The sequence below is a fragment of the Streptomyces sp. NPDC001902 genome, from assembly GCF_042891295.1.
Classification (GTDB): Bacteria; Actinomycetota; Actinomycetes; order Streptomycetales; family Streptomycetaceae; genus Actinacidiphila.
In genome coordinates, this window is sequence record NZ_JBIATA010000002.1 from 585889 (window position 1) to 641947 (window position 56059).

At 73.6% G+C, this 56059-nt stretch carries 50 protein-coding genes and 2 riboswitches (2 of these 52 running past the window's edge); of the genes, 18 read left to right on the forward strand and 32 right to left on the reverse strand.

All coding sequences use genetic code 11. From position 1 onward, the window contains the following. From ACFYYN_RS06040 to trpS, 3 genes are all read right to left on the reverse strand, one after another. A protein-coding gene (locus ACFYYN_RS06040) for a pyridoxal phosphate-dependent decarboxylase family protein (protein ID WP_500544809.1) crosses the window boundary here: on the reverse strand, window positions 1–959 show its 5' portion. The gene continues 442 nt to the left of window position 1, outside the view; the window shows 959 of its 1401 coding nt (coding positions 1–959); it begins with the start codon at window positions 957–959; its stop codon lies beyond the left edge, outside the window. Window positions 960–1005: 46 nt separating this feature from the next. Beyond that, window positions 1006–1605, reverse strand: a complete 600-nt coding sequence (locus ACFYYN_RS06045) for a 2'-5' RNA ligase family protein (RefSeq protein WP_500326540.1) — start codon at window positions 1603–1605, stop codon at window positions 1006–1008. A 172-nt stretch (window positions 1606–1777) separates the two neighbouring features. Then, window positions 1778–2791: a tryptophan--tRNA ligase gene (trpS, locus tag ACFYYN_RS06050; protein ID WP_500326538.1), complete on the reverse strand. Its 1014-nt coding sequence runs from the start codon at window positions 2789–2791 to the stop codon at window positions 1778–1780. 143 nt (window positions 2792–2934) lie between these two features. On the opposite strand from trpS, the gene ACFYYN_RS06055 reads away from it, so the two are divergent. The 3 genes from ACFYYN_RS06055 (at window position 2935) to ACFYYN_RS06065 (ending at window position 5042) form a co-directional block, all read left to right on the forward strand. After that, a complete protein-coding gene (locus ACFYYN_RS06055; RefSeq protein ID WP_500544810.1) occupies window positions 2935–3495 on the forward strand; it encodes an RNA polymerase sigma factor in 561 nt (186 codons plus the stop codon). Further along, a complete protein-coding gene (locus ACFYYN_RS06060) occupies window positions 3492–4217 on the forward strand; it encodes a hypothetical protein (protein WP_500544811.1) in 726 nt (241 codons plus the stop codon). The genes ACFYYN_RS06055 and ACFYYN_RS06060 overlap by 4 nt, the downstream gene beginning before the upstream one ends. Before the next feature lie 78 nt (window positions 4218–4295). Further along, window positions 4296–5042, forward strand: coding sequence for a hypothetical protein (locus ACFYYN_RS06065; RefSeq protein ID WP_500544812.1), 747 nt, complete (start codon window positions 4296–4298; stop codon window positions 5040–5042). A 50-nt stretch (window positions 5043–5092) separates the two neighbouring features. Here ACFYYN_RS06065 and ACFYYN_RS06070 read toward each other — a convergent pair whose 3' ends face one another. Continuing rightward, window positions 5093–6535: a glycine hydroxymethyltransferase gene (locus ACFYYN_RS06070; protein WP_500544813.1), complete on the reverse strand. Its 1443-nt coding sequence runs from the start codon at window positions 6533–6535 to the stop codon at window positions 5093–5095. Between the two features lie 30 nt (window positions 6536–6565). Beyond that, window positions 6566–6652, reverse strand: a riboswitch (ZMP/ZTP riboswitch). 131 nt (window positions 6653–6783) lie between these two features. Here ACFYYN_RS06070 and rocD point away from each other — a divergent pair. After that, on the forward strand, window positions 6784–7989 hold the full coding sequence (gene rocD / locus ACFYYN_RS06075; protein ID WP_500544814.1) for an ornithine--oxo-acid transaminase: 1206 nt from the start codon (window positions 6784–6786) through the stop codon (window positions 7987–7989). Window positions 7990–8059: 70 nt separating this feature from the next. On the opposite strand, the gene ACFYYN_RS06080 is transcribed toward rocD, so the two are convergent. Then, on the reverse strand, window positions 8060–8578 hold the full coding sequence (locus ACFYYN_RS06080) for a carboxymuconolactone decarboxylase family protein (protein WP_500544816.1): 519 nt from the start codon (window positions 8576–8578) through the stop codon (window positions 8060–8062). Between the two features lie 50 nt (window positions 8579–8628). Between ACFYYN_RS06080 and pdxR the strand changes: the two genes are divergently transcribed. Further along, window positions 8629–10089: a MocR-like pyridoxine biosynthesis transcription factor PdxR gene (pdxR, locus tag ACFYYN_RS06085; RefSeq protein ID WP_500544817.1), complete on the forward strand. Its 1461-nt coding sequence runs from the start codon at window positions 8629–8631 to the stop codon at window positions 10087–10089. A 74-nt stretch (window positions 10090–10163) separates the two neighbouring features. On the opposite strand, the gene ACFYYN_RS06090 is transcribed toward pdxR, so the two are convergent. From ACFYYN_RS06090 to ACFYYN_RS06125, 8 genes are all read right to left on the reverse strand, one after another. Further along, entirely contained in the window at window positions 10164–11153 is a 990-nt protein-coding gene (locus ACFYYN_RS06090; RefSeq protein ID WP_499513530.1) for a malate dehydrogenase, read from the reverse strand. 210 nt (window positions 11154–11363) lie between these two features. After that, on the reverse strand, window positions 11364–12305 hold the full coding sequence (locus ACFYYN_RS06095) for a helix-turn-helix domain-containing protein (RefSeq protein WP_500544818.1): 942 nt from the start codon (window positions 12303–12305) through the stop codon (window positions 11364–11366). An 85-nt stretch (window positions 12306–12390) separates the two neighbouring features. Continuing rightward, window positions 12391–13233, reverse strand: coding sequence for a helix-turn-helix domain-containing protein (locus ACFYYN_RS06100; protein ID WP_500544819.1), 843 nt, complete (start codon window positions 13231–13233; stop codon window positions 12391–12393). A gap of 94 nt (window positions 13234–13327) precedes the next feature. Then, window positions 13328–14011, reverse strand: a complete 684-nt coding sequence (locus ACFYYN_RS06105; RefSeq protein ID WP_500544820.1) for a response regulator — start codon at window positions 14009–14011, stop codon at window positions 13328–13330. After that, complete coding sequence (locus ACFYYN_RS06110; RefSeq protein ID WP_500544821.1) at window positions 14008–15261, reverse strand: sensor histidine kinase; 1254 nt, start codon at window positions 15259–15261, stop codon at window positions 14008–14010. The genes ACFYYN_RS06105 and ACFYYN_RS06110 overlap by 4 nt, the downstream gene beginning before the upstream one ends. 238 nt (window positions 15262–15499) lie before the next feature. Beyond that, the gene (locus ACFYYN_RS06115) at window positions 15500–16717 is read right to left on the reverse strand and encodes an NADP-dependent isocitrate dehydrogenase (RefSeq protein WP_500436516.1); all 1218 of its coding nucleotides are present in this window, start codon (window positions 16715–16717) and stop codon (window positions 15500–15502) included. Window positions 16718–16802: 85 nt separating this feature from the next. Then, window positions 16803–17249, reverse strand: coding sequence for a DUF3017 domain-containing protein (locus ACFYYN_RS06120; protein ID WP_500332135.1), 447 nt, complete (start codon window positions 17247–17249; stop codon window positions 16803–16805). Then, window positions 17246–18100 (reverse strand): bifunctional methylenetetrahydrofolate dehydrogenase/methenyltetrahydrofolate cyclohydrolase, encoded by an 855-nt coding sequence (locus tag ACFYYN_RS06125; protein WP_499513523.1) that lies wholly within the window; start codon window positions 18098–18100, stop codon window positions 17246–17248. The genes ACFYYN_RS06120 and ACFYYN_RS06125 overlap by 4 nt, the downstream gene beginning before the upstream one ends. Window positions 18101–18202: 102 nt before the next feature. On the opposite strand from ACFYYN_RS06125, the gene ACFYYN_RS06130 reads away from it, so the two are divergent. Continuing rightward, complete coding sequence (locus tag ACFYYN_RS06130) at window positions 18203–18886, forward strand: RDD family protein (protein ID WP_500332134.1); 684 nt, start codon at window positions 18203–18205, stop codon at window positions 18884–18886. A 53-nt stretch (window positions 18887–18939) separates the two neighbouring features. Then, a complete protein-coding gene (locus tag ACFYYN_RS06135) occupies window positions 18940–19536 on the forward strand; it encodes a hypothetical protein (protein ID WP_500544822.1) in 597 nt (198 codons plus the stop codon). Window positions 19537–19605: 69 nt separating this feature from the next. On the opposite strand, the gene purH is transcribed toward ACFYYN_RS06135, so the two are convergent. Both purH and purN read right to left on the reverse strand, forming a co-directional pair. After that, a complete protein-coding gene (purH, locus tag ACFYYN_RS06140) occupies window positions 19606–21159 on the reverse strand; it encodes a bifunctional phosphoribosylaminoimidazolecarboxamide formyltransferase/IMP cyclohydrolase (protein ID WP_500332132.1) in 1554 nt (517 codons plus the stop codon). After that, window positions 21156–21770 carry a phosphoribosylglycinamide formyltransferase gene (gene purN, locus ACFYYN_RS06145; protein WP_499513519.1) on the reverse strand — a complete coding sequence of 205 codons (615 nt, stop codon included), beginning with the start codon at window positions 21768–21770 and terminating at the stop codon, window positions 21156–21158. The genes purH and purN overlap by 4 nt, the downstream gene beginning before the upstream one ends. 229 nt (window positions 21771–21999) lie before the next feature. On the opposite strand from purN, the gene ACFYYN_RS06150 reads away from it, so the two are divergent. Continuing rightward, window positions 22000–22707, forward strand: a complete 708-nt coding sequence (locus ACFYYN_RS06150) for a hypothetical protein (RefSeq protein WP_500544823.1) — start codon at window positions 22000–22002, stop codon at window positions 22705–22707. Window positions 22708–22738: 31 nt separating this feature from the next. Here ACFYYN_RS06150 and ACFYYN_RS06155 read toward each other — a convergent pair whose 3' ends face one another. Next, complete coding sequence (locus ACFYYN_RS06155) at window positions 22739–24127, reverse strand: cell division protein PerM (RefSeq protein WP_500544824.1); 1389 nt, start codon at window positions 24125–24127, stop codon at window positions 22739–22741. 112 nt (window positions 24128–24239) lie between these two features. Here ACFYYN_RS06155 and ACFYYN_RS06160 point away from each other — a divergent pair, with 112 nt between their 5' ends. Then, entirely contained in the window at window positions 24240–25190 is a 951-nt protein-coding gene (locus ACFYYN_RS06160; protein WP_500544825.1) for an RNA polymerase sigma factor, read from the forward strand. 79 nt (window positions 25191–25269) lie between these two features. Here the strand turns inward: ACFYYN_RS06160 and sucD are convergent, their stop codons facing one another. The 5 genes from sucD to ACFYYN_RS06185 form a co-directional block, all read right to left on the reverse strand. Further along, window positions 25270–26154, reverse strand: a complete 885-nt coding sequence (gene sucD / locus ACFYYN_RS06165) for a succinate--CoA ligase subunit alpha (protein ID WP_499513515.1) — start codon at window positions 26152–26154, stop codon at window positions 25270–25272. 18 nt (window positions 26155–26172) lie between these two features. Then, a complete protein-coding gene (sucC, locus tag ACFYYN_RS06170; protein WP_500332128.1) occupies window positions 26173–27348 on the reverse strand; it encodes an ADP-forming succinate--CoA ligase subunit beta in 1176 nt (391 codons plus the stop codon). Window positions 27349–27689: 341 nt separating this feature from the next. Further along, on the reverse strand, window positions 27690–28883 hold the full coding sequence (locus ACFYYN_RS06175) for a VWA domain-containing protein (protein WP_500544826.1): 1194 nt from the start codon (window positions 28881–28883) through the stop codon (window positions 27690–27692). Continuing rightward, window positions 28880–31195 (reverse strand): DUF5682 family protein, encoded by a 2316-nt coding sequence (locus ACFYYN_RS06180; protein ID WP_500544868.1) that lies wholly within the window; start codon window positions 31193–31195, stop codon window positions 28880–28882. The genes ACFYYN_RS06175 and ACFYYN_RS06180 overlap by 4 nt, the downstream gene beginning before the upstream one ends. 5 nt (window positions 31196–31200) lie before the next feature. Further along, window positions 31201–32289 (reverse strand): ATP-binding protein, encoded by a 1089-nt coding sequence (locus ACFYYN_RS06185; RefSeq protein ID WP_500544827.1) that lies wholly within the window; start codon window positions 32287–32289, stop codon window positions 31201–31203. Window positions 32290–32454: 165 nt separating this feature from the next. Between ACFYYN_RS06185 and ACFYYN_RS06190 the strand changes: the two genes are divergently transcribed. Next, a complete protein-coding gene (locus tag ACFYYN_RS06190) occupies window positions 32455–33825 on the forward strand; it encodes an SWIM zinc finger family protein (RefSeq protein WP_500544828.1) in 1371 nt (456 codons plus the stop codon). A gap of 54 nt (window positions 33826–33879) precedes the next feature. Then, window positions 33880–35421 carry a DUF5691 domain-containing protein gene (locus tag ACFYYN_RS06195; protein WP_500544829.1) on the forward strand — a complete coding sequence of 514 codons (1542 nt, stop codon included), beginning with the start codon at window positions 33880–33882 and terminating at the stop codon, window positions 35419–35421. A 74-nt stretch (window positions 35422–35495) separates the two neighbouring features. Here the strand turns inward: ACFYYN_RS06195 and icmB are convergent, their stop codons facing one another. After that, a complete protein-coding gene (gene icmB / locus ACFYYN_RS06200) occupies window positions 35496–35909 on the reverse strand; it encodes a coenzyme B12-dependent isobutyryl CoA mutase small subunit (RefSeq protein WP_500367054.1) in 414 nt (137 codons plus the stop codon). A gap of 241 nt (window positions 35910–36150) precedes the next feature. On the opposite strand from icmB, the gene ACFYYN_RS06205 reads away from it, so the two are divergent. Both ACFYYN_RS06205 and ACFYYN_RS06210 read left to right on the forward strand, forming a co-directional pair. Then, window positions 36151–36969: an esterase/lipase family protein gene (locus tag ACFYYN_RS06205; RefSeq protein ID WP_500328054.1), complete on the forward strand. Its 819-nt coding sequence runs from the start codon at window positions 36151–36153 to the stop codon at window positions 36967–36969. Window positions 36970–37110: 141 nt separating this feature from the next. Continuing rightward, entirely contained in the window at window positions 37111–38439 is a 1329-nt protein-coding gene (locus ACFYYN_RS06210) for a M23 family metallopeptidase (RefSeq protein ID WP_500544830.1), read from the forward strand. 100 nt (window positions 38440–38539) lie between these two features. On the opposite strand, the gene pcrA is transcribed toward ACFYYN_RS06210, so the two are convergent. Then, window positions 38540–40975 (reverse strand): DNA helicase PcrA, encoded by a 2436-nt coding sequence (gene pcrA / locus ACFYYN_RS06215; RefSeq protein WP_500544831.1) that lies wholly within the window; start codon window positions 40973–40975, stop codon window positions 38540–38542. Between the two features lie 253 nt (window positions 40976–41228). Further along, window positions 41229–41386: riboswitch (cyclic di-AMP (ydaO/yuaA leader) on the forward strand. A gap of 8 nt (window positions 41387–41394) precedes the next feature. On the opposite strand from pcrA, the gene ACFYYN_RS06220 reads away from it, so the two are divergent. After that, complete coding sequence (locus ACFYYN_RS06220; protein ID WP_500544832.1) at window positions 41395–42507, forward strand: C40 family peptidase; 1113 nt, start codon at window positions 41395–41397, stop codon at window positions 42505–42507. 31 nt (window positions 42508–42538) lie between these two features. Here ACFYYN_RS06220 and ACFYYN_RS06225 read toward each other — a convergent pair whose 3' ends face one another. Then, a complete protein-coding gene (locus tag ACFYYN_RS06225) occupies window positions 42539–42892 on the reverse strand; it encodes a hypothetical protein (protein ID WP_500328059.1) in 354 nt (117 codons plus the stop codon). Window positions 42893–43231: 339 nt separating this feature from the next. Between ACFYYN_RS06225 and ACFYYN_RS06230 the strand changes: the two genes are divergently transcribed. Next, window positions 43232–44299 carry a C40 family peptidase gene (locus ACFYYN_RS06230; protein ID WP_500544833.1) on the forward strand — a complete coding sequence of 356 codons (1068 nt, stop codon included), beginning with the start codon at window positions 43232–43234 and terminating at the stop codon, window positions 44297–44299. 18 nt (window positions 44300–44317) lie between these two features. On the opposite strand, the gene ACFYYN_RS06235 is transcribed toward ACFYYN_RS06230, so the two are convergent. Then, a complete protein-coding gene (locus tag ACFYYN_RS06235; RefSeq protein WP_499513502.1) occupies window positions 44318–44989 on the reverse strand; it encodes a LuxR C-terminal-related transcriptional regulator in 672 nt (223 codons plus the stop codon). After that, a complete protein-coding gene (locus ACFYYN_RS06240) occupies window positions 44986–46287 on the reverse strand; it encodes a PspC domain-containing protein (protein ID WP_499513501.1) in 1302 nt (433 codons plus the stop codon). The genes ACFYYN_RS06235 and ACFYYN_RS06240 overlap by 4 nt, the downstream gene beginning before the upstream one ends. A gap of 109 nt (window positions 46288–46396) precedes the next feature. Between ACFYYN_RS06240 and ACFYYN_RS06245 the strand changes: the two genes are divergently transcribed. Then, window positions 46397–47650 (forward strand): PspC domain-containing protein, encoded by a 1254-nt coding sequence (locus ACFYYN_RS06245; protein ID WP_500544834.1) that lies wholly within the window; start codon window positions 46397–46399, stop codon window positions 47648–47650. Then, a complete protein-coding gene (locus tag ACFYYN_RS06250) occupies window positions 47647–47910 on the forward strand; it encodes a hypothetical protein (RefSeq protein ID WP_499513499.1) in 264 nt (87 codons plus the stop codon). The genes ACFYYN_RS06245 and ACFYYN_RS06250 overlap by 4 nt, the downstream gene beginning before the upstream one ends. Here ACFYYN_RS06250 and ACFYYN_RS06255 read toward each other — a convergent pair. From ACFYYN_RS06255 to guaA, 3 genes are all read right to left on the reverse strand, one after another. Then, window positions 47848–48366 (reverse strand): DoxX family protein, encoded by a 519-nt coding sequence (locus ACFYYN_RS06255; protein WP_500328064.1) that lies wholly within the window; start codon window positions 48364–48366, stop codon window positions 47848–47850. The two genes, ACFYYN_RS06250 and ACFYYN_RS06255, sit on opposite strands and share 63 nt — an antisense overlap. 119 nt (window positions 48367–48485) lie before the next feature. Then, window positions 48486–49277, reverse strand: a complete 792-nt coding sequence (locus ACFYYN_RS06260; RefSeq protein ID WP_500544835.1) for a class II aldolase/adducin family protein — start codon at window positions 49275–49277, stop codon at window positions 48486–48488. Window positions 49278–49367: 90 nt separating this feature from the next. Further along, a complete protein-coding gene (gene guaA / locus ACFYYN_RS06265; RefSeq protein WP_499513496.1) occupies window positions 49368–50951 on the reverse strand; it encodes a glutamine-hydrolyzing GMP synthase in 1584 nt (527 codons plus the stop codon). 279 nt (window positions 50952–51230) lie between these two features. Between guaA and ACFYYN_RS06270 the strand changes: the two genes are divergently transcribed. Continuing rightward, window positions 51231–51533 (forward strand): chorismate mutase, encoded by a 303-nt coding sequence (locus ACFYYN_RS06270; RefSeq protein WP_500328066.1) that lies wholly within the window; start codon window positions 51231–51233, stop codon window positions 51531–51533. Between the two features lie 507 nt (window positions 51534–52040). On the opposite strand, the gene ACFYYN_RS06275 is transcribed toward ACFYYN_RS06270, so the two are convergent. From ACFYYN_RS06275 to ACFYYN_RS06285, 3 genes are all read right to left on the reverse strand, one after another. Further along, the gene (locus ACFYYN_RS06275) at window positions 52041–53825 is read right to left on the reverse strand and encodes a GMC oxidoreductase (protein ID WP_500544836.1); all 1785 of its coding nucleotides are present in this window, start codon (window positions 53823–53825) and stop codon (window positions 52041–52043) included. Further along, entirely contained in the window at window positions 53825–55426 is a 1602-nt protein-coding gene (locus ACFYYN_RS06280) for a succinic semialdehyde dehydrogenase (RefSeq protein ID WP_500544837.1), read from the reverse strand. Before ACFYYN_RS06280 ends, ACFYYN_RS06275 begins: the two co-directional genes overlap by 1 nt. Before the next feature lie 122 nt (window positions 55427–55548). Continuing rightward, on the reverse strand, window positions 55549–56059 hold the 3' end of the coding sequence (locus tag ACFYYN_RS06285) for a serine/threonine-protein kinase (protein WP_500544838.1). The gene runs 992 nt beyond the window's last position; only the last 511 of its 1503 coding nucleotides appear in the window; its start codon lies off the right edge, out of view — the gene reads right to left on this strand; it ends in the stop codon at window positions 55549–55551.

Below are 56059 nucleotides of genomic sequence, written 5' to 3' on the forward strand. Positions count from 1 at the left end.
TTGTGGAAGACCCGGACCTGGAGATCCTGGCGGCGGGTGAACTGGACGGCGGCGTCGTAGGGCACGTTCAGCCATTTGTGGAGGTCGACGCAGACGGAGTCCGCGGCGTCGATCCCCTCGGCGAGGTGCGCGTACGCGGGTGACAGCGCGGCGAAGCCGCCGAACGCGGCGTCGACGTGGAGCCAGAAGTCGTGGCGCTCCTTCAGGGCGGCGATCGCGCGCAGGTCGTCGAAGTCGACGGTGTTGACGGTGCCCGCGTCGGCGACCACGACGGCGGGGCGGCCCTCCAGCGACTCCAGCGCCGCGGCGAGGCGGCCGACGTCCACCGCCTCGCGGCCACCGGGCAGCACCGGTACGCGGGTCAGGGACGACCGGCCGAGGCCGAGCACGGACAAGGCCTTGCCGATGCTGGAGTGCGGGGTTCCGGACAGCACCGTCACCGGGCCGAGCGCGGTCAGCCCGTCGCGGGACACGGACAGCCCCCGCCGTTCGCCGAGCCACTCGCGCGCCACGGCGAGGCCCACGGTGTTGGAGACGGTCGCACCGGTGACGAAGGCACCGCTGTGCTCCGCGCCGAGGCCGAGCATCGCGCGGAGCCAGCCGACGGTCTCGCGTTCCAGGGCGGCGGCGGAGGAGTCGCCGCCCGCCGAGACGTTCTGGTCGTAGGTACTGGTGAGCCAGTCCCCCGCGACGGCGGCGGGGGTCGCTCCCCCGGTCACGAAGCCCAGGTAGCGCGGTCCGGCGCTGCCCGAGAAACCGGGTGCCCAGCGCTGCTCGAAGAGCGCGAGCGCGCCGTCGGCGCCGGTCCCGGTGACGGGGAGGGGCTGCGGCTCGGGTGCGGGCCCGGGGCGGGCGGCCGGCCGGTCGTCGACGGCCGCCAGCTCACGGGCGGCCAGGTCCCTTACCGCCTGGAGGAGTTCGGGGAGGTGTGCGCGGTCCGCGGCGAGTGTGGGGTGCATGGCGGCAGCGTAGGCGGGCGGTCGTGCGCGGCTCCGCCCGGCGGGCTCACGCGTGCGGTGGTCCTCCCGCGGGAGCCGGGCTGAGCGGCTCGCACGCACCGGGCTGGTGCGGCACGAGGGGATGCCCGGCGCCGCCGAAGGGGTAGTCCCGCACACTGCGCCAGACGCCCTCGTCGTCCTGCTCGTACAGCGAGAAGCAGCTGACGGTCCAGGTGGCGACGAAGTCGGACAGCTCCGTCTCGGCGCGGTCCAGCGCCTCGTCGGGGATGCCGTGGCCGATGGTGACGTGCGGGTGGTACGGGAACTGGAGCTCGCGCCGGACCGGGCCGGAGCGGACCCGCTCCTGCAGGTCGGCGCAGTCGAGGCCGCCCTGGACGAGCTCGACGTAGACGACCGGGGTGACCGGCCGGAAGCTGGCCGTGCCCTCCAGCCGCATGGGGAAGGCGCGGCCGGTGGCGGCGACCTCGGCGAGGTGCTCCCGGAAGGCCGGGAGCAGCGCCGTGTCCACCTCGGTGGGCGGGAGCAGCGTGACGTGGGTCGGAATGCAGTACGCCAGCGGGTCTCCGTAGCCGGCGCGGCGCTGCTGCAGCAGGCTGCCGTAAGGCTCGGGGACCGCGATCGACACGCCGATCATGCGGTTTCCCACGTGTTCACCCCTTCCCCGGGTCGGTTCGCGGCATCGTACGCACGCCGTACGACACCACTGCGTCAGCTGCCAGTGTGACGCGCGCGCGGCCTCCCGCGCGAGCGTCGTCCGTCACACCTGCGCGGGACCTAAGGCCCCTCTTTCCGGGCGTCCACGGGCGCGGAAGGAGCCGTCAGTGCTTCGCGGGCAGGAAGCCGATCCTCTCGTACGCCTTCGCCAGGGTCTCCGCGGCGACGGACCGGGCCTTCTCGGCGCCCTTCGCGAGGACCGAGTCCAGCGTCTCCGGGTCGCCCAGGTACTCCTGGGTGCGCTCGCGGAAGGGCGTGACCCATTCCACGAAGACCTCCGCGAGGTCGGTCTTGAGCGCACCGTAGCCCTTGCCCTCGTACTTCTGCTCGAGTTCCGGGATACCGGTGCCGGTGAGGGTGGAGTAGATGGTCAGCAGGTTGCTGACGCCCGGCTTCTCCTGCTCGTCGTAGCGGATCACGGTGTCGGTGTCGGTGACCGCGCTCTTGATCTTCTTCGCCGAGGTCCTGGGCTCGTCGAGGAGGTTGATCAGGCCCTTCGGGGACGCCGCCGACTTGCTCATCTTCGACAGCGGTTCCTGCAGGTCGTAGATCTTCGCCGTCTCCTTGACGATGTAGGCGCCGGGGATGGTGAAGGTCTCGCCGAACCGGCCGTTGAAGCGCTCCGCGAGGTCGCGGGTGAGTTCGATGTGCTGGCGCTGGTCCTCGCCGACCGGGACGGCGTTCGCCTGGTACAGCAGGATGTCCGCGACCTGCAGGATCGGGTACGTGAACAGGCCGACGGTGGCCCGGTCCGCGCCCTGCTTGGCGGACTTGTCCTTGAACTGCGTCATGCGGGACGCCTCGCCGAAGCCGGTGAGGCAGTTGAACACCCAGCCGAGCTGCGCGTGTTCGGGGACGTGGCTCTGGACGAACAGGGTGCAGCGCTCGGGGTCGAGCCCGGCGGCCAGCAGCTGGGCGGCGGCGAGCCGGGTGTTGGCGCGCAGCTCGGCCGGGTCCTGCGGCACGGTGATCGCGTGGAGGTCCACGACCATGTAGAAGGCGTCGTGGGACTCCTGCAGGGCCACCCACTGGCGGACCGCGCCCAGGTAGTTGCCCAGGTGGAACGAACCTGCGGTGGGCTGGATGCCGGAGAGCACACGGGGACGATCGAGAGCCATGGCACTCATTCTCTCAGGTCCGCGCGGATTCCACGGCCGCGGTGGGAACCCGGGGGCGGGCAGCGGTGTAGTAGGGGTGACGGGAGCCGCACGGGGGCGGCGCCGGCGAGGGGAGGGGGTCCGCCACGGAGGCGGAGGCGGCGGTGATCGCGCGCGTACGCGCCGGTGAGCGGGAGGCGTACGCGGAGCTGGTGCGCCCGCACGCGGACGTCGCGCACCGCACCGCCGTGCTGCTCGGCGCGGGCGCCGACGCGGAGGACGTGGTGCAGGTCTCATTCGTCAAGGCGTACCGCGCGCTCGCGACCTTCCAGGAGGGGGCTGCCTTCCGGCCGTGGCTGCTGCGGATCGTCGCCAACGAGGCGAGGAACGCCGGGCGGGCGGCGCGCCGTCTGAGGTCGGCGGTGGAGCGCAACGCCGTGCTGGAGGCCCTGCCCCTCGCGGAGGACGACCCGGAGTCGCTGGCGGTGTCGCGGGAACGCCGGACGGAGCTGCTGTCCGCCGTGCGGGCGCTGAGCGAGCCGCACCGGATGGTGGTCACCTGCCGCTATCTGCTGGACCTGGACGAGGAGGAGACGGCGACGGTGCTCGGCTGGCCGCGTGGCACGGTGAAGTCCCGGCTGCACCGGGCCCTGGCCCGGCTGCGGGCGGGGCTCGGCGAGCCGGTGCTGTCCAGCCCGCGCGACGACGGGGGGCGGCGCCCATGACCGACCGTCTCCCGGAGGAGCTGCGCGAGGTGGGCCGGCGGCTGCGGATCCCGGCGCCGTCACCCGACTCCGTCGCCGAGCAGGTGCTGGCCCGGCTGCTGGCCGAGGCGGTACCGGCCCCCGGCCGCGGCGCCCGGGCGCGCGCGTGGGCCGCGGCGCGCTGGCGTGCCCTGACGGCGGCGCTGTGCGGGCTGCTGGTGGTGCTCGTGCTCACCCCGCCGGTGCGGGCCGCGGTCGCGGACTGGTTCGGCTTCGGCGGCGTCGTCGTGCACCGGGACCCCTCCGCCCGCCCGAGCACGGGCGCCCCGCCACCGGTGCGGGGGGACGCGCCGCTGGACGGGGCGTACGTGCCGGCCGAGCTGGGCGAGCCGGACGGGGTGTCGGTGGTCGACGGGGGGCGGGTGCTGTCGATGAGCTGGCGGGTGGACGGACGCACGGTACGGCTCGACCAGTTCCGGGCCACGATCGACATGGTCTTCCTCAAGACGGTCGGCGACGCGGTCGAATGGGTCGATCTGGGCCCCGGGAACGACTACGGGGTGTGGTTCGCCGAGCCCCACTACGTCCGGCTCGTCGACCCCGACGGCGTTGCCCGCCGCGAGCCTCCCCGGACGGCCGGACCCACCCTCGTCTGGCAGCGCGGGCAGACGACGCTGCGCCTGGAGGGCGTCCCGGACCTGGCACGCGCGGTCACCGTCGCGAAGTCCGCCCGGCCGCGTTAGGGGCCTTGTCCGCGTGCCTCGTCCCGGTCCCCTTCCCCCGGACGGGAACCTGGCGGGCCCGGGCGGTGTAACAGGGGCATGACCGAGCGAGAGGGGGACCGGATGCGGATCAGAAGGATCGTCAGCTGGGCCGGAGTCACCGTCACGGCGCTCGCCGCCGTGGTCGGCGGTTCGGGCCCGGCGGCCGCGGGCGGGCCGACCAGCGTGATGCTGGTCGCTCCGGGCAGCGGCAAGGCCGCGGGCATCTACGCCAGTTCACCCGACTACCAGGAACTGGACCAGTCCATCGGGGACGGCCCGAAGGAGGACCCGCCGGACTCGCTGTCGGACGTGATGAACGACCACCACCGCCAGGTCACCGTGACGTGGCTGATCCACGACGTGTCGGTCTGGAAGGTGGACTATGTGTACCCGGACGGTCCCGGCGGTGCCTGGGTCCACTCCCGCACGGTGACCGACACGGGTCTGCCGGAGCAGGGTGTGTGGCGCAAGGCGGCTCAGCCGGAGGAGCTCGACCGCCTGCTCGGCCGGCTGGGCCTCATGGGGTCCGACAAGGGTCTCGGCGTCAGCGCCCCGGACTACCCGCTCGGCCCGGACGGCGCCACGACCGTCCAGGAGACCGCGGCGGCCGCACCGGATGACCCCGCCACCGCCGCGCAGGCCACGGCGGCCGGGGACGGCGGCGGACCGGACGGCTGGTGGCTGTCCCTGCCCGGGCTCGGCGTCGGCCTGCTCGTCGGTGGCGCCGGCACCTTCCTCGTCCTGCGCCGGATATCCCGGCACACACCCGGGGAGGGGCCCCGCCAGGAGCTCGTCGACGCCTGACGCGACGGGGGTGCGGACCACGCCGGCACGCACCCCCCGCGGGCGGCGGGTCAGCTCAGGTCGATCCCGGGGTAGAGCGGGAAGCCGGCCAGCAGGTCCGCCGCGCGCTGCGCGATCTCGTCGGAGACCTTCGCGTCCAGCACGTGCTGCGCCTTGGAGGGCTTCCCGGCCGAGGTGACGCCCGCCGTCGTGGCCGTGAGCACCCGGTCGATCAGCCCGGCGATCTCGTCCATCTCCCCCGTGCCGAGGCCGCGCGTGGTGAGCGCGGGGGTGCCGATGCGGATGCCGGAGGTGTACCAGGCCCCGTTGGGGTCCTGGGGGATGGAGTTGCGGTTGGTGACGATGCCCGAGTCCAGCAGTGCGGCCTCGGCCTGCCGGCCGGTGATCCCGTAGGAGGACTCGACGTCGATCAGGACGAGGTGGTTGTCCGTGCCGCCGGTCACCAGCGTGGCACCGCGCCGCAGCAGCCCCTCGGCCAGGGCCCGGGAGTTGTCCACGATGCGCTGCGCGTAGCTATGGAATTCGGGGCGGCGGGCCTCCGCCAGGGCCACCGCCTTGGCGGCCATCACGTGCGGCAGCGGGCCGCCGAGCACCATGGGGCAACCGCGGTCTACCTGCTCGGCGAGCGAGGAGTCGCACAGCACCATGCCGCCGCGCGGGCCGCGCAACGACTTGTGCGTGGTGGTGGTGACGATCTGCGCGTGCGGCACGGGGTCGAAGTCACCGGTGAGGACCTTGCCGGCGACCAGGCCCGCGAAGTGCGCCATGTCGACCATCAGCGTGGCGCCCACCTCGTCGGCGATCTCCCGCATGATCCGGAAGTTCACCAGCCGCGGGTAGGCCGAATAGCCCGCCACGATGATCAGCGGCCGGAACTCGCGGGCGGTCTTGCGCAGGGCCTCGTAGTCCAGCAGCCCCGTGGCGGGGTCGGTGCCGTAGCTGCGCTGGTCGAACATCTTTCCCGAGATGTTGGGCCGAAAGCCGTGCGTGAGGTGTCCGCCCGCGTCCAGGGACATGCCGAGCATGCGCTGGTCGCCGAGCTCGTGGCGCAGCCGCGCCCAGTCCTCCTCGCTCAGGTCGTTGACCTGGCGGGCCCCGGCACGCTCCAGCGCGGGCGCCTCGACCCGGGCGGCGAGCACGGCCCAGAAGGCGACGAGGTTGGCGTCGATGCCGGAGTGCGGCTGGGCGTAGGCGTGCTGGGCGCCGAACACCTCGCGCGCGTGCTCGGCGGCGAGCGCCTCGACGGTGTCGACGTTGCGGCAGCCGGCGTAGAAGCGGCGGCCGACCGTGCCCTCGGCGTACTTGTCGCTGAACCAGTTGCCCATGGTCAGCAGCACGGCCGGGGAGGCGTAGTTCTCACTGGCGATGAGCTTGAGCGAGGCACGCTGGTCCTCGATCTCCTGGCCGATGGCATCGGCCACGCGCGGCTCGACGCCCCTGATCACCTCAAGGGCACTGCGGAAGGCGGTGGATTCGGTGGAACCACTCGTCATGTCAGACCTCCTGCTGCACGGCACGGCATACGGGACGGCCCAGGCGCACGGCACACAGTTCACGGGCCGCTCCCCGATGGTCAATCCCATCCCAGCGCGCCAGTCACGACCCGTGGCCAGCCTAGCAACGCCCGTGGGGAAGCCGCCCGGCGCGAGGTTTCTTCGCATCCGGGACGAGCGACGATAGAAAGGGGCCCCACCGGGCCCCAGCGCCACAACTCCCGACGTACCACGAACGGAGCACTCACGTGTCGACCGCCGCCGAGCACATCGCCGCCGCCGAGGCGCACAGCGCCCACAACTACCACCCCCTCCCGGTCGTCGTCGCCTCCGCCGAAGGCGCCTGGGTGACGGACGTCGAGGGCCGCCGCTACCTCGACATGCTCGCCGGCTACTCGGCGCTGAACTTCGGGCACCGCAACGCCCGTCTCATCGAGGCCGCCAAGGCCCAGCTCGACCGTGTGACGCTCACCTCGCGGGCGTTCCACCACGACCGCTTCGCGCGCTTCTGCACCGAGCTGGCCGACTTGTGCGGCATGGAGATGGTGCTGCCGATGAACACCGGTGCGGAGGCCGTCGAGACGGCGGTGAAGACGGCCCGCAAGTGGGGCTACCGGGTCAAGGGCGTACCGGACGGCCAGGCCAAGATCGTCGTCGCCGCGGACAACTTCCACGGGCGGACGACCACCATCATCAGCTTCTCCACCGACCCCGAGGCCCGCGCGGACTTCGGCCCGTACACCCCCGGCTTCGAGGTCGTCCCGTACGGCGACCTGGCCGCGCTGGAGGCGGCGCTGGACGACCGCACCGTGGCCGTGCTGATGGAGCCCATCCAGGGCGAGGCGGGGGTCCTGGTGCCGCCCGCCGGGTACTGGGCGGGCGTGCGCCTGCTCACCGAGGAGCGCGGGATCCTCTTCATCGCCGACGAGATCCAGTCGGGACTGGGCCGGACGGGCCGGACCTTCGCGTCGGAGCACGAGGACGTCGTCCCGGACATGTACGTGCTGGGCAAGGCGCTCGGCGGTGGCGTCGTCCCCGTCTCGGCGGTCGTGTCCTCCGCGGAGGTGCTCGGGGTCTACCGGCCCGGCGAGCACGGCTCCACCTTCGGCGGCAACCCGCTGGCCTGCGCGGTGGCCCTGGAGGTCCTCGCGATGCTGCGCACCGGCGAGTACCAGCAGCGGGCCACCGAACTCGGCGACCACCTTCACCACGAGCTGGCACTGCTGACCGGCAGCGGCGCCGTCACGAAGGTCCGCGGCCGCGGTCTGTGGGCGGGCGTGGACATCGCCCCGGAGCACGGCACCGGCCGGCAGGTCTCCGAACGGCTCCTGGAGCGGGGTGTCCTGGTCAAGGACACCCACGGCTCCACGATCCGGCTCGCGCCGCCGCTGGTGATCTCCAAGGAGGACCTGGACTGGGGTCTCGACCAGTTGCGGGCCGTGCTGTCGGCCTGAGCCCCGGGAACCGGGTCCGGCTCCGGCTCCGGGTCCGGGTCCGGGTCCGGCCAGGGGTGTGCCCCGGCGGTCAGACGCCGTCGGGGCGGGCCACGGGGGACATCCGCGTCGTCACGCCGATGCGGTTCCAGGCGTTGATGGTGACGCACATGGCGATCAGCCGGGCCAGTTCCTCCTCGTCGAAGACCCGGGCGGCCTCGTCGTAGACCTCGTCCGGGACGCCACGCTCCCCGAGCCGGGTCACCGCCTCGCTCAGCGCCAGCGCGGCACGCTCACGCACGGTGAAGAACGGGGTCTCCCACCAGACGGTGAGCCCATTGAGCTTCTGCTCGGTCAGCCCGAGCTTGCGGGCGTCGTTCAGGTGCTGGTCCACGCAGTAGGCACAGCCGTTGAGCTGCGAGGCACGGGCCTTGACCAGTTCCTTGATCACGGGGTCCAGGCCGCTGGCCGCCGCCGCGTCCAGCGCGATCATCGCCTTGTAGAAGTCGGGGGCGGCCTTGCCGAGCACCATGCGCGGCGCGTGGGCGGGCACCAGGTCGTCCGCGCCGAGGTCGGACGGAGCGCCGGCGGAAGTCGTGATCATCGTCATGCGACCCAACGTAGTGACAAGGTGGCCTCGGCCCGTGGTCCACTTGGAGGGTGAACGAGTGGGCCATTTCAGGGGTAGACCTCCATCTGGACCTCGCCGGCGGCACCGGTGCGCGCGCCGGGCTGGAGGACGCGCTGCGTGAGGCCGTGCGCGACGGCAGGCTCTCCCCCGGCACCCGGCTGCCGTCCTCCCGGACGCTCGCCAAGGACCTGGGCGTCGCCCGCAACACCGTCGCCGACGCCTACGGGCAGCTGGTGGCCGAGGGCTGGCTGACCGCCCGCCAGGGCTCCGGCACACGCGTCGGCGACGGCTGGCGCGCGGCCGCCCCGCGCCGCGGCGGCCACGCCCGCGCCACCGCACCGCAACCGGAGGGCACCGCGGACCCCGCCGGCACCCCGCAGCCGGCCGGCCCGCAGCAGCCCCGGGAACAGGTCCCGTACGACCTGCGACCCGGCTCGCCCGACCTCGGCTCGTTCCCCCGCGCAGCGTGGTCCGCCGCCGCGCGCCGCGCCCTGGCGGCCGCGCCCAACGAGGCCCTCGGCTACACCGACCCGCGCGGCCGCCCCGAACTGCGCGAGGCCCTCGCGGCGTACCTGGGCCGGGTGCGCGGCGTGCGCACCACCGCGGAGCTCGTGGTGGTGTGCACGGGCTTCGTCCAGGCCGCCGGGCTGATCGGCCGTGCCCTGCGGACCCGGGGGGCCCGCAGCGTCGCCGTCGAGGCGCTCGGCTACCCGCACACCCTGCGCATCGTGCGGAGGGCGGGGCTCACCACCGTCCCGCTGCCCGTCGACGACGACGGGGCGCAGGTCTCCCTCCTCGACGCCGGCGTCGACGCCGCGCTGCTCACGCCCGCGCACCAGTTCCCGTACGGCGCCCCGCTCTCCCCCGCGCGGCGCACGGCCGCGGTGGCCTGGGCCCGCGCCACCGGCGGCCTGGTCGTCGAGGACGACTACGACGGGGAGTTCCGCTACGACCGGCAGCCGGTCGGCGCCCTGCAGGGGCTCGCGCCCGAGCACGTCGTCTACGCCGGAACCGCCAGCAAGAGCCTCGCCCCCGGGCTGCGGCTGGCCTGGCTCGCCCTGCCGCCCACCCTCGTGGAAACCGTACTCGCCGAGAAGGTCCTCGCCGACCACCAGTCCCCCGTGCTCGACCAGCTGACCCTCGCCGAACTCATCGTCTCCGGCGGCTACGACCGCCACGTGCGCCGGATGCGGCTGCACTACCGCCGCCGCCGCGACCGCCTCGTCACCGCGCTCGCCGCCCGCGCCCCCGCCGTGCGGGTGTCGGGCATCGCCGCCGGCCTCCACGCCGTGCTGCGGCTGCCGCCCGGCACCTCGGCCGACGCGCTGGTCGCACGGGCGCGCGAGCACGGCCTCGGCCTGCAGAGCATCACCGACTTCGGCGGCACGGAGGACGACGCGATCGTCGTCGGCTACGGCGCACCGCCCGAGCACGCCTTCTCCGGCTGCCTGGACGTCCTGTGCGCGCTGCTCGCCGCGCACACCGGCTGAGCACAGGAACGGCCCTCCGCCGCGCCCGTGCGGGGCGCGGCGGAGGGCCGTTCGTGGGACTCGGCGTCCCGGACTCAGATGAGGCCGAGGCCGCGGACCGCGTCGCGCTCCTCCTCGAGCTCCTTGACCGAGGCGTCGATGCGCGCACGAGAGAACTCGTTGATGTCCAGGCCCTGGACGATCTCGAACTTGCCGTCCTTCGCGGTCACCGGGAAAGAGGAGATGAGGCCCTCCGGCACGCCGTAGGAACCGTCGGAGACGACACCGGCGGAGGTCCAGTCACCCTCGGCGGTGCCGTTGGTCCAGGTGAAGACGTGGTCGATCGCGGCGTTGGCGGCCGACGCGGCGGAGGACGCGCCACGGGCCGCGATGATCGCCGCACCGCGCTTGGCGACGGTGGGGATGAACTCCTCGGCCAGCCACTTCTCGTCGTTGACGGTCTCGGCGGCGTTCTTGCCTGCGACCTCGGCGTGGAAGATGTCCGGGTACTGCGTGGCGGAGTGGTTGCCCCAGATGGTGAGGCGGCGGATCTCGCTCACCGGCACGCCGGTCCTCTTCGACAGCTGCGAGATGGCGCGGTTGTGGTCCAGGCGGGTCATCGCGGTGAAGCGGTCGGCCGGGACGTCCGGGGCCGAGGACTGCGCGATGAGCGCGTTGGTGTTCGCCGGGTTGCCGACGACGAGGACGCGGATGTCGTCCGCGGCGTGGTCGTTGATGGCCTTGCCCTGCGGGCCGAAGATGCCGCCGTTGGCCTCCAGCAGGTCGCCGCGCTCCATGCCGGCGGTGCGGGGGCGGGCGCCGACGAGCAGGCCCACGTTGGTGCCGTCGAAGGCGACGTTCGGGTCGTCGGAGATGTCGATGCCCTGGAGCAGCGGGAACGCGCAGTCGTCCAGCTCCATCGCGGTGCCCTCGGCTGCCTTGAGCGCCGGGGTGATCTCCAGCAGCCGCAGCTTCACCGGGACATCGGGGCCGAGCAGGTGGCCGGAGGCGATGCGGAAGAGCAGCGCGTAGCCGATCTGGCCGGCCGCTCCGGTTACGGTGACGTTGACGGGAGTGCGAGTCATTGCCTTCTCCTGGCCTTCTCCTGCTGGATCCCTTGCCGCCCCGGCAGCGTCCCTTGCCCCGGAACGGGGATCTCTCGGCGTCAAGAGACCCACGCCAGGCTATACCCGTGCCGTCGTGGCGGCTGCCACCCCCAGTGTGGCCCCGGTCACCGCCCCGCGCAGCAGGCCCGGCCCGGACGCCGCACGGCCCCGCGGGGCCGGCGGCGGTCGTCAGCCCGGCGGGGGTGTGGCGCAGCCGTGGGGGCCGGTGGTGAGGGTGGCGCAGGCGCGGGCGGCGCCGGGGGTACGGACGGCGAGCATCGGCGTGTACGCCGCGGGGTCCTGGCCGATGCGGCTGCGCTGGGAGCGGCGGGCCCCGCCGGCCTCCGTGACGCTGACCGTGTCGCCGGTGGCCCCGGCGGAGATGCGGGCCCAGGCGGCCGCGCAGACCCGGCTGTAGCGCATCTCGACGTACGCGCCGCCCACCCAGGCCGCCGCGGCCGTACGGGCGTTGCCGCCGCCGCACCCCATGCCCTCCGGGTCCTTGCCGGTGCAGTCCTGGCCGGTGCACTTCACGCCCGCGGGCAGTCCGGCCGCCCGGGCGGTAGGGGACGGGCCGGGCCGCGCGCGGTCGTCCCCTCCCTCGCCGCCGGTCAGGAAGGTGGCGCCGACCACCGCCAGCACGACGGCCACGGCGCCCACCCCGAAGAGCACGACCGGATGGCGCCGTACCGCGGAAGCGGAAGGAGAAGCAGAATCAGAAGGAGCATCAGAAGCAGAAGTGGACGCGGGAGCAGAAGCGGAAGGGGCCGGAACCGGACCCGGGGCCGGGCCGAACTCCCCGAGCGCGGCACGGGCCTCGGCGATCCGGAGCGCCTCCATCGTGACGTCGTGTCGGCCCTCGGCACGGCTCCAGACCCGCTCCGTGACCTCCCACATCGTGGTGAAGTGCGCCGGGTCGGCCCCCGTCGCCTCCGCAAGGGCGACCACGGCGTAACGGGGCGGCAGCAGCCGGCCGTTGAGGTACCGCTCCCACGAACTCCTGCTGTACCCGGTCGCCTCGGCGAGCGCCGCGACGCTCAGGCCGCCGCGGTCGACCTGGCGCCGCAGTTGCTCGGTGAACTCCCGTACCCGCGGGTCCAGGTCATCGGCCAGTGGCCGCCAGCGGGCCATCTCCCGTTCCCCCTCTTGCTGTTGCCGTTCTGTCCCGGAAGGCTACCGTTGGAGATGCTTGGGGCGGCCCGTCCGGTTGCGCCCGTCATCCGATGCAGATGCCCAGGATGATCAGGCCCAGGCAGAGCCCCTTGCCGGAGCTGCGGCTCGGGGAGGGGGAGGGCGCCGCCGCCGGGGGGCTCGTCGCGGGCGGCGGTGCCTGGGTGGTGGGGGCGCCGCCACCGGGTGCCGCCGTCGTCGCCCCGCCCGTGACGGGCGCCGTGTGCGGGCCCTTGCCCGGGGCGGAGGACACCCCGCCGGTCTCCACCACCTGCGCCGCGGGCGTGCCGCCGTCCGGGGACATGGCGCCCGCGGTACGGGAGGCCCGCGCGTCCGTCGCCTGCGCCGGGGGGACCGACCCGGGCCAGGAGGTGACGGCGGACCCGGCGGAGCCCGTGGCGGAGGGCGCGGGACCGGCCGGCACGCTGGCCGTGGGGCGGGCCGCCAGCGGCGCATCGGCCCGCCCGGTCCCGTCGGTGGCCACCCCGCTCGCCACGAGCAGCGCGAACACCCCGCCCAGCACCAGCCCGCCCGCGACCGTCAGCAGGGCCTTGCGCCGTCGCCGCAGGGCGTGCCGGGGCATCCCCTCGACGGGGGCCAGCGGGTCGAGCGGGTCGGCGTACGGGAAGCCCTTCATGGTGTCGGTGACCCCGCGGTCGGCCAGCTCCCACAGGGCGATCAGCCGGTCGTAGTCGGCGCCGCTGAGCTGGCCCAGCACCTCGACCGCGTCACGCGGCGGGATCCGCACGCCGTTGAGGTACTGCTCCCAGGCCCCGGTGCTGCTCGCCGTGTGCGCGGCGAGCGCCGGGACGCTCAATCCGCTGCGGTCCTTCATCCGGCGCAGGTGCACGGCGAGACGGCGCGCGCCACCGTCCAGTGTCTCGGGCAATGGCTCCCAGCGTGCCACCACGCACCCCCCGGCTCCGTCGGTCAACCCACGGTAGCGACGCACATACGCTCGATGCATGAAATCCGGAGAATCCTCATGCTCCCCGCGGGGTGACGAGTCCGGTCTCGTAGGCGAGGACGACCGCCTGGGCGCGGCTGCCGAGGTCGAGCTTGGACATCGTGCGGTTGAGGTGGGTCTTGACCGTCGCCTCGCTGATGAAGAGCAGGTCGGCGATCTCCGGGTTCGACAGGCCACGGGCGATCAGCCGCAGCACCTCCAGTTCCCGCGCGGTCAGCGCCGCCAGTTCGGCGGGCGGGGCGCGGTCCGCGCCGACGGCCGGGGCACCGGGGCGGGGCGGGGCGTAGGCCTCGATCAGCCGCCGCGTGACGCTGGGGGCGAAGAGGGTGTCCCCTCCGGCGACGGCGTGGACGGCGGCGATCAGCCGTTCGGGGCCGGCGTCCTTGAGCAGGAACCCGGAGGCCCCGGCGCGCAGCGCGGTGTAGACGTACTCGTCGAGGTCGAAGGTGGTGAGGACGAGGATCCGCGGCGGCGGGTCCGTCGCGGCGGCCAGGATGCGCTCGGTGGCGACGACCCCGCTGATCCCCGGCATCCGGATGTCCATGAGGATCACGTCGGGCGCGGTCCGCGCCGCGCGCTCCACGGCCTCCTCGCCGTCGCCCGCCTCCCCGGCCACCTCGACGCCGGGCGCGGCGTGCAGCAGCGCGACGAGGCCGGCCCGGATCAGGAACTGGTCGTCGACGACGAGCACCCTGGTCATACGCCCGATGCGTCCCCTCGCCGCTCTGTCCCCCGCGCGGACGTGGGGAGCACGAGCCGTACCTCGAAGCCCTCGCCGAGCGGGCCGATGTCCACCGTCCCGCCGTAGAGCCTGGCGCGCTCCCGCATGCCGATCAACCCGTGGCCCGTTCCCGGGACGATTGTGGCCGGATCGGATCGGCCCGGTGGCGCTCCCGAACCGCTGCCCGGGCCGGTGCCGCCGTCGGTGCCGGTGCCGTCGTCGGTGACGGTGCCGTCGTCGGTGACGGTCACCGTCAGGTGGTGCGGCTCGTAGGCGACCAGGACCCGGGCCCGCGCGAGGGGGGCGTGCTTGAGCACGTTGGTCAGCGCCTCCTGCACCACCCGGTACGCGCACAGGCCGACACCGGGGGCGACGGGCCGCGGCTCGCCCTCGATCCGCAGCTCGACGGCGAGGCCGGCCGCCCGCACCCGCTCGATCATCTCGCCCAGCCGGGTCACCGAGGGCATCGGATCGTACGAGGCCCAGCCCTCCTCCGGCTCGCCCGGCCCGGCGCGGAGCACCTTGAGCATGCGGCGCATCTCCTGGAGCGCCTCGCGGGTGGTGTCGGAGATGGTGTCGAGCGCGCCGCGGGCGGTCTCGGGGGAGGTGCGGAAGACGTACGCCGCCATGCCCGCCTGCACCGAGATCACCGACATGTGGTGGGCGACCACGTCGTGCAGCTCGCGGGCGATCCGCGCCTGCTCCTGCGCCACCGCCTCCCGGGCCCGGTCCTGCTGCTCGGTGCGCAGCTGCTCGGTGAGCCGGGCCAGCCGCTCCTCGCGCTTGCCCGACACCCGGGCGGACCGCCCGAAACGGCACATCACCAGGGGGAACACCACGGCCTGGGCGGCCACCGTGGCCATCGAGCTCTGCGCCGCCGTCAGCCCGGCGTACACCCAGACCGCGCCGGTCAGTGCTGCGCACGCCAGCCCGGTGCGGACCGGGCGCAGGGCCGCGACGGTGTAGAGCGCGAGCAGCGGAGCCATGGAGTTGACGACCGGCCAGTACCCGGCGGCGACGTACAGCGTCCAGGCGGCGCAGACGAAGACGCAGACACCGGCCGGCGCCCAGCGGCGCACCGCGACGGGCAGGTTGACCAGGGCGGTCAGCGCGTAGCCGAACAGGTCCAGCCGTATCCAGCCCCCGGGCGGCCGTTCGTGCCCCAGCAGCATGCTGGCGGCGGTGAAACCCACCGCCAGCAGGACGTCGACCAGCCCCTTTTTCCCCACGGGCGCAGCGTAGGCCCCGGCCGTACGGGTGTGCGTCAGTCCCCGGCCGTACCGCGGAAGTTGTACGTCCCCTTCCCAAAGGTCAAACCGGCACGGGACGACCTCCCGGCACCGCCGGCCGTAGCGTCGTCGCCGGGGGCCAGAGGGGGGCGCCCCAACACGACGGTGCCCCGTCCTCCGACGGGGGGAGGACGGGGTACCCGGTCGTGCGGGTGCCGCGCGGCGCCGGAGTTCCGGCTCAGACGGACATGCGCTTGCGCAGGTTCTCGTCGACGGCGGCGAGGAACCGCTCGGTCGTCAGCCACGGCTGCTCCGGGCCGACCAGCACCGCCAGGTCCTGGGTCAGCTGGCCGGCCTCGACGACCTCCAGGCAGGCGTTCTCCAGCGTCCCGGCGAACCGGGCGAGTTCGGGGGTGTCGTCCAGCCGGGCGCGGTGGGCGAGGCCGCGGCTCCACGCGAAGACCATGGCGATGGGGTTGGTCGAGGTCGGCCGGCCCGCCTGGTGCCTGCGGTAGTGGCGGGTGACCGTGCCGTGCGCCGCCTCCGACAGCACGGTCCTGCCGTCGGAGGTCATGAGGACCGAGGTCATCAGCCCCGCCGAGCCGACGCCCCGGGTGAGGACCCCGGACAGGATGTCGCCGTCGTAGTTCTTGCACGCCCAGACGTAGCCGCCGGCGCCCTTCAGGGCCGAGGCCGCCATGTCGTCGACCTGGCGGTGCTCGTAGCCCAGGCCCGACGCCTCGAACTCGCGCCGGAACTCGCCGTCGAAGACCTCCTGGAAGAGGTCCTTGAAGCGGCCGTCGTACTTCCTGAGCACCGTGTTCTTCGTGGACAGGTAGACGGGGAGCCCGCGCGCCAGCCCGTAGCGGAAGGCCGCGCGCGCGAACTCGCGGATCGAGTCGTCCAGGTTGACCATGCCGAGCGCCACGCCGGCGCCCGGGAAGTGGTGGACCTCCAGCTCGACCGGGTCGGAGCCGTCGGCCGGGGTGAAGCTCAGGGCGAGGGTGCCCGCGCCGGGGATCCGCAGCTCGGTGGCCCGGTACTGGTCGCCGAAGGCGTGCCGGGCGATCACCACGGGACGGGTCCCGCCGGGCACGGCCCTCGGCACGTTCCGCAGGACGACGGGTTCGCGGAAGATCCCGCCGCCGAGGCGGTCACGGATGGTGGCGTTCGGGGAGCGGTACATCCCCTTGAGGCCGAACTCCGCGACCCGCGCCTCGTCGGGCGTGATGGTGGCGCACTTCACGCCGACGCCGTGCCTGCCGACCGCTTCCGCCGCTTCCGCCGTCACCCGGTCGTGGGTGGCGTCCCGGTGCTCGATGCCCAGGTCGAAGCGGACCAGTTCGATGTCGAGGTACGGCAGGACCAGCTCGTCCCTGATGAACCGCCAGATGATCCGCGCCATCTCGTCGCCGTCGAGCTCGACGACCGGGTTCCTTGCCTTGATCTTGGCCATGGGAGTCGTTCTCCCTCTCACGCCGGTGACGTGTGCCCGGGGTGCACGTCGTACGTCAGGACACTGACCACACAGCGTAACCGGATCAACGCACGGAGAAGCGGACGACATCCTCCAGGAAGGGGATCTCCAGCACCGGGTGCGGCTGCGCCATCAGCGCCAGCAGCACGATCAGGGCGCCCAGCACACCGTAGGTGATCATGTCGGTGAAGCGGCTGCGGACGGCCAGCATGCCGACCGAGGGCAGCAGCCGGCGCATCAGCGCGCCCGCGAGCAGCGCCGAGCCGACCAGCACCAGGCCGGCCCGGGTGACGTCCGCGGCCACCAGCACCAGGCCGAGCAGCACCGCGCCGGAGACCACGAGGACCGGCCACTGACGGGCCGGGGCCGGGGCGTGGGCGCCCATGGCCCGGCCGCCGCCCTCGGGGCGCGCGGTGCCGCGGGTCAGCACCTGGAAGCGGCGGCTGCGGCCGGACTCGTCGGCCCCCTCCTCCGGCGCCGCCCCTTGCGTACGGGGACCCGTCCCGGTCATGCGTACCGGCCCTCCGCGGCCTCCACCACGTTCGCCAGCAGCATGGCCCGGGTCATCGGGCCGACGCCGCCGGGGTTCGGCGAGATCCAGCCGGCGACCTCGGCCACGCCCGGGTGCACGTCGCCGACGATCTTGCCGTTCTCGTCGCGGCTGACGCCGACGTCCAGCACGGCCGCGCCCGGTCGCACGTCCTCCGGCTTCACCAGGTGCGGCACGCCCGCGGCGGCCACGATGACGTCGGCCTGGCGCAGCTGGGCGGACAGGTCGCGGGTGCCGGTGTGGCAGAGGGTGACGGTGGCGTTCTCCGACTTGCGGGTCAGCAGCAGGCCGATCGAGCGGCCGACGGTGACGCCGCGGCCGACCACGGTGACGTGCGCGCCGTTGATCTCCACGCCGTGCCGGCGCAGCAGCTCCACGATGCCGTTGGGGGTACAGGGCAGCGGGCCGCGCTCGTTGAGCACCAGCCGCCCGAGGTTCGTCGGGTGCAGGCCGTCGGCGTCCTTGGCCGGGTCCATCAGCCCCAGGACGCGGTTGGTGTCGATCCCCTTGGGCAGCGGCAGCTGGACGATGTAGCCGGTGCACTCCGGGTTGTCGTTGAGTTCACGGACGACCGCCTCGATCTCCTCCTGGGTGGCGGTCTCCGGCAGCTCGCGCTGGATGGACGCGATGCCGACCTCCGCGCAGTCGCGGTGCTTGCCCGCGACGTACCAGCGGCTGCCGGGGTCGTCGCCGACCAGCAGCGTGCCCAGCCCCGGGGTGACACCCCGCGCCTTGAGCGCCTGGACGCGGGTGGACAGTTCGGACTTGATCGCGGCGGCAGTGGCCTTGCCATCGAGAATCTGGGCGGTCATACCTCCATCTTCTCAGGTCCGCACACCAACGCTGGACAGCGGATGACGCCGCCCAGGACGATGTGGCCCGTCCCCAGTCCCATCCGCGCGAAAGAAGCCAACGTGAGCTACCCGCCCGGTCCCGGCAATCCGTACGGCCAGCAGCCGCCTCAGCAGCCCTACGGATACCCGCAGCAGCCCCCGGCCCAGCCCGGTTACGGCTACCCGACGCAGCCCCAGCCGCCCTACGGCGCCGTTCCGCCGCAGGCCCAGGGCCCGTACGGCTACGGCGGCCACCCCGGGGGCCCCGCCGGTCCCGTCCCGGGCATGCCCCCGTTCGCGAGCTGGGGTGCGCGGGTGGGTGCGACGCTGATCGACTTCCTGGTCGCCGGACTCGTGCCGATGATCCTCATCGGCATCGGCTACGCGCAGTTCATCGCCGAGGTGGTCGACGCGGCCCGCGCGTGCGACCAGAGCGGCACCTACTCCTGCCCCGCGCCCACGATGCCGGGTGGTGCCATCGCCCTGATCGGCCTGGGCTTCCTGCTGTCCCTCGCCGGCAGCCTGTTCCTGTGCTACCGCGAGGGCAAGACCGGCCAGACGCCGGGCAAGAAGGCCCTCGGCATCAGCGTGCTGAGGGAGTTGGACGGCCGTCCGCTCGGCTTCGGCATGGCCTTCGTCCGCCGGCTGTGCCACGGCCTGGACGGCGCCGCCTGCTACATCGGCTACCTGTGGCCGCTGTGGGACGACAAGAAGCAGACCTTCGCCGACAAGATCCTCAACTCGGTCGTCGTCAAGACCCAGTAGGCCCGGTCCCCCGGCCCCGTCCCCCCGGCCCGTCCCCGCGAAGGAAGTGAGAAGTGAGCTATCCGCCCGGCCCCGGCGATCCCTACGGCCGGCAGCCACCGCAGCAGCCGTACGGATACCCGCAACAGCCCCCGGCCCAGCCCGGCCACGGCTACCCGACGCAGCCCCAGCCGCAGGCGCAGCCGCCGTACGGCTACCCCCAGCAGCCGCAGCCGCACGCGCCGTTCGCGGCGTACCCGGGCGGGCCGGAGGTCATGCCGTCGTCGGCCAGGACGGCCCGGGCGATGCTCTTCGTGCTCGGCGGGCTGCAGATCCTGGGCGGCCTGCTGCTCCTGCTCGGGGCCGCGGCGCTCAAGAGCGTGGACGACACCGACGAACTGACCATGCCCATCGGCCTGGTCTACGTCATGGGGGTGCTCTTCCTCGCCTTCGCCGTGCTGTCGATCGGCATGGGCGCCAAGTACAGGACCGGCGGCAACGGCACGCGGATCGGGTCCATCGTGATCGGCGTGCTGGTCGCGCTGAGCAGTGTCGCCACCATGATCAGCGGCGCTTTCCTGCTGCTCGCACCGCTCGCGCTCAGCGTGCTGCTGATCGTCTTCGCGGCGAAGGCCGAGACGGCGGCCTGGTTCAAGCGCCCGCAGTACTGAGCGGGTCCGCCCGCAGGCCGAAGGCCCCCGCACCGGCGGGGGCCTTCGGCGTTCCGGCACACCGGCCGGTCAGTGGAAGAAGTGCCGCGTCCCGGTGAGGTACATGGTCACGCCGGCCTTGCGCGCGGCCTCGACCACGGCCTCGTCGCGGACCGAACCACCGGGCTGCACCACGGCCTTGACGCCCGCGCCGGTGAGCACCTCCAGCCCGTCAGGGAAGGGGAAGAAGGCGTCGGAGGCGGCGTAGGAGCCCGCGGCCCGCTCCTCGCCGGCCCGCTGCACGGCGAGCTTGGCGGAGTCGACCCGGTTGACCTGGCCCATCCCGACGCCGACCGTCGCGCCGTCCTTCGCCAGCAGGATGGCGTTGGACTTCACGGCCCGGCAGGCCCGCCAGGCGAACGCCAGGTCGGCCAGCTCGTCGGCGGTCAGCGGCTCGCCGGTGGCCAGCGTCCAGGTGGCGGGGTCGTCCCCGGCGGCCTGGAGGCGGTCCTTCTCCTGCAGCAGCAGCCCGCCCTCGACCGGACGGAACTCCGTCTCCGCGACGGGCGCCTCGGGGCAGCGCAGCACGCGGATGTTCTTCTTGCGGGCGAGGACCTCGACCGCGCCCTCCTCGAAGTCCGGCGCGACGATGACCTCGGTGAAGATCTCGGCGACCTGCTCGGCCATGGCCACGCTCACGGGCCGGTTGACGGCGATGACTCCGCCGAAGGCGGACAGCGGGTCGCAGGCGTGCGCCTTGCGGTGCGCCTGCGCGACGTCGTCGCCCACCGCGATGCCGCACGGGTTGGCGTGCTTGATGATCGCGACGCAGGGCTCGTCGTGGTCGTACGCCGCCCGGCGCGCGGCCTCGGTGTCGACGTAGTTGTTGTAGGACATCTCCTTGCCGTGCAGCTGCTCGGCGTTCGCCAGGCCCGTCCCGCCGTCGGTGTACAGCGCGGCGGCCTGGTGCGGGTTCTCGCCGTAGCGCAGCACGTTCTTGCGCTCGTAGGTGGCGCCCAGGAAGTCCGGGAAGGGGCTGTCGTCGGCGGGCGCGTACGAGCTCGCGAACCAGCTCGCGACCGCGACGTCGTAGGCCGCGGTGTGCTGGAACGCCTCGGCCGCCAGGCGCTTGCGGGTGGTGAGGTCGAAGCCGCCCTCACGGACGGCGCCGAGCACGTCCGCGTACCGCTCGGGGCTGGTCACGACCGCCACGGACGGGTGGTTCTTGGCCGCGGCACGGACCATCGAGGGGCCGCCGATGTCGATCTGCTCGACGCACTCGTCCTCAGAGGCGCCGGAGGCGACCGTCTCGCGGAAGGGGTAGAGGTTGACCACGACCAGGTCGAAGGGCTCGACGCCCAGCTCCTCCAGCTGCCGGCGGTGGTCCTCCAGCCGCAGGTCGGCGAGGATGCCGGCGTGCACCTTCGGGTGCAGGGTCTTCACGCGGCCGTCGAGGCACTCGGGGAACCCGGTCAGCTCCTCGACCTTGGTGACCGGCACCCCGGCGGCGGCGATCCGCCCGGCCGTCGAGCCGGTGGAGACCAGCTGGACGCCCGCCTCGTGCAGGCCGCGGGCCAGCTCCTCCAGACCGGTCTTGTCGTAGACGCTGACCAGTGCGCGACGGATCTCCCGCTTGGTACTCACGGCAACAGAACCTTTCGTCCCTCAATGCGATAGCCGTCGCGGGACAGCCGCCCCACGACGTCGACGAGCAGCGTGCGCTCGACTTCCTTGATGCGCTCGTGGAGCGCTTCCTCCGTGTCGTCCTCCCGGACCTCGACCGCGCCCTGGGCGATGATCGGGCCGGTGTCGACGCCGTCGTCGACGAAGTGGACGGTGCAGCCGGTGACCTTCACGCCGTACGCGAGGGCGTCGCGCACCCCGTGGGCACCCGGGAAGCTCGGCAGCAGCGCCGGGTGGGTGTTGACGAGACGGCCGCCGAACCGGGCGAGGAACTCCTTGCCCACGATCTTCATGAACCCGGCCGAGACGACCAGGTCGGGCTCGTGCGCGGCCACCGCCCCGGTCAGCGCGGCGTCCCACGCCTCACGGTCGCCGTGGTCGGTGACCCGGCAGACGAACGTCGGCAGCCCGGCACGCTCGGCGCGCTCCAGGCCGGCGATGCCGGACCGGTCCGCGCCGACGGCGACGACGTGCAGTCCCGCGTCGAGCAGCGCCTGCAGGTTCGTGCCCGAACCGGAGACGAGCACGACGAGTCGGGCGGGGCGGGAAAGGGGCGGAAAGACTGTGGCCACTGCGGGTCATCTCTCGGGATCCGGCGCTTTGGAGGATCGTACGACTCGAAGATCGCCGGAATTCCGGGGAACTCTACGAGGCCGTCGACCGTCAGCAACGATACCGGCACACCCGACCGCCCCCACGGGACGGGGGAGCGCGCGGGCGGTAGCGTCTGGGGTGAAGAACGGCGAAGTCACACGTCCCACAACTCGAGGAGTCGACGGCAAGGGGATGACCCAGGCAAGCATGAGCAGTGGCCGAGGCCGCGAGCAGGACAACCCGTTCGCCCCGCCGGCGGAGAACGCCCCCGAGCAGCCCTGGCAGCCGCGCCGGCCGGAGCAGCCCTCCGACTCCGGGGATGACCGCCCCACGCCCACACCGCCTCCGCCGCCCCCGGCGTGGGGCGGTCAGTGGAGCGAGCGGCAGCCCGGCCGGCAGGACGGCGGCTACGGCGACCGCCCCGGTGGCGGCTACGGCGGCGGACGGCGCCCGGACGGTCCGCGCTTCGACCCCACGGACCCCGCCCAGCGGCGTGCCCGCTACGCCATGATCTGCGGCATGTGGGGGCTGTTCTTCGCCCTCTTCCTGGGCTGGACGTACGTGGGGCTGCTGCTCGGCGCCCTCGCGCTGTACTGGAGCGTCAACGCGCTGCGGATGAAGCCCGAGGAACGGGCCAAGGCCCGCGCCGAGGCGGCCGCCCTGCTGACCGAGGGCGGCGCCACCCCTCCGCCGCAGCGGCCCACCGACCCCCGCAGCAAGCCGCAGCGCCCGGCCGCGCTCGGCGGTCTGATCATGGGCGGGCTCGCCCTCTGCGTCGTGGCGACGACCTTCACGACCCAGGTCGTCTACAAGGACTACTACTCCTGCACGCGCGACGCGTTGACCTCCTCGTCGCGCGACGCCTGCCAGCAGTTGCTGCCGACCCCGCTGCGCGACGTGCTCCACACCCCCTGACGCGCCGTTCGCGCCGGCCCCGGACGGAGGCTCAGGCCTCCGACGGGGCGGCGCCGGGCAGCACGTCGCCCCGCACCGCGTCGCCCTGCGCCTCCGCGTCCGCGCCCACCGCGTCCTCGCCCACCGCGTCCGCGCCCTCCGCGTCCCGGCCCTCCGTCGCGGCGGCGGCACGGCGGACCCGCACCCAGCGCACCCAGCGCACCAGCAGGGCCGTGGGCGTACCGGCGGCCGCCGTCCACCCGGCCGCCGCGAACCCGGTGAGCCACCAGGACGGCCCGAAGTCCTCCAGCGCCCCGGTGCCCAGCGGCCCCGCCGCGAACCCGGTGAGCAGCGCCATGGCGATCCCGCACACCAGCCCGCCCAGGGCGGCGTGCGCCGCGGTGCGCCCGGGGCCGCACGGCTCCCGCCGGTCGACGGCGAGCACCCCCACCGCGACGCCGGCGAGCACCGGCACGACCAGCACCACCCAGGCCAGCGACGTCCCGGGCCCGGGCTGGGGCAGCGCCGCGAGGAGCGGGAAGTCCGGCAGCACCGGCTCCCCCACCACGCCGGCCGGACGCACCACGGCCTGGGTGCCGAGCGCGAAACCGGGGCCGAGCGCATAGGCCGCGCCCCACACGGCGGCGTTCGGGATCAGCGCGACCGCCACCGCCAGCACCGCCAGCCGGCCGGACAGCGCCTCGCTGAGCCGGGTGAACGACGCCCCCGCGGCACCGGGGTGCAACGCCAGGGTCACCGCCGTGAGCGCCGCACCGCCCGCGACGAGGACGCAGACGCCCGCCCCCGCCGAGCGCAGCACGACCGCGGTATCCCGCAGCGGCACCGTCACGGCCACGGTCACCCGGGACAGCCATGCGGGCAGCGGGATCCGCGGCCGCCCCCGCTCCATCCAGGCCCCCGCGACCGCCGCGAGGGCGGCGACGAGGGGCAGGTGCACCGCGGCACCGAGGGCGTCGCTGCGCACCGGCCCGTACGAGGTGTAGACGACCACCCCGGCGCCCACCGCGAGGTACCCGCCGATCAGCCATGCCACGGCGGACCGCGCGACCTTGTCGTCCGAGGCCGGCGCGACGGCGTCCGCCCCCGCCCGGTACAGCAGCCACACCGGGAACGCCATGGGCAGCAGCGGCGTGACGCCGATGGGCGCGGCGACGCCGGAGAGGGTCTCGGTGCGCACCAGGCCGCCGCCGTGGGCGAGCAGCCAGCAGTCCGCGGCGACGTGGAGGGCGCCGTTCAGCCCGCTGTCGGGGAATGGCGAGACGACCCACAGGAAGAGCACGAGCATGGCGAAGCCGCCCAGGCCGAGGCCCGCTGCGACCACGCCGCCGGTGAAGGCGGGGGCGGACTCGGAGGTGCGCAGGGTCTCGTGGGCGGCCCGGATCCGGTGCACGACGTGGTTCAGGGCGCTTGCGGCACTCACGGATCTCATGCTGCCAAGAACACCCCCTTTCGCCGTGGCAGCATGCGAATGACCGTCGTGTCGCGGAATATGGCGTTATGCGTTTCTTCATTCGATCCGAGTGGTCGATCGCATGAGCCGCACATCCACGGCGAGGGCCGCGAAGGCCCTCAAGAAGCGAAGGCGTCCCCGGCCGGCGAAGGCCCTCGGGGCGGCGCAGGCCGGGAACGCCGCGAAGGACCCGCAGGCCGCGCAGGCGGCCGGTGCGGGGGAACCGGACGCGTCCGCGGAACGGGTGGAGCCGACGGGGGCCGAGGGGCCCCGCGACCCCGCCCCCGCGTCCGCTCCGCCCGGCAGGCAGGCCCCGGAACCGGAGGCCGCGGGCAAGGCCGCGGGCAAGGCCGAGGACCCGGCGATCGAGGCCGTACGGATCGCCGAGGCCGCGCAGGCGGCCTTCGACGGGCTGTACACCCGCAACGCGCCCGCCCTGCTCCGCCAGGTCGAACTGCTCACCGGCAACATGCGGCTGGCCCGGCACGCCGTGCACCGCGCCTTCGACCTGGCCTGGCAGCGGTGGCCCGAGGTCGCCGTCGACCCCGACCCGGCCGGGTGGATCCGTGCGGAGGCGCACCACCACGCCCTCGCGCCCTGGCAGCAGACGCTGCCCTGGTACCGCACCCCGCCACGGGAGCGCAGCGCGTTCCAGCGGCTGCCGCGCGGCACCCGGCACGCCGTACTGCTCCACGACGGCCTGGGGCTGAGCCTGCGGCGCACGGCGGCGGAGAGCATGGCCACCACCTCCATGACCAGGCGGCGCATCGTCCGGGGGCGCGAGGCCCTGGGCGAGGGGGCGCCGGCCCGGCTGGGCGACCTGCTGGACGAGCAGCCGCAGCCGGAGTTCCCGGCGGCCATGGTGCGCGAACTGAGCGAGCAGTGGCTGCGCATCCGCACGGTGGGTGCCGTGGTGGCGACGGTGGTGATAGCGCTGGCGACCGCGGTCGGGCTGGTCTTCGGGCCGCTCAGCGACCGCGTCGCGGCCGACCACGGACCGGTCGGGCAGCGCACCTCCGCCCCCGTGCGCTGAGCGGGCCCGCGCACACGCACACGGGCCCGCCCCCCGGAGGGAGCGGGCCCGTGTGCGTGCCTCCGTACGGAGGCGAGGATCAGCCCTGCAGGATGGCGCGCGCGAGGCGGGCCGTCTCCGACGGGGTCTTGCCGACCTTGACGCCGGCGGCCTCGAGGGCCTCCTTCTTCGCCTGGGCGGTGCCGGAGGAGCCGGAGACGATGGCGCCGGCGTGGCCCATGGTCTTGCCCTCGGGCGCGGTGAAGCCCGCGACGTAGCCGACGACCGGCTTGGTGACGTGCTCGGCGATGAAGGCCGCGGCACGCTCCTCGGCGTCGCCGCCGATCTCGCCGATCATGACGATCAGGTCGGTCTCGGGGTCGTCCTGGAACGCCTTCAGCGCGTCAATGTGGGTGGTGCCGATGATCGGGTCACCGCCGATGCCGACCGCCGAGGAGAAGCCGATGTCGCTGAGCTCGTACATCATCTGGTAGGTCAGCGTGCCCGACTTCGACACCAGGCCGATGCGGCCGGAGGTGGTGATGTCGGCCGGGATGATGCCCGCGTTGGACTGGCCGGGGGTGATCAGGCCGGGGCAGTTCGGACCGATGATCCGGGTCTTGTTGCCCTTGCTGCCCGCGTACGCCCAGAAGGCGGCGGTGTCGTGGACCGCGATGCCCTCGGTGATCACGACCGCGAGGCCGATCCCGGCGTCGATGGCCTCGATGACCGCGTCCTTGGCGAACTTCGGCGGGACGAAGATGACGGTGACGTCGGCACCGGTCTTCTCCATGGCCTCGGCGACGGAGCCGAAGACCGGCACCTCGGTGCCGTCGAAGTCCACGCTGGTGCCGGCCTTGCGCGGGTTCACGCCGCCGACGATGTTGGTGCCCGAGGCGAGCATGCGCCGGGTGTGCTTGGTGCCCTCGGAACCGGTCATCCCCTGGACGATGACCTTGCTCTCCTTGGTCAGGAAGATAGCCATGATGTGGTGACCTGTCCCTTACTTCGCAGCCAGCTCGGCGGCGCGCTCCGCGGCGCCGTCCATGGTGTCGACCTGCTCGACCAGCGGGTGGTTGGCGTCGGTCAGGATCTGCCGACCGAGCTCCGCGTTGTTGCCGTCCAGACGGACGACGAGCGGCTTGGTGACCTCTTCGCCCTTGGACTTCAGCAGCTCCAGGGCCTGGACGATGCCGTTGGCGACCGCGTCGCAGGCGGTGATGCCGCCGAAGACGTTGACGAAGACGGACTTGACGTCCGGGTCGCCCAGGATGATCTCGAGGCCGTTGGCCATGACCTCGGCGGAGGCGCCACCGCCGATGTCGAGGAAGTTGGCGGGCTTGACGTTGCCGTGGCCCTCACCGGCGTAGGCGACGACGTCCAGGGTGCTCATGACGAGACCCGCGCCGTTGCCGATGATGCCGACCTCGCCCTCAAGCTTGACGTAGTTGAGGCCCTTGGCCTTGGCCGCGGCCTCCAGCGGGTTGGCGGCGGCGTGGTCGACCAGCGCCTCGTGCTCCGGCTGGCGGAAGTCGGCGTTCTCGTCCAGCGAGACCTTGCCGTCGAGCGCGATGACGCGGCCGTCGGCGACCTTGGCGAGCGGGTTGACCTCGACGAGGAGCGCGTCCTCGGAGATGAAGGTCTTCCACAGGGTCTGCAGGATCTCGGTGACCTGGTCGGCGACGTCGGCCGGGAAGGCGGCCGCCTCGACGATCTCGCGGGCCTTCTGCGGGGTCACGCCCTCGATGGCGTCCACCGGGATCTGGGCGACGGCCGCCGGGTTGGTCGCCGCCACCTCCTCGATCTCCATGCCGCCCTCGACGGACGCGATCGCCAGGAACGTCCGGTTGGCGCGGTCGAGGAGGAAGGAGACGTAGTACTCGGAGGCGATCTCCGGGGCCAGCTCGGCCAGCATCACCTTGTGGACCGTGTGGCCCTTGATGTCCATGCCGAGGATCTGACCGGCCTTGGCCACCGCGTCCTCGGGGTCCGACGCCACCTTCACGCCGCCGGCCTTGCCACGGCCACCGGTCTTCACCTGTGCCTTGACGACAGCCTTGCCACCGAGCCGCTCCGCGACCTCGCGCGCCGCCTCAGGCGTTTCGATGACTTCACCGGCCAGCACCGGTACACCGTGCTTGGCGAAGAGGTCCCTCGCCTGGTACTCGAACAGGTCCACGCGCGTCCGTCCTTGGTTATCGCGGTTCGTTGTCTGCGTGCCGGGGCGGGTCGTCGCTGACGTCTTCGTAACGAACCATACGAACGGCCGTACGGGGGGCGCACACGTCGGCCGAGCACGCGGCATGTCCGTCTCGCAGGTTATCGCCGCGCGGGCGGCACGGGTAAATCCGAGATGGCGCGAGAGCGGTGAGAACGGTCACAGACCAGCCGTTCGGGGGGTTCCCGCGGCAGCGGGGACATGGGCGGGTCGCCACGGCGGCGGCCGCCGGAACGGGGTCCGCCGGGGCGAGGTCCGCTCACCGGGGGTGACGAGGCTGCTCCCACCCGCCCGTCCCGGCGTCACCCTCCAGGGGCAGGCTCGGGCACGGGCAGCGGCCGCTTCTCGATCGCGGCCGCCATGACCTCGGGGAAGAGATCCGGGGTGCAGGCGAACGCGGGCGCCCCCAGCGCCGCGAGCGCCGCCGCGTGCTCGCGGTCGTAGGAGGGCGCGCCCTCGTCCGACAGCGCCAGCAGTGCCACGAACTGCACACCGGACGCCTTCATCGCCGCGACCCGCTTGAGCATCCCGTCGCGTATGCCGCCCTCGTACAGGTCGCTGACGAGGACGACGACGGTCTCGGCGGGCCGGGTGATGAGGGACTGGCAGTAGGCCAGCGCCCGGTTGATGTCGGTGCCGCCGCCGAGCTGGGTGCCGAACAGCACGTCGACGGGGTCGTCCAGATGGTCCGTCAGGTCGGCGACCGCCGTGTCGAAGACGACCAGCCGGGTGTCGATGCTGCGCATGGAGGCGAGCACGGCACCGAAGACGGACGCGTAGACCACGGAGGCCGCCATCGAGCCCGACTGGTCGACGCAGAGCACGACGTCCTTGCGCACCGCCTGCGAGGCCCGGCCGTGGCCGATCAGCCGTTCGGGGACGACGGTGCCGTGCTCGGGCAGGTAGTGCCGGAGGTTGGCACGGATCGTACGGTCCCAGTCGATGTCCCGGTGCCGCGGGCGGTGGACCCGCGCCGAACGGTCCAGCGCGCCGGTGAGGGTGGCCCGGGTCCGGGTCGCCAGGCGCCGCTCCAGGTCCTCCACGACCTTGCGGACCACCGCCCGCGCCGTCTCCTTCGTCGTCCCGGGCATCACCTTGTTCAGCGAGAGCAGCGTGCCGACCAGGTGGACGTCGGCCTCGACCGCCTCCAGCATCTCCGGTTCCAGCAGCAGCGCGGACAGCCCGAGCCGGTCGATCGCGTCGCGCTGCATCACCTGGACGATGCTGCTGGGGAAGTACCTGCGGACGTCCCCCAGCCAGCGCGCGACCTGGGGCGCCGAGCCGCCCAGCCCGGCGCTCCGCGGGGGCGGTGCACCGCCCCCGCCGTGCGGGGCGGCCCCGTACAGCGCCTCCAGTGCCTGGTCCATCGCCGCGTCCCGGCCGGTGAGCCGCCGGCCCGTGCCGTCGGCGGGTCCGCCGCCGAGCACCATCCGCCAGCGCCGCAGCCGCTCGTCGGCGTCCGCGCCCGTGCCTGTGTCCGTGCCCGTGTCCGTCATGCGTCCCGGCCCCCGTCCTCTCCCCCGGGCCCGAGCAGCAGCCGTGCCGTGGACAGCGCCGCCTCCGCCCGTTCCTCGTCGAGCCCCGGAGCGAAGCCCGGCAGGCCCTCCCCCGCCGCCCCGCCGTCCGCTCCCCCGCCTCCCGGGCCGCGCCGCACCAGCTCCCCCACCGCGCGCCGCGCCCCCGGGTCGAAGCCGCCGAAGGTCCGCCGCAGCAGCGGCAGCACGTCGTCGAAGGCGGCCGCCGGCACCCCGGACAGCCAGCCGTCGACCAGCGCGAGCAGCCGCTCGTCGTGGACCAGCAGCATCCCGCCCCCGGCGAGGAAGCCCTCGACCCAGGCGGCCGCCTCCTGCGGCGCCGTGCCGTGCGACAGGGCGAGCCCCATCAGCCGGGCCACCTCCCCGGGCTCCAGGCGCGCGTCGTCGAGGAGCAGCCGTGCGGCGCTGCCCCGCAGCAGCCCCGGTACGCCGCGGTCGCGCACGGCCAGCCGCCGCAGCACACCGGCCCAGCGGTCGCGCAGCGCGTCGTCGCCGAGCAGGACCAGGGCCCGCTGCACCTCCGTGACATGAGCGCGCATCTCGGCGGCGCCGTCCGCGTCGAGCCCAGCGCACGCGGGCGGGAGCCCGACGCAGACGCGCTCCGCGAGCCCCTCGGCGACCTCGCGCAGCGCCCCTGCGTCCGTGCCCCGCACGTCGCCGTAGCGGAGGGAGCGCACCAGCGCGGGCAGTGCCTGGGCGAGGTGCGCGACGTCCACGTCGAGCGCCGCACGGTCGGCGAGCACCCGCATCACCGTCGGCAGGGCGTCCGCCAGCCCGGCGAGCAGGCAGCGTTCGGCGAGGCCCGTCACCTCGGCGAGCGCCCCCGCGTTCACCGCCGCGTCCTCGGCCCGGGCGGTGGCCGCGGACTCCACCGTGGTGCCCCACACCCCGGCCTCCGCGACCGCCACCGCGAGCTCCGGCTCCCAGCGCAGCCGCCAGCTCTCGCGGAAGGTGCCGGTGGCGGCCGTGCGGGACCGGCCTGGCTCGCCCCAGCCGACGCCGAGCATCCGCAGCCGGTGCAGCAGGCGGCTGCGTCCGGCGTCGGTGTCCTTGCGCAGGTCCAGGTCCACCTCCTTCTCCAGGGACTCCGGCTTGATCCGCAGCCTGCGCTGCTCACGCGCCAGGTCGCGGGCGAGGGGCACCGCCGGCGCACCCTCGGGGACCTCGCCCAGCATGTCCCCCACCACCAGCCGGTCCCGGATCAGCGCCAGCGGCACGTCAGATCCGTCGCACATCACCGCCCGTACCGCGTCCGTGGTCTCGCCGAGCCCGGGCAGCGGACGGCCGCGCAGGGTCGCGAGGGTGCCGGCGAGCCGTACCGCCTCGATGACGTGCGCGGAGGAGACCGGGAGGTCCTCCTCGCGGAGCAGGCCGGCGACCTTGGTCATCCACCGGGCGACGGGCCGGTCGGTCGAGGTGAACAGATGGCGGTACCAGCCGGGGGAGTCGACGCCCGCCCCGTAGCCACTGGCCCGGGAGAGCCTGCGGTGCGTCCAGGGCACCCAGGTGACCTCCACCTTCGCCTTGGGCAGGCCCTTGAGCAGGGCCCGGTCGGCGGTGACCCGGCCGTCGCCGGCGAGCGCGGGCACGTGCCAGGCCCCGCACACCACGGCCACGCTCGCGTGCGCGCGGCGCGCCTCCCGTATCCGCAGCCGCATGTGGGCCTCGCGCACCGCGTCCTGCGGGTGCCCGCCGTCACCGTAGGTCTCGCGCAGCGCGCCCATGGCCTCGGCGAGCGCCCCGAACGCGGCCAGCGGGTCGCCGCCCCCCTCGCCGTCCCGGCCGCGGTGCTCGACGGCGTCCTCCCACCACCGCTCCGGGTCGTCGTGGCCGGCCGTGCGCGCCAGCACGGCGAGCGGGTCGATGCGCGCGTCCGCCGCCTCCGCCTCTCCTTCTCCCCCCTCTTCCTCTCCCCTTCCCTCTCCTTCTCCTCGCTCGTCGCGGAGCAGGAGCGAGTGCGCGGCGGGCAGGTCGATGAAGCGCACCGGCACCTCGCGTCCGGCCGCCCAGCGGATCGCCGCCCACTCGGGGGAGAACTCGGCGAAGGGCCAGAAGCCGGCCCGGGACGGCTCGTCGACGACGTGGGCGAGCAGCGCGACCGGCGGCCGCATCCCGGGATCGGCGGCGAGCGCCAGCACCGCGTCCGCCTCCGGCGGGCCCTCGACGAGCACGATCCCCGGCTGCAGCCGGTCGAGCGCGGCCCGCACGCCGCGCGCCGACCCGGGGCCGTGGTGCCGCACCCCCAGCAGCGCCACCCCGTCCGCGGCGGTCACGGCGGTCACGGGGTCACCTCTCTGCAGGCGCGGTAGAAGTCCTTCCAGCCCTCCCGCTCGCGGACGACGGTCTCCAGGTACTCCTGCCAGACCACGCGGTCGGCGGCCGGGTCGCGGACCACCGCGCCGAGCAGCCCGGCGGCGACGTCCCCGGCGCGCAGCACACCGTCGCCGAAGTGTGCGGCCAGGGCGAGCCCGTTGGTCACCACGGAGATCGCCTCGGCCGTGGAGAGCGTGCCGGAGGGGGACTTCACCTTCGTGCGCCCGTCGGCGGTGACCCCGCCGCGCAGTTCACGGAAGACGGTGACCACCCGCCGGATCTCGTCCGCGCCCTCCGGGGCGGCCGGCAGTTCCAGCGAGCGCCCGAGCTGGCCGACGCGGCGGCTGACGATGTCGACCTCCTCCTCCACGGTCGCGGGCAGCGGCAGCACGACCGTGTTGAAGCGCCGGCGCAGTGCGCTGGACAGCTCGTTGACGCCGCGGTCCCGGTCGTTGGCGGTCGCGATCAGGTTGAACCCGCGCACCGCCTGGGTCTCGGTGCCCAGCTCCGGTATCGGCAGCGTCTTCTCCGAGAGGATGGTGATGAGGGTGTCCTGGACGTCCGCGGGGACGCGGGTCAGCTCCTCCACGCGGGCGATGCGCCCCTCGGCCATCGCCCGCATGACCGGGCTCGGGACCAGGGCCTCCGGGCTCGGCCCGTCGGTGAGCAGCCGGGCGTAGTTCCACCCGTAGCGGATGGCCTCCTCCGGCGTGCCCGCGGTGCCCTGCACGAGCAGCGTGGAGTCACCGCTGACGGCGGCGGCGAGGTGTTCGGAGACCCAGGTCTTCGCGGTGCCCGGGACACCGAGCAGCAGCAGGGCCCGGTCGGTCGCGAGCGTGCTGACCGCAACCTCCACGATCCGCCGCGGGCCCACGTACTTGGGGGTGACGACCGTGCCGTCGGGCAGCTCGCCGCCGAGCAGGTACGTGGCGACCGCCCACGGCGACAGGTTCCACCGGGCCGGGCGCGGCCGGTCGTCGGCCGCCGCGAGAGCCTTGAGCTCATGGGCGAACGCGTCTTCGGCGTGCGGCCGGAGTGCGGTGTCCACGGACATGGTTCTCCCCTGTTCTCACGTCGAGCGGATGGCGCGGACGCCCCGTCAGCCCCCCGCGGGGCGTCCGCGTTCCCACCATCGCGCACCCCACTGACAATCCCGTCCCGTCGTCAGGAACCCCCAGCTCAGGGCGGTTTGTCAGTGCCTGCCCGTAGCGTCGTGGCCATGGACGGGATGGACGGACAGCGGACGGAGCGGTGGACCGCCGACCAGGTCCTGGCACTCGCGCCCGACGCGTCGTCGCGCAAGGCCGGGACGGCGCTGGCGACGGCCGCCCGCTGGTCCGGGACGGGGTCCTCGGGCACGGCGGTGTGGGGGCTGTGCGCGGGCAGCGGCGGCACGCCGTACCGGGCGGTGGTCGACACCGCGGGGCCCGCCTTCAGCTGCGGCTGCCCCAGCCGCAAGTTCCCGTGCAAGCACGCGCTCGCGCTGCTCCTGCTGTGGGCGGGGGGCGAGGTCGGGCCGGCCGCACACGGGGGCGGCCGGCCCGACTGGGTCACCGAGTGGCTGGACGCACGCCGCGCGCACGAGGAGCGGACGCCCCCGGGCGGGCGCGGCACGTCCGGTGGCGGTGACCCGGAGGCGGCGCGCAGGCGGGCCGAGCGCCGGGCGGGGCGGGTGGCCGCCGGCGCCACGGAGCTGGAGCGACGGCTGGCGGATCTGCTGCGGGACGGCCTGGCGGGTGCGGACCGCGAGGGGTACCGGCGGTGGGACGAGACGGCCGCCCGCATGGTGGACGCCCAGGCTCCCGGGCTCGCCTCGCGGGTGCGCGAGCTGGGCGCGCTGGCGGGGTCGGGGGGCGACTGGCCGTCGCGACTGCTGGAGGAGACGGCGCTGCTGCATCTGCTGGCCCGAGGCTGCCTGCGACAGGACGCGCTGCCCGCGCCGCTGGCGGCCACCGTCCGGTCCCGGGTCGGCTTCACGGTGGACTCGGCGGAGCTCCTCGCGGGGCCGACGGTGCGGGACCGCTGGTTGGTCCTGGCGCGGCACGACACCGCCGACGACCGTCTCACCACCCGCAGGACCTGGCTGCACGGGGAGGCCACCGGCCGTACCGCGCTGCTGCTGTCCTTCGGGGCCGCGGGCCGGGCGCCGGAGCCCGCACTGCCGGTCGTCCTCGGCCTCGACGCGGAGCTGGCCTTCCACCCGGGGGCCCGTCCGCTGCGGGCGGTGCTCGGGCCGCGGCACGACACGCCGCTGCCCGGCCGCGTGCCGCCGGGCGTGCCGGTCGCCGCGGCACTCGGCGCGTACGGGGAGGCCCTGGCCGACGACCCGTGGCTGGACGCCTGGCCGGTCGTGCTCGCCGGCGTCGTGCCGATACCGGGCGGGACGGGCTGGCAGGTGGCGGACGCGGACGGCAGCGACGCCGTCCCGGTCGCGGCGGGCGGCGCCGGTGCCGGAGCGGGGCTGTGGCGCCTGGCGGCGGTCTCCGGCGGCCACCCGGTGACGGTGTTCGGCGAGCTCGGCCATCAGGGCTTCCGGCCGTTCACGGCCTGGGCCGGCGCGGGCGCGGAGCCGGTGCCGCTGACGGTGTGACCCCGGCCGGGCTCCCGCGGGCGGCCGCACGGAGACGACGACGAAGGAGGACCGATGACGACGACCTGGGCCGACCTGGTCGGCACCGCGCTCCTCGGCACCGACCGCAGGGGCGGCACACCCGAGGAGCTGCTGGACTCCGCCGCGCTCGCCGTCGTACGGCGCCGCGCCGGAGCACGGCCGGCAACGGCGGGGGCGCGGCCGGCCACGACGCCCCACGACCCGAGGCCGCCGCTGCCCGAGGCGGCGCGACGGCGCCTGTCCCTGCTGCTGGCGGACCGCTCGGCCGGGGGCGGCGGGGGCAGCCGGCGTGGCGCCGCCCCCAACCTCGCCGAGCTGCTGCCCCAGTGGCTCGCCGTGGCCAACGCCCGCGGCTGGGCGGCCCCGCCGGAGCTGCTTCCCGCGCTGCTGGACGCCGCCCGCGCACGCACCGACCTGCGGCCGGACGCCCTGGCGCTGGCGGGACCGCGCGGGCTGTGGCTGGCGGAGCTGAACGCCGACTGGCGGTTCGCGCTGCGCGCCGGGGCGCCGGGCGTCGTGCCGGACACCGGTGACCCGGACGCCGTGCGGACGCTGTGGGAGGAGGGGCTGTTCGCCGAACGGGTGGCCTTGCTGTCCCGGCTGCGGGCCCGCGATCCGCGGCAGGCGCTGGAGCTGCTGCGCTCGGGATGGGCCGCGGAGCGCGCCGAGGACCGGCTGATGTTCCTGGACTCGCTCCGTGAGGGCCTGTCGCCGCAGGACGAGCCGTTCCTGGAGCAGGCCCTCACCGACCGCAGCCGCAACGTGCGGGCCACCGCCGCGGAACTGCTGTCGGCCCTCCCGGGCTCCGCCCTCGCCGCCCGGATGGCCGCACGGGCCAGGACCTGCGTCGCGTGGGATCCGGGAGGCGGCCGGATCGGGGTGGAGGCGCCGTACGAGTGCGACGCGGCCATGGAGCGCGACGGCGTGGTGGCGATACCGCCCGCCGGGCGCGGGGAGCGGGCGTGGTGGTTCGGCCAGGTGGTGGACGCGGCGCCGCTCGTCACGTGGCGGGAGCGGTTCGGCGGCCGGACGCCGGAGGAGATCATCGCGCTGCCGGTCGCGGACGACTGGCAGGCGGATCTGCACGCGGCGTGGTGCCGGGCCGCGGTGCGCCAGGGGGACGCGGCCTGGGCACGCGCCCTGCTGGGCCCCACCCCGGCGCCCGCGACGGCGGTCAGTCCCGTCGGGGACCCGGCGAAGCTGCTGTCGATCCTCCCGGCCCCGGAACGGGCGGAGTGGGTGGCCCGCTTCATCGCGGCGCACGGCCTGTCGGAGGCGTTCCAGATGCTCGCGGTCTGCGCCGTGCCCTGGGCCGAGCCGCTGGGGGCGGCGGTGGTGGACGCGCTGGACATCGCGCGGGACGCGGGCAGCTACCCGTGGAGCTTCAGCGGGGTGATGGGCCTGGCCGAACGGTGCATGGACCCAGCGGAGGCCGACCGGGCGGCCCCGCTGGCCGCGGTGCCGGCCGAGTCCGCAGACACCTCACCGGGCGCCGGGGCGTACTGGGCGGAGGCCTTCCAGCGACTGGTCGGCACCTTGCGCCTGCGGGCCGCGATGCTGGCGGAGCTCGCCTGAGCCGGCGACCGGGAGCGGGCTACCGGGAGCGGGCGGCGGTCCGAGCGAAAGGCCCGCACCGCCGCCCGTGACGATCAGGCTTCGGCCGGATGGCGGATGTTGTCGTTCACCCAGGTGACGACGTCGCCGGTCGACGTGCCCGGGGTGAAGATCGCGGCCACGCCCAGTTCCTGCAGCGGGGCGATGTCGTCCTCGGGGATGATCCCGCCGCCGAACACCTTGATGTCCTCCGCGTCACGCTCCCGGAGCAGCTCGATCACCTTGGCGAACAGCGTCATGTGGGCTCCGGAGAGGATGGACAGCCCGACGGCGTCGGCGTCCTCCTGGATCGCGGTGTCCACGATCTGCTCGGGCGTCTGGTGGAGACCGGTGTAGATGACCTCCATGCCGGCGTCCCGCAGCGCTCGCGCGATGACCTTGGCCCCGCGGTCGTGGCCATCCAGGCCCGGCTTGGCGACCACCACACGGATCGGTCCGGACACTCCCATCGCTGCCTCCATACACGATTGCTGCGCTCAGCGGGCACATGTGTGAACGAACGTTATCGCCAGCATCCCCCGTGCGGACAGTTTCACGAAGGGCCCCGAGGGGGAAATCACACATGGGACACGTTCACGTTAGAAACGCGTTCGGCCCGTGGCCGTCCTTCGTTCAGCAGGCGACACGGGCCGTCGCGTTCTCGGCGCACGGGGGACAGGGCCGTCTCCGTGTGCCCACGGGAGGTAGGCCATGGGCGTCCTGTCTTTCGGTGTCGGAGACCGCTTGGTGCGCCAGGCGGCCTACGTACGAGCCGCGGCGATCGAGATCGCCATCCTGACCGGTCACGTTTTCCTCTACCCGACCGGAATCTTCCAGGAGCGCGGGCCGCAGTCGGCGGCCGGCGACTCCGAGGCGCCGCCACGCCTCCCCACCGCGGGCCGCAGCCACCCCCCGGTGCTCCTGCTGCACGGCTTCGTGGACAACCGTTCGGTGTTCGCGATGCTCCGCCGGTCGCTGCGACGGCACGGCTGGCCGCATGTGCAGGCGCTCAACTACTCGCCGCTGACCTGCGACATCCGTACGGCGGCGGCCCTCCTCGGACGCCACGTCGAACAGATCTGCGAGCAGACGGGGCACCGCCAGGTGGACATCGTGGGCCACAGCCTCGGTGGGCTCATCGCCCGCTACTACGCCCAGCGCCTGGGCGGCGACACACGCGTGCGCACCGTGGTCACCCTGGGCACCCCGCACGCCGGGACCCGCGCCGCGCCGCTGCTGAACCCGCACCCGATCGTCCGCCAGATGCGGCCCAACTCCGACCTCATCGAGGAACTGGCCAAGCCGGCGACCGGCTGCCGTACCCGTTTCGTGGCGTTCTGGAGCGATCTGGACGAGCTGATGAGCCCGGTCGAGGCCGCCCGGCTCGACCACCCGGACCTCATCGCCCGCAACGTCCACGTCGCGGGGGTCGGGCATCTGACCATGCCGGTCCACGCGGCCATCGCCGCCGGCATCCGGCAGGCGCTGCTGGGCGAGGAGCTGGCGTCGGGCGCCGTGGACGCCGCCTGACGGCCTTGCCCCCATAAGCATCGAAAGGCCATCGAACACAAGGCATCGGGGATACCCGAATCCCGCCGAAGATTGTGGGCGTCGCCCGCTGGGGGATACAGTCGCCGCTAATTCTCCTGCTGCCGAGGCGAAAGAGAAGCGGTGAACGACCGTCATCCGGCGGGGTACGCCCCCGAGTACAGCGGCTATGGGTACGAGGGGCATTCCGACGCCTCCTACGCGCCCATGGGCGCCGCTCACGCGGATGACGATCCACTCTTCGGCTCCTGCCAGGGCTACCCCGCCTACGACACGGGGTCCTACGCCACCGTCTCGTACGACACCACCGCGACCGGCTACTGGCCCTCGGGGCAGGCCGCCGGCACCGCCGCCTACGGCGACCACGTGGGCACGGCCACCGGCACCTGGTACCCGGACGCCACGCAGGCGCAGCCGGCGGCGGCCTACGACTACCCGCAGTACGAGCACACGGCCGTCCACACCGCCTACGAGGAGCCCGAGGCCGCTCACGCCCACGCTCCCGAGCCCGCCGCCCACGAGCAGCCGGACCGGTACGGGACCGGGACGTACGCCCAGGAGCACTACGAGGCCGACCGGTACGAGCCGGAGTCGTACGAGGCCGAGCAGTACGAGCCCTACGAGCCCGACGCCCACGACACCGCCGAGGACGACGCGGACCCGGAGCACGACACCGAGGACGGCGCCGCCCCGGCCGCCCTGCCGCGCCCGCGCAGCGGGAACGGCGTCGGGAGCCGTCGGCGCCGCCCGGCCCGGCGCTCCGCCCTGCTCACCGTCGCCGTCCCCTCCGTGGCGGTGATGGGCGTCGCCTGCGCGGCCGCCGTCACCGTCAACACCGACGACCCCGACAGCAGCCGCACCCAGGCCGACGGCGTGCCCGAGGCGGCCAACGCCCCGACCACGAAGCTCGACCAGCAGCTGGCCGGGGTGAACCGGGACGTCGACGACTTCACCGACCGGGCCAGCCGCAACCAGGAGCGCATCGACCTCAAGGAGCGCCAGGCGCTGGAGCGCGCGAAGAAGGCGGCGGAGGCGGCCCTCAAGGAGCAGCTGCGCCCCAAGTTCCTGCTCCCGGTCAAGCAGCACGGCCTGAGCGCTTACTTCGGTCAGGCGGGCGTGAACTGGATGTCGGTCCACACCGGCATCGACTTCCCGGTGGACTACGGCACGCCGGTGATGGCCGCGACCGACGGCGTCGTGCGCACCCAGTGGAACAGCGCCTACGGCAACATGGCGATAGTGACCGCCCCCGACGGCACCGAGACCTGGTACTGCCACCTGAGCAGCACCAAGATCCGCTCGGGCTCGGTCAAGGCCGGCGAGGTCATCGCCTACTCCGGCAATTCGGGCAACTCCACCGGGCCGCACCTCCACTTCGAGGTGCGTCCCGCGGGCGGCGCGGCCATCGACCCGCTGCAGTGGCTGCTGAAGCACGGGATCGACCCGCGCTGAGCCCGGGCGGGCCCCGCCGGAGCGGGACCGGGGCCGGAAGCGGTCCCGGAACCGGGCCCGGCCCGGACGAGGCCCGGGCGAGGACCGCTCCTGAAGCCCGCTAGAGCTTCTCCACCGGCGCGTACCGCAGCAGCAGCACCTTCGGCCGCTCGTCGCCGAAGTCGATGGTGGCCTTGGCTTTCTCCCCGCTGCCGTCGACCGCGACGACCGTGCCCAGCCCGAACGTGTCGTGCGTGACCCGGTCACCGACCGCCAGCGAGATGACCGGGCGGTCCTGGGTGCGCCGCGTCGCGAATCCGGAGGGCCCGCTTTTCGACGGGGAACGCGACAGCATCGAGGCCGCCGCCGACACCGAGGCGGAGGGTGCCGCGGAGGCGCCCGTGCGCTTCCACTCGATGAGCGGCTCCGGGATCTCCTCCAGGAAGCGCGAGGGCGGGTTGTACGAGGGCTGGCCCCAGGCGCTGCGCATGGTCGACCGCGTCACGTACAGACGCTGCCGCGCCCGCGTGATGCCGACGTAGGCGAGCCGCCGCTCCTCCTCCAGCTCCTTGGTCTGGCCGAGCGCGCGCATGTGCGGGAAGACCCCGTCCTCCATGCCGGTCAGGAAGACCACCGGGAACTCCAGGCCCTTGGCGGTGTGCAGGGTCATCAGCGTTATGACGCCGCCGCCCTCGTCGTCGTCCGGGATCTGGTCGGAGTCGGCGACCAGCGCGACCCGCTCCAGGAACTCCGCGAGCGTGCCGGGCTCCTCCTCGGTGCGCTCCTGCTCGAACTCCAGTGCCACCGCCGCGAGTTCCTGGAGGTTCTCGATGCGGGTCTCGTCCTGCGGGTCGGTGGAGGCCTGCAGCTCGGCCAGGTAGCCCGTGCGCTCCAGCACGGCCTCCAGGACGGTGGCGGGGCCGGCGCCGGAGTCGACGACCGTGCGCAGCTCCTCCAGGAGCTCGTTGAAGCGCTTGACGGCGTTGACCGAGCGCGACGCCATGCCGAAGGCCTCGTCGACCCGGCGCAGCGCGGCGGCGAAGGAGATCCGCTCGCGCGAGGCCAGGGCGTCGACCATGGCCTCGGCGCGCTCCCCGATGCCGCGCTTGGGCACGTTGAGGATGCGGCGCAGCGGGACGGTGTCCTCGGGGTTGGCGAGCACGCGCAGGTAGGCCAGGACGTCCCGGACCTCCTTGCGCTCGTAGAAGCGGACACCGCCGACGACCTTGTAGGGCAGGCCGACGCGGATGAAGACCTCTTCGAAGACACGGGACTGCGCGTTGGTCCGGTAGAAGACCGCGACCTCGCCGGGGCGGGCGTCGCCGGAGTCGGTGAGCCGGTCGATCTCGTCGGCGATGAACTGCGCCTCGTCGTGCTCCTGGTCGGCGACGTAGCCGGTGATGACCGGGCCCTGGCCGGCCTCCGTCCACAGGTTCTTGGGGCGGCGGGAGGCGTTGCGCTCGATGACGGCGTTGGCGGCGGTCAGGATGTTCTGGGTGGAGCGGTAGTTCTGCTCCAGCAGGATCGTGCGGGCCTGCGGGTAGTCCTCCTCGAACTGGAGGATGTTGCGGATCGTGGCGCCGCGGAAGGCGTAGATGCTCTGGTCGGCGTCACCGACCACGCACAGCTCGGCGGGCCCCTCTCCGCCCTCCTCCGCGTCACCGGTCCCGACCAGCTCGCGCACCAGGGTGTACTGGGCGTGGTTGGTGTCCTGGTACTCGTCGACCAGGACGTGCCGGAACCGGCGCCGGTAGTGCTCGGCGACGTCCGGGAAGGCCTGGAGCAGGTTGACCGTGGTCATGATGATGTCGTCGAAGTCGAGCGCGTTGGCCTCGCGCAGCCGCGACTGGTACATCGCGTAGGCCTCGGCGAGCTTCTTCTCGAAGGGGTTCTCGGCCTGGTCGGCGAAGGTCTCCTCGTCGATGAGCTCGTTCTTGAGGTTGGAGACCTTGGCGCTGAAGGACTTCGGCGGGAACTGCTTGGGGTCCAGGTCCAGGTCGCGGCAGACCAGGGCCATCAGCCGCTTGGAGTCGGCCGCGTCGTAGATCGAGAAGCTGGAGGTGAAGCCGAGCCTCTTGGACTCCCGGCGCAGGATGCGGACGCACGCGCTGTGGAAGGTGGAGACCCACATCACGTTGGCGCGCGGGCCGACCAGCTGCTCGACCCGCTCCTTCATCTCCCCGGCGGCCTTGTTGGTGAAGGTGATCGCCAGGATCTGGCCGGGGTGCACCTTGCGGGCGCCCAGCAGGTACGCGATGCGGTGGGTGAGCACCCGGGTCTTGCCCGAGCCGGCGCCGGCGACGATGAGCAGCGGGGAGCCGGTGTGCTCGACGGCGGCACGCTGCTGCTCGTTGAGCCCCTCCAGCAGCGCGGACGGGTCGACGACCGGGCGGGGGGCGCCGTCCCGGTAGTACGCGTCCCGGTCGACGGGCGCGTCGAAGCGCCCCTCGAAGAGGTCGTCGGGAGCCGTGTCGGGCTCGTCCTCGGGAGGCGGCGGGGGCTCCTCCTCCCTCGGTTCGAGGCCGGCCAGGAAGCTGTCGTCAAAGAGGCTGCTCATCGCCTCCCGAGTCTAGGCCGTGGGACGGACAGCGGTGCGCCGCTTGCCCCAGCCCGAGCCCCAGCCGAGCCCGAGCCCGCACCCTCCGCGGCACGGCCCGTCGCCGTCCGTGGCGGCCCGTGGCGACCCCGCATGGTGAAGGTCACGAAATGATTGCGGACAATTCGAACACCAGGGTTCCCACGGACCCCCGCAGTTGACTACCGTGCCGCATCAGGCGGTCCGCTCCATGCGGCGGCGACCGTGCCGTCACGGGCCGCCTCCGCTGAGTCCGGCGACCGCCGGAGCCGGGGACCCACGACCTTGGGGTGAATCGGTCCGCACGAGCGCAGCGCGCCCGCACGGCCCGTAGGGCGGCCTTCCGAAGCCCGAACCCGACAGCTAACCCGGTAGGCGGTCCACGGAAGGAGCCGCCTGACTTGGCGACGCACCGCAAGCCGCGCCCGCGCGCGCTGACCGTCCCCGGCCCCCGGGCCGCGGTGGGGCTCACGACCGCCGCGCTGGCGACCGTCACCCTCTTCGGCGAGAGCGCGAGCGCGGCGCCCGCCTCACCCGACAAGCCCTCCATCACCGAGGTCAAGGCCCAGGTCGACAAGCTCCACCACCAGGCCGAGGCCGCCACCGAGCGCTACAACGGCGCCAAGGAGCAGACCGAGCAGCAGCGGGCGCGCGCCGACGCGCTGCTGGACCAGGTGGCCCGCAGGACCGAGACGCTCAACTCCGCCCGCCGCACCATCGGCGAGTACGCCGCGGCGCAGTACCGGGGCGGCGGCCTGGACGGGACGACGAGCTTCCTGCTCACCTCCGACCCGCAGCAGTTCCTGGACCAGGCGCACCTGATGGACCGCCTGTCCGACCGCCAGGAGCACGCGCTGGAGACCTTCCGCTCCGAACAGGCGGAGACGACGGCCAAGCGCGCCGAGGCGGTCGAGAGCCTGCAGAAGCTGACGGACGCGCAGCGGCGGCTGAACGCGGAGAAGACCACGGTCAAGCAGAAGCTCGCCGCGGCGCAGAAGCTGCTGAACAGCCTCACCGCCCAGGAGAAGGCACGGCTGGCGGCGCTGGAGAAGAAGCGGCAGGAGGAGGCCGCCGCGAAGGCCGCGGAGATCGCCGCCAAGGAGAAGGCCGCGCAGGAGGCGGCCGGGGGGTCGGGCTCGACGGCCCCGGTGTCCGGCACCTACGCCGCCAAGGCGGCCAAGGCGATCGAGTTCGCGCGCGCCCAGCTGGGCAAGCCGTACGTGTACGGCGCCACCGGCCCCAACTCCTACGACTGCTCGGGCCTGACCCAGGCCGCCTGGGGCGCCGCGGGCGTCTCGATCCCCCGCGTCACCTACGACCAGGTCGACTTCGGCAGCCGCGTCACCGCCGACCAGCTGCAACCCGGCGACCTGGTCTTCTTCTACTCGGACGTCACCCACGTCGGCCTCTACATCGGCGGCGGCCAGATGATCCACGCCCCCCACACCGGGACCGTGGTGAAGATCGCCCCGATCACGGAGATGCCGATCTACGGCTACGCCCGGATGGCCTGAGCCCCCGCCCGGCCCGTCGCCTCGGCCGGGCTCAGGTCCACAGCACCGCGATGAAGATGTTGGCGGTGGTCAGCGCACCCACGGTGCCGAAGGCCGCCGCCGGCACCTTCTCCTCGTCCCGCTTGACGTAGACCAGGCCGAGGATCACCACCAGGATCGCGAGCTTCACGCCGATCTTGACGTTGTTGACCGGCTGGTCGTCGGCCTGGTTGAGGCCGACCAGCAGCGCGCCCGTGACCAGCATGGTCAGCGCGCCGTGCAGCATGCCCGGCACGAACCGGGCCTCGCCGCGGCCCATGGCCTTCATCTGGGTGAGGAAGCCGCCCAGCAGCGCGGCGATGCCGATGATGTGCAGGCCGACGATCAGGTTGATGAGTACGTCCATGGCTCAGGACCCTAGCCAGGCTCGTACCAGCACTCGGCACCGAGGTCGCCCTCTTCCGTCATATCGGTCACGGCCGGACCGCAAGTGACCAGGTCACCCGTCGAACAGCGGTCATCCGCGGGCAGTCCGCGGCCGAATCGGACCAGTCCCGCACAGTCCGGAGCCCGCTCACGGCGTCCAGGTTTAGCGTCCTGCCCCAGGTGGCCGATCCCCACTGCCGCGAGGACCCCGTCCCCGGCACGGCCGCCCCCGCCGAAGGTCCGGCGGTGGACGGCTCCCCGTCCGCCCGCCGCCGGACCGCAGGGGGGCGTACGGACAGCCCGGAAGGAGTGACGGCGCGTGGCGTCGCACAGAAGGCCCAAGGAACGCGGCCTGGCAGGCACGACCGCGCGCACCGCAGCCGGTCTCGCCCTGGCGGGCGCGGCCTCCGTGACGGTGTTCGGGGAGGCCGGGCACGCCGAACCCCGGCTGACCACGGACGAGGCCAGGGCCCGGGTGGACCGCCTGTACGAGGAGGCCGAGCAGGCCACCGAACGGTACAACGGAGCGAAGGAGAAGGCGGACACGGCCACCGGGCGGATCGAGCGCCTCCAGGACGAACTCGCCCGCAGGACCGAGCGGCTCAACGTCACCCGCGACGACCTCGGCTCCCTCGCCACCGCCCAGTACCGCAGCGGCGGCATCGACCCCGCCGTCCAGCTGGCCCTCGCCTCCTCCCCCGGCGACTACCTGGAGCGCGCCGGGATGCTGGACCGGATGAGCAGCCGCCAGAACGCCGCGCTGCGCGCCCTGTCGGCCCAGCGGCGGGGCATCGAGCAGCTGCGCACCGAGACCGAGGGCGAGCTGGCGGAGCTGCGCGGCACCCGCGCCGAACTCGCCCGCCACAAGCACACCGTGGAGCAGCGCCTGGCCTCCGCGCGGCAGCTGCTCGGCCGTCTCACCGCCGCCGAGCGCGCCGAGGTGCTGTCCTCCGGGGGCCACGGTTCCGCCGACCCGGCCCGCGCCGGCCGCGGCGCCACCGGCTCCCGCGCCGGGCTGGCGCCCGCGGCCGCCCCCAACGCACGCGCCGCCCGTGCCGTCTCCTTCGCCTACGGCTCCCTCGGCCTGCCCTACGTCTGGGGCGCCACCGGGCCCTCGGCGTACGACTGCTCGGGCTTCACGCAGGCCGCCTGGCGGTCGGCCGGGGTCTCCCTGCCGCGCACGACGTACACCCAGATCAACGCGGGCACCCGGATCTCCCGTTCCCAACTGGAGCCCGGCGACCTGGTGTTCTTCTACTCGGGGATCAGCCACGTCGGCCTCTACGTGGGCAACGGCATGATGATCCACGCCCCCCGCACCGGTGACGTCGTCAAACTCGCCCCGGTCGACCAGATGCCCTTCGCGGGCGCCACGCGTCCGGCGTGACGCCCGCGCCGCGGGACCTCAGACCAGCCGGCGCGCGGTCGCCCAGCGGGTGAGTTCGTGCCGGTTGCTGAGCTGCAGCTTGCGCAGCACCGCCGAGACGTGCGACTCGACCGTCTTCACCGAGATGTAGAGCTGCTTGGCGACTTCCTTGTACGCGTAGCCGCGCGCGATCAGCCGCAGCACCTCGCGCTCACGCTGGGTCAGCCGGTCCAGGTCCTCGTCGACCGGCGGGGCGTCGGTGGAGGCGAAGGCGTCCAGGACGAAGCCGGCCAGCCGGGGTGAGAAGACGGCGTCGCCGTCGGCGACCCGGAAGACCGAACTGACCAGGTCGGGGCCGGTGATGGTCTTGGTGACGTAGCCGCGGGCGCCGCCGCGGATCACCCCGATGACGTCCTCGGCAGCGTCGGAGACCGACAACGCCAGGAAGCGCACGGGGTGTTCGGCGCCGACCATGAGGCCCGCGCAGCGCTTGAGGACCTCGACCCCGCCGCCGCCGGGCAGGTGGACGTCGAGCAGGACGACGTCGGGCCGCGTCGCGGTGATGACGGACACCGCCTGGTCCACGTCGGCGGCCTCGCCGACCACGTCGACCCCGGTCCGCTCGGTCTCGCCGATCTCGGCCTGCACCCCGGTGCGGAACATCCGGTGGTCGTCGACGAGGACGACCCTCACGCGTCGTTCCGTGCTCATGACGATCTCCCTGGTCCCTGGGCCCTGTCCATCTCCAGCTCCACTTCCGTCCCCCCGCCCGGCGCCGAGCGCAGCCGCGCCTCGCCGCCGTTGCGCCGCATCCGGCCGATGATGGACTCCCGGACGCCCATCCTGTCCGACGGTACGTCGTCGAGGTCGAAGCCGGGTCCGCGGTCGCGGACCGACACGAAGACCCTGCTCTCCTCGACCTCCGCGTACACCTGCACGGGCTCGTCCCCACCGTACTTGGCGGCGTTGACCATGGCCTCGCGGGCCGCCTGCATCTGCGCCACCAGGCGTTCGTCGAGCGGGCAGTCGCCCACGCACACCACTTCGACGGGGACGCCGTGCGCGTCCTCCACCTCGGCCGCGGCACGGCGCACCGCCTCGGCGAGGGTGGCCGGCTCGTCCTCCTTGCCGTTGCCCTCGGGCCGGTAGAGCCAGGCCCGCAGCTCCCGTTCCTGCGCGCGGGCCAGCCGGGCGACCTCGCGCGGGTCCTCGGCGTGCCGCTGGATGAGGGTCAGCGTGTGCAGCACGGAGTCGTGGACGTGTGCGGCGACCTCGGCCCGCTCCTGCGCGCGGATGCGGGCCAGACGCTCGGCCGACAGGTCCTGGGTCATGCGCACGAGGTACGGTCCGGCGATCAGCGCCACGCCCACCAGGACGGCGAGCGCGGCCTGGAGGATGGTGCCCAGGTGGCTGACCGAGCCCTGCACGACGAGGAAGCCGGTCACCCCCACGCCGACGAGGATCACCCCGGCGGCGCCGCGCGCGAACGGCAGCAGCCTCCTGCGGCGGCTCAGCTCGGCCCAGCGGGCCCGGCGGGCGTTGTCGGCCTGCCGCCACACCAGGGCGACGCCGAGCCCGATCAGCAGCAGCGGCCAGACGTAGGCGTTGGCCCTGCCGAGGTTGAGGTTGTCCAGCAGGATGCCGAGGCCGATGGCGAGCGCGATGAGCGCGACGATCTGGCCCCGGTCGGGCCTGCGTCCGGCGAGCCAGGAGCGGGCGTCGCGCGGTTCCTTGGCCTCGACCACCCCGCCGACGCCCAGCGGCACCACGAACCAGAAGACCGCGTACAGCAGGATCCCCAGGCCCTGGATGGTGGCCAGGACGACGAAGACGACGCGTACCCAGGCCACGGGCAGTCCGAGGTGCCCGGCCAGCCCCCGGGCGACGCCGCCGATCATCCGGCCCTCGGAGCTGCGGTAGAGCTTGCGGACCGGGGATCCGGCCGGGTCCGGCGGCGCGAAGTACGACGCCCCGTTGGGTGGGCTGGTCGGTGGTCCGGCGGCTGGCATGTCCCGATCGTCACACGTTTCGCGCACGGTGGGTATCAGGGTTGGCCCCCATGCGGCGTCAGGGTCGTTCCGGATACCGGCACACGTCCCGGACCGCCACCATGGAGCCATGACGGAGCAGCACACGGAGACGGAGGCGGCCGGGGCACCGCCGGGCCGGCGGCTGGCGCGGTGCCGCGAACGGAAGGTGGTCGCCGGCGTCTGCGAGGGCGCGGGACGGTACTTCGACATCGACCCGGTGGTCTTCCGGATCGTGCTCGGCGTGCTGGCGCTCACCGGCGGCCTCGGGCTGGTGGCCTACGGCCTGGCGTGGCTGCTCGTCCCGCTGGAGGGGGAGACCGAGAGCGAGGCGCACCGGCTGCTGTCCGGCCGGGTGGAGGGGACCGCGCTGACGGCGGTGCTGGTCGCGCTGGTCGGCTGCGGGCTGTTCCTGTCGATGCTGGGCAGCGGCGGGAACCTGGCCTTCTCCCTGGGACTGCTGGCGGCCTTCGCCGGTGCCGTGTACTGGTCGGTGCACCGGCGCCAGGCGACCGAGGCGCCCGCCCAGCCGGTCGCGCCACCACCGACCCAGCCGCCGCCGCAGCCCGCCACGGCGGCGTGGTGGAAGGAGACCTCGGTCGAGGACGCGCCGGCCGTGCCGGGGCCGGGCGGCTACCTGTGGGGGCCGGACGACGGTCCCGCGGACGTGGAGCGCGACCGCCGCGAGTGGCGGGACCGGCGCCGGGCGGTGCGGCGCGAGGGCGCCTGGCTGGGCGTGGTCGTGTTCTTCGCGGCGACGGCGGCGGCCGCGGCCGGCCTGGCCGCATCCTGGTCGTCCCAGCCGCTGGCCACCGGCGTGCAGATCGGTCTCGGTTCGGCGCTGGCCGTCTTCGGCCTGGGCTTCGTGATCAGCACCTGGTGGGGGCGGCTCGGCGGCGGCACCGTCTTCACGGTGCTGCTGACCGCCGCGCTGCTGGTGGGCTCCACGACGCTGCCGCGGTCGGTCGGCACCGACTGGAAGCAGCGCACCTGGACGCCCACCACGCTCTCGGCGGTGCAGGACTCGTACGAGCTGGGCACGGGCCGGGCGACGCTGGACCTGTCCGGGCTCCAGCCGGGCGGCCGCACCGTCACGACGCGGGCCGAGGTCGGGGCGGGACAGCTGGTGGTCAGGATCCCGGAGGACGTCACGCTGCGGATGCACGTCCAGGTGGGCGTGGGCGACGTGCAGTTGCCCGGCGAGAAGGAGAAGGACATCGACGTCCAGCCCGGGCTGGACCGGAAGGTGACCCTGGACCCGGTGGACGGCCGGAAGTCCGCGGGCACGGTGGAACTCGACGTGGAAGTGGGCGTCGGACAGGTGAAGGTGGTGCAGTTCCCGTGAGACGGCATCGGTTCGCGCCCTCGGCGCTCCTGACCGGCCTGGTCCTGCTGGGACTGGCCGCGGTGTTCCTGCTCGACGCCGCCGGCGAGGTGTCGCTGTCCCCGCACGCCGCGGTGCCCCTGACCTGTGCGGGTCTGGGGCTCGCGGCGCTCGGCGCGGTCACCTCCCGGATGCTCCGAGGGCGGAGCGCCCGGCGCTCAGGCCAGGCCGCGCCGTCCCCGGCCGCGGCGTCCGGCGATCATCGCGTCGACGGACAGTAGCGGGGCGCCGGCGAGGACCAGCGGCAGCCAGGCCATCAGGTAGGCCAGGTCGTTGCCGTAGTAGTACGGCTGCGTGGCCCAGCTGACGGTGAGCCACAGGCTCAGCGAGATGAGCGCCCCTCCGAGGGCGGCGATCCTGCTGAGCAGGCCGACCAGCGTGCCGACGCCGACGGCGATCTCGCCGAAGGCGATCGCGTAGCCGAAGCCGTGCGGGTTCTTCAGGGCCAGGTCGACCATGGCCGGGATCGCGGCGCTGTCGCGCACCGCGTTCAGGGTGCCGACGAGCGAGCCCGGGGCGCCGTCGGTGAAGAAGCTGTCGGACATCAGTTTGTCGAAGCCGGCGTAGACGAAGGTCACGCCGAGGAAGATGCGCAGCGGCAGCAGGGCGTAACGCCGTGCCGTGTCCCGCCACGGTCCCTGACTGGGGTACCGCTCCGTGTCTCTCGTTCCGCTCATGCCCGTTGTGCCCGTCACGCTCATGACGTCCGCCCTCTCGCACACACCCGCCGTGGATCCCCTCCCGGACCGATTCTCCAGGAGCGCCCTAGGAGATACGTAGGCGAAGCGGCCGTCGTTCAATCAAAAAGCTCTGGATTATCGCGGGCCATCCGCTCATAGGTGGGCTGGTAGTTGATCCAGGCGACCAGATCGTGTCCCAATTGCTCACGCGTGGCGATCGCGTCCTCGTGCGCGATCCACACCGGCTTGCCCGCCGCCTTCGCGCTCAGCTGCACCTGGCAGGACTTCTCCATCGTCATGAACCACCACGCCGCCGCGTCCACGGTCTCGCCGACCGTCAGGAGCCCGTGGTTGCGCAGCACGACCGCCTTGTGCGCCCCCAGGACCACCGCGATGCGCCGCGCCTGCGCCTCGTCCACGACGACCCCGGTGTAGGCGTCGAACAGGGCGTGGTCCTCGTAGAAGGCGCAGGCGTCCTGGGTGATCGGCTCCAGCCGCTCCCCCAGCGCGGCCAGCGCCCGGCCGTAGGTGGAATGGCTGTGGACGACGGCCGTCGCGTCGGGCCGTGCGGTGTGCACGTGGGCGTGGATGGTGAAGGCCGCCTGGTTGACGTGGTGCCGGCCCTCGACGACGGCGCCGTACTGGTTGACCAGGATCACCTCGCCCACGGTGAGGTGCCGGAACGGCACCCCGAAGGGGTTCACCCAGTAGTGGTCCGGCAGCTCCGGATCGCGCACGGTGATGTGCCCCGACACCCCGTCCTCGAACCCCAGCTCCGCGAACGCCCGCAGCGCCACCACCAGCCGCTCCTTGCGGTGGCGGCGTTCCTCCACCGGGTCCTCGAAGGTCGGCGGGAGGGCGAAATGGAGCCGATCGGGCGGTACGGGCTGCGGCACGGTGTCGGTCATGGCGCGGAAGTTACCCCGAGGTACCGCAGATGAACAGGGGCGATACCAGGTTTCCCCGGTATCGCCCCAAGCCTGCCCCACGCCGGGGGGCTACTCCCACTCGATGGTGCCCGGGGGCTTGCTGGTGACGTCCAGCACGACGCGGTTGACGTCGGCCACCTCGTTGGTGATCCGGGTGGAGATCCGGGCCAGCACCTCGTACGGCAGCCGCGACCAGTCCGCGGTCATGGCGTCCTCGCTGGAGACCGGGCGCAGCACGATGGGGTGGCCGTAGGTGCGGCCGTCGCCCTGCACCCCCACCGAGCGGACGTCGGCGAGGAGGACCACCGGGCACTGCCAGATGTCGCGGTCGAGACCGGCGGCGGTCAGCTCCTCGCGGGCGATCGCGTCGGCGTCGCGCAGCAGGTCCAGGCGCTCCTTGGTGACCTCGCCGACGATGCGGATGCCCAGGCCCGGCCCCGGGAAGGGCTGGCGCTGGACGATCTCCTCGGGCAGGCCGAGCTCCTGGCCGACCATGCGGACCTCGTCCTTGAACAGCTTGCGCAGCGGCTCGACGAGCTGGAACTGCAGGTCCTCGGGGAGGCCGCCCACGTTGTGGTGGGACTTGATGTTGGCGGTGCCGGTGCCGCCGCCGGACTCCACGACGTCCGGGTAGAGGGTGCCCTGCACCAGGAACTCCACCGACTCGCCGTGGGCGCCTGCCTCGGCGACGATCTCGCTCGCGGCCTGCTCGAAGACCCGGATGAACTCCCGGCCGATGATCTTGCGCTTCTCCTCGGGGTCGGAGACCCCGGCGAGCGCGGTGAGGAAGCGCTCCTGCGCGTCGACGACCTTCAGCTGGACGCCGGTGGCGGCCACGAAGTCCTTCTCGACCTGCTCGGACTCGCCCTTGCGCATCAGGCCGTGGTCCACGTAGACGCAGGTCAGCTTCTCCCCGATGGCCTTGTTGACCAGGGCCGCGGCGACCGCGGAGTCCACGCCGCCGGAGAGGCCGCAGATGGCGCGCTTGTCGCCGACCTGGGCGCGGATCGCGGCGACCTGCTCCTCGACCACGTTGTGCGTGGTCCAGTCGGGGGCGATGCCCGCGCCTCGGTAGAGGAAGTGCTCGAGCACCTGCTGGCCGTGGTCGGAGTGCAGGACCTCGGGGTGGTACTGGACGCCGTAGAGCTTCTTCTCGTCGTTCTCGAACGCGGCCACCGGCACCAGGTCGGTGGAGGCGGAGACGGTGAAGCCCTCCGGGGCGGCGGAGCAGGTGTCGCCGTGCGACATCCACACCGACTGCTCGGCCGGGGTGCCCTCGAAGAGCGTGGAGCCGGTCTTGCCCACGTGCAGCGGGGTACGGCCGTACTCGCGCGACCCGGTGTTGTCGACGGTGCCGCCGAGAGTGATCGCCATCAGCTGGAAGCCGTAGCACATGCCGAAGACGGGGACGCCCGCCTCGAACAGGGCGCGGTCCAGCCGCGGGGCGTGCTCGGCGTACACGGACGAGGGGCCGCCCGACAGGATGATCGCCGCGGGCCGCTTGGCCAGCATCTCCTCGACCGGCATCGTGCTCGGCACGATCTCGCTGTAGACCCGGGCCTCGCGGACGCGGCGGGCGATGAGCTGGGCGTACTGCGCCCCGAAGTCAACGACGAGGACGGTGTCGGGGGCGGCTGGGGTCGCTGATGCCACGGTGGGCCTTCCGGCGGTGTCGAACGTGGGGTCCCTGCCGATTCTACCGGGGCCCACGGCTTTACTTCCCCGGCCCGGGGGCGCAGACTGTGCCGCATGCTCCACGGCACGCGCTTCGCGTTTACCTATGGCACCGGCTGGTCCGGCTGCCATGGTCGTGCTGTCTGAGCGAGGAAACGCAACCAGACGTCACCAGGCGCCCCGGGCCACACGGCCCGGGGCGCCTGGCGTTTCCCGTCCCGTGCGGCCCCGGGGGCCCGGCCCCCGAGGAGGAACCCCATGAGCGGCACCCCGGCAGCACCGCGGACGACCGGCCCTGCAAACGCCCCCGCCACCGACCCCGCCGCCGTCATCGCGGACGCCCGCGAGCGCATCGACGACCTCGACGCGAGGATCATCGCGCTGGTGGGGGAACGCATGACCGTCTCGGCCGGCATCCAGCGCGCCCGCATAGAGTCCGGCGGCCGCCGGGTGCACCTCTCCCGCGAGATGGACATCCTGCGCCGCTACAGCGACCGGCTCGGCAAGCCCGGCACGACCCTCGCCATGACCCTGCTGGAACTGTGCCGCGGACGGGTCTGAAACCCCCGTGGCACCGGCCCCGTGACCCGTTCGGGGGGCATCACCCGTACGGCACGTGACCGCCTACGGGCGCCTTCGTTGAATCCGGTGTCCGTGCCAGCCAGGCGCGGTCACCCCGGGCCAGGGAAGCAAGGACGTCGAACACCACGCGTGGACACCGCTCAGACGCAGCTGGGCGGGGTGCCACCGGAGCGATGAGGCGCGCCCGCGCGAGTGGAAGCAATGCGGCCGCGCCGTGGGACCTCGCTCCGGTGATCCGGTGACCGGACAGCAGGGGACAGCAGCCCGGTCACGACTCAAAGTGGCGGTCGGTTCCGGGGACGCCCGGGACCGGCCGCTCTGCGAGGAACACACTACTCATTTCGCGGCACTTGGGCAGGTACCCGACCCTCGATCGAGTGAGTCGGACCCCGCATCGCGCCCCGCGCGCGGTCCGGGACGCGTACGGAGCACGGCCGAGGGGGCCGCGACCCGGGCGGGTGCGGGCCCCCTCGGCGTCCGGCGGGATCAGGCCTTGGGCGGGACCGGCGGGACGGGCAGCACCGGCAGCCGCAGGGCACCGAACGCGTCCGCCGGGACGACCGGGTGCTTGGGCTCGACCGCGGCGACGCGCCGGTAGGCCTCGCCCTGGGCCGGACGCGGGTCGGCGTCGCCCTTGTTGGGCCACAGGGACATGGCGCGTTCGGCCTGCGCGGTGATCGTGAGCGAGGGGTTGACCCCCAGGTTGGCGGAGACCGCGGCGCCGTCCACCACATGGATGCCCGGATGCCCGAACAGCCGGTGGTACGGGTCGATCACACCGTGCCCGGCGTCCTCGCCGATCACGCAGCCGCCCAGGAAGTGGGCGGTGAGCGGGGTGCCCATCAACTCGCCGACGTTGCTGCCCGCGAAGCCGTTGATCTCCTCGGCCAGCAGGCGCGCGGCCTCGGCGCCCTCGGGGATGAAGGAGGGGTTGGGCGCGCCATGCCCCTGCCGGGCGGTGAGCAGTCCCTTCCCCAGGCCCTTGGGCTTGCGGTAGGTGGTCAGCGAGTTGTCCAGGGACTGCATGACCAGGCCGATGATGGTGCGCTCGGACCAGCGGCGGTTGGACAGCGACCGCATCAGCAGGACCGGGTGACGGGCGCAGTGCGCCAGGTAGGCCAGCCCGCGCGGCAGCCGCGTGCCGTGCGGGACCTGCAGGATGGACAGGCCGCCCATCGAGTTGGAGCCCTTGCCGTAGCGGACCGGCTCGATGTGGGTGTTCCCGTCGGGGTGGATCGAGGACGTGATGGCCACGCCCCGCGTGAAGTCCACCCGCTGCTCGCCGGTGCGCCGGCGGTAGCGGCGGCTGTCGGTCTGGGCACCCACCAGCGCCTCGGAGTTGGTGCGGGTCAGCTCGCCGAGCCGCGCGGACAGGCCGGGCAGCCGGCCCGCGTCGCGCATGCGGTGCAGCAGCGTCTGGGTGCCGTAGGTGCCGGCGGCGACGACCACGTGCCCGGCACGCAGCACGCGCGGCTTCGCCTTGCGCCGGCGGTCGGTGGGGACGACGGTGACGTCGTAGCCGCCCTCGGCGTTCTCCGACAGCCCGGTGACGGTGGTCATCGCGTGGATCTCGGCGCCCGCCTTCTCGGCGAGGTGGAGGTAGTTCTCGTTGAGGGTGTTCTTGGCGCCGTGGCGGCAGCCGGTCATGCACTCCCCGCACTCCGTGCAGGCCCGCCGGGAGGGGCCGGCGCCGCCGAAGTACGGGTCGGGCACCTCGCCGCCGGGCGTAGCCCTGGCGTCGCCCGAGGCGTCCTGGCCGTCGCCGAAGAAGACGCCGACCGGGGCCATGTGGAAGGAGTCGCCGACGCCCATCCGCTCGGCGGTCGCCTTCAGGTGGACGTCCGAGGGGGTCATGGTCGGGTTGAGCCGCACCCCGAGCATGCGCTTGGCCTGGTCGTAGTGGGGGGCCAGTTCCTCCTGCCAGTCGGTGATGTGGCCCCACTGGCGGTCCTCGAAGAAGGCCTTCGGCGGGACGTAGAGGGTGTTGGCGTAGTTGAGCGAACCGCCGCCGACCCCCGCACCGGCCAGGATCATGACGTTGTCGAGCAGGTGGATGCGCTGGATCCCGTACAGGCCGAGTGCCGGGGCCCACAGGTAGTCCTTGATGTGCCAGGAGTTCTTCGGCAGCGACTCCCGCGTCCAGCGGCGGCCCGCCTCCAGGACGCCGACCGTGTAGCCCTTCTCGGTCAGGCGCAGCGCCGACACGGATCCGCCGAAGCCGGACCCGATCACGATCACGTCGTAGTCGTAGGACATCCGCTCCCCCTCCATCAGCGGAGCCTCAGCGCCTTCATCAGCCGGAGGCTGCGGCTCATGAAGGCCGCGTACGCCGCGTCGTCCATGCCCAATGACGGTGCCATCGGCAGCAGGCGCTGCGTCGCCACCGTCTGCGCCTCGGTGTACTTGAGGATGCCCTCGGAGCCGTGCCTGCGGCCGAGCCCGGAGTCCTTCATGCCGCCCATCGGGGACTGCACGCTGCCGTACGCCGGCGCGTAGCCCTCGTTGACGTTGACGGTGCCGCTGCGCAGACGCGCGGCGATGCGGGCGCCGCGGCGCGTGTCCTTGGTCCAGACGCTGGAATTGAGGCCGTACGGCGTCGCGTTGGCGCGCTCGACCGCCTCGTCCTCGTCGGTGAAGCGGTACACGGACACCACCGGGCCGAAGGTCTCCTCCGCGCACACGGCCATCGGCGGCTCGACGCCGTCCAGGACGGTCGGCTCGAAGAAGTACGGGCCGACGTCGGGCCGGGCCCTGCCGCCGGTGAGGACGGTGGCGCCCTTGGCGACGGCCTCCTCCACGTGCCGGGTGACGGTCTCCAGCTGGCGCTCGCCGGCCAGCGACCCCATCCCGGCGCCGTAGGCGAGGGCGGTGCCGAGCTTGAGGGCCGCGGCGCGCGCGGTGAAGCGCTCCAGGAAGGCGTCGGCGACGGACGCGTGGACGAAGAGCCGCTCGATGGAGATGCACAGCTGGCCCGCCGAGGAGAAGCAGGCGCGGACCGCGCCCTCGGCCGCCTTGTCGAGGTCGGCGTCCTCCAGCACCAGCAGGGCGTTCTTGCCGCCGAGTTCGAGGGAGGCGCCGATCAGGCGGGCCGCGGCCCGCGCGGCCACGTCCCGGCCGGTACGGGTGGAGCCGGTGAAGGACACGTAGTCGGCGTGCTCCACGACCGCCGGGCCGACGACCGGGCCCTCCCCGATGACGACCTGCCAGACGTCGGCGGGCAGTCCGGCCTCGATCAGCTGCTCGCGCGCCCACAGGGCGGTCAGCGCGGTCTCGGTGTCGGGCTTCATCACCACGGCGTTGCCGGCCGCGAAGGCGGGCAGCGCGTCGCCGATGGAGAGTTCCAGGGGGTAGTTCCACGGCGCGATCTGGCCGACGACACCGCGCGGGTGCCGCAGCTCCCGCACCTTGGTGAGGGCCGGGACGGCGCCGGTGTGCCGCTTGGGCCTCAGGTACGACGGGGCCTTGACGCCGTAGTGCCGCGCGGCGACGGCGACCGCGAGCACCTCCTCGTGCGCGTGCAGCCGCGTCTTGCCGGTCTCCAGCTGGATCAGGTCCAGCACCTCGGACTGGCGGGCCAGCACGAGGTCGTGGAAGCGCAGCAGCACCGCGGCGCGGCGGCGCACCGGCGTCGCCGCCCACGCCTTCTGCGCCTCCCTCGCCCGGTCGTAGGCCGCCGCCACGTCCTCCGGCGTCGACTCGGGGAGCTCCGCCAGCTTCTCGCCGGTCAGCGGCGTGTGGTTCACGGTGCGGCCGCTGCCGGCGACGCCCCGCGTCAGCCGCGCCACGAGGTCCGGTGTCACCACGTCCGCGGCGGTCCTGCTGCCGGAGGGGGCGACCGGATTGCCGTTACCGGCAGTAGGAGAGTCCGTCATGGCGGGAGCGTACGACGCGGTGACACCGCGTGCATACCCGTCAGTAGCCAGTTTTCACAATTACGCCAGCAAAAGCTGGCAGGAACGCCGCGACCCGTCCCCGGCCCGCCCGCGCCGGGACCTCATCCGGTGCGGAAGGTGACGCGGGCGGTGTCGAAGTAGTCCCGTCCCCGCTCGGCCAGCTGGAGGGGCGAGGAGACCCACAGGTCGTACTGGCGACCGCCCTCCTCCCAGCACAGGTCGAAGGTGCGGCGCGGTTCGCCGGGTGTGAAGCCGTCCCAGGTGAACTGCCACAGCGCGGCCGGGTGCCCGTTCTGCGTGGTGGGGGTGACGAAACCGTCCCGGTAGCCCCGGTACGCCGCAGGGCCCGAGGCGTCCTGGGCCCGCATGACCGCCTCGGGGCCGCGGGCGTCCGGCGGCTGGCTGCGGATGCCGACGCGGAACTCCTCGCCGGCGGAGTAGTAGAAGATCCGCGGCGGTTCCAGGGAGCGCCGGAAGCCCTCCGGCAGGGCGAGCGAGAAACCGGCGGGGTCGTCGACCGTGCGGAAGCCCGCGGGGAGCGCCGGGGCGGACGGCGTGGACGCGGCGGACGGGGTGGCGTGCGTGGCCTTGCCGCTCGTGGCGACGGTGCGG

What these genes read in the sequence shown, in the direction of transcription:
- trpS (WP_500326538.1), bottom strand. Translation starts at nt 2,791, where the DNA reads ATGGCTCTCGATCGTCCCCGTGTGCTCTCCGGCATCCAGCCCACCGCA.
- ACFYYN_RS06060 (WP_500544811.1), top strand. Translation starts at nt 3,492, where the DNA reads ATGACCGACCGTCTCCCGGAGGAGCTGCGCGAGGTGGGCCGGCGGCTG.
- ACFYYN_RS06065 (WP_500544812.1), top strand. Translation starts at nt 4,296, where the DNA reads ATGACCGAGCGAGAGGGGGACCGGATGCGGATCAGAAGGATCGTCAGC.
- ACFYYN_RS06070 (WP_500544813.1), bottom strand. Translation starts at nt 6,535, where the DNA reads ATGACGAGTGGTTCCACCGAATCCACCGCCTTCCGCAGTGCCCTTGAG.
- ACFYYN_RS06080 (WP_500544816.1), bottom strand. Translation starts at nt 8,578, where the DNA reads ATGACGATGATCACGACTTCCGCCGGCGCTCCGTCCGACCTCGGCGCG.
- ACFYYN_RS06090 (WP_499513530.1), bottom strand. Translation starts at nt 11,153, where the DNA reads ATGACTCGCACTCCCGTCAACGTCACCGTAACCGGAGCGGCCGGCCAG.
- ACFYYN_RS06095 (WP_500544818.1), bottom strand. Translation starts at nt 12,305, where the DNA reads ATGGCCCGCTGGCGGCCACTGGCCGATGACCTGGACCCGCGGGTACGG.
- ACFYYN_RS06105 (WP_500544820.1), bottom strand. Translation starts at nt 14,011, where the DNA reads ATGACCAGGGTGCTCGTCGTCGACGACCAGTTCCTGATCCGGGCCGGC.
- ACFYYN_RS06115 (WP_500436516.1), bottom strand. Translation starts at nt 16,717, where the DNA reads ATGGCCAAGATCAAGGCAAGGAACCCGGTCGTCGAGCTCGACGGCGAC.
- ACFYYN_RS06120 (WP_500332135.1), bottom strand. Translation starts at nt 17,249, where the DNA reads ATGACCGGGACGGGTCCCCGTACGCAAGGGGCGGCGCCGGAGGAGGGG.
- ACFYYN_RS06125 (WP_499513523.1), bottom strand. Translation starts at nt 18,100, where the DNA reads ATGACCGCCCAGATTCTCGATGGCAAGGCCACTGCCGCCGCGATCAAG.
- ACFYYN_RS06150 (WP_500544823.1), top strand. Translation starts at nt 22,000, where the DNA reads ATGAGCAGTGGCCGAGGCCGCGAGCAGGACAACCCGTTCGCCCCGCCG.
- ACFYYN_RS06160 (WP_500544825.1), top strand. Translation starts at nt 24,240, where the DNA reads ATGAGCCGCACATCCACGGCGAGGGCCGCGAAGGCCCTCAAGAAGCGA.
- sucD (WP_499513515.1), bottom strand. Translation starts at nt 26,154, where the DNA reads ATGGCTATCTTCCTGACCAAGGAGAGCAAGGTCATCGTCCAGGGGATG.
- ACFYYN_RS06175 (WP_500544826.1), bottom strand. Translation starts at nt 28,883, where the DNA reads ATGACGGACACGGGCACGGACACAGGCACGGGCGCGGACGCCGACGAG.
- ACFYYN_RS06185 (WP_500544827.1), bottom strand. Translation starts at nt 32,289, where the DNA reads ATGTCCGTGGACACCGCACTCCGGCCGCACGCCGAAGACGCGTTCGCC.
- ACFYYN_RS06190 (WP_500544828.1), top strand. Translation starts at nt 32,455, where the DNA reads ATGGACGGGATGGACGGACAGCGGACGGAGCGGTGGACCGCCGACCAG.
- ACFYYN_RS06195 (WP_500544829.1), top strand. Translation starts at nt 33,880, where the DNA reads ATGACGACGACCTGGGCCGACCTGGTCGGCACCGCGCTCCTCGGCACC.
- icmB (WP_500367054.1), bottom strand. Translation starts at nt 35,909, where the DNA reads ATGGGAGTGTCCGGACCGATCCGTGTGGTGGTCGCCAAGCCGGGCCTG.
- ACFYYN_RS06205 (WP_500328054.1), top strand. Translation starts at nt 36,151, where the DNA reads ATGGGCGTCCTGTCTTTCGGTGTCGGAGACCGCTTGGTGCGCCAGGCG.
- pcrA (WP_500544831.1), bottom strand. Translation starts at nt 40,975, where the DNA reads ATGAGCAGCCTCTTTGACGACAGCTTCCTGGCCGGCCTCGAACCGAGG.
- ACFYYN_RS06225 (WP_500328059.1), bottom strand. Translation starts at nt 42,892, where the DNA reads ATGGACGTACTCATCAACCTGATCGTCGGCCTGCACATCATCGGCATC.
- ACFYYN_RS06235 (WP_499513502.1), bottom strand. Translation starts at nt 44,989, where the DNA reads ATGAGCACGGAACGACGCGTGAGGGTCGTCCTCGTCGACGACCACCGG.
- ACFYYN_RS06240 (WP_499513501.1), bottom strand. Translation starts at nt 46,287, where the DNA reads ATGCCAGCCGCCGGACCACCGACCAGCCCACCCAACGGGGCGTCGTAC.
- ACFYYN_RS06245 (WP_500544834.1), top strand. Translation starts at nt 46,397, where the DNA reads ATGACGGAGCAGCACACGGAGACGGAGGCGGCCGGGGCACCGCCGGGC.
- ACFYYN_RS06255 (WP_500328064.1), bottom strand. Translation starts at nt 48,366, where the DNA reads ATGAGCGGAACGAGAGACACGGAGCGGTACCCCAGTCAGGGACCGTGG.
- ACFYYN_RS06260 (WP_500544835.1), bottom strand. Translation starts at nt 49,277, where the DNA reads ATGACCGACACCGTGCCGCAGCCCGTACCGCCCGATCGGCTCCATTTC.
- ACFYYN_RS06270 (WP_500328066.1), top strand. Translation starts at nt 51,231, where the DNA reads ATGAGCGGCACCCCGGCAGCACCGCGGACGACCGGCCCTGCAAACGCC.
- ACFYYN_RS06275 (WP_500544836.1), bottom strand. Translation starts at nt 53,825, where the DNA reads ATGGAGGGGGAGCGGATGTCCTACGACTACGACGTGATCGTGATCGGG.
- ACFYYN_RS06280 (WP_500544837.1), bottom strand. Translation starts at nt 55,426, where the DNA reads ATGACGGACTCTCCTACTGCCGGTAACGGCAATCCGGTCGCCCCCTCC.